A 56,479-nucleotide genomic window follows, 5' to 3' on the forward strand; every position below is an offset into this window, starting at 1 on the left:
GGTTCGAGCGCCCCGTAGTCGTAGGGCATGTCGGGGAGCTTGTAGACGGACATGGGAACCCTTTCGCCAGTTCGAGATCGTCCGGCCAGTATGCCCTATTGCAAAGACATGGCAACTGCGTACTCTTGGCAACTGGATGGGAGTGGACCGGAAGCCTTCCCTCCACGGCCGACACGGTCGGTAGGGCGCGTCTCCGCGCCGCGATGATCCCTGCGGAGGCGCGCCTCCCCGGGCCGCGCAAATCTCCCGCCGCGCCACGCTCCCTCCCACGGGGGAGGCGGTCCCCTCGCGCTCGGGAGTCGGTGCGCCCACCGGCGGGCCTAGCGTCGTGGCCATGGACGTTTCCCCTGGTACGCGACGCTGGCCGGCCTACGCGGTGGCGGCGCTCTTCCTCGCGTACGCCGTGGGCAAGGCCGCCTTCGCCCTCGAATCCCGCCTCGGTCTGCCGGGCGGCCCGGTCGTCTCGGCGGCCGAGCACGAACGCTACGCCCGCGACGTGATGGGCGTGGCGACCGCGCAGTGGTCGGCAGCCGCGTCGGGGGTGGCCGGCGCCTGCCTCGCCCTCGCCACCGTCACGCCGCCGGGACGCCGGGTGCCGAGGCCCCTGATGCTGCTGGCGCTGGCGGTCCTGCTGCTGGCCGCCGGGGCCGGCGCGACGATCATGGTGCTGGACGGGTTCGTGGGCCTCGGCGTGGGCTGGCAGTGGTACCACGGCATCCTCGGGCTCGTCGCTATCTCGCTGCTCCTGGCGATGACCCGGTCCTACCTGGTGGCGACGAGACATGTCGCGGCCTGACCGGGCACGGGTGGGCGCGTACGGCGCGGCGGCGTGCGCGTCGGCCTACGGGGCGATGAAGCTCGCGCAGGCGCTGGGGGCGAACGCGCTGGCCGACAAGGACCCGCTCCCTCCGGAACTGCGCGAACGGCTGCTCGCCCGTGATCCGCTGTTCGTGGCCAGCCACTGGGTGCTGGCCATCGCCGCGCTGGTCGGTGTCGCGGTCGCGCTGGCCACCCTGCGCCCCTGGCGGGCGGCCCTGCCACGCCGGCTGCTGCTGGCGATCGCCTGGACCCTCGGCATCCTCATGATCGCCCGGTCGGTCGGGGCACTGGGGCACGGCCTCGTCGGTGACGCGCTGCTGCTGACCGACGTCCGGCCGCCGCCGGTCGAGCACGCCGCCCTGGCCCGCGACCTGGCACGGTGGGACCTGTTGCTCTGGTCGCCGTTCTTCCTGCTCTGGGGGACGTGCTGGACGGCGGCGGGACGGCGGCTGAGCGGGCAGCCGTCGACCGCCTACGATCTCCGCCATGATCACTCCGCCCCTCCCGCCTGATGTGCTCGCTCGCTATCCCGGGCTGGAGAAGCTCGGCCGTACGGCGACCCGGCTGCACCCGCGTCCCGGGGCGGTCACGGCCGCCGACAGCCACGTCGGCGGGCCGCTGCGGTGGCCGGCCGACGAGCCCTGGCCCACCTGCGACACGCCGTACATGGTGCAGGAGGAGGTGCCGTTCCCGGCCGAGCTGGTGGCCCGGATGCGGGCGGCGGAGAGTCGCCGTACGCAGGCGCATGTCCTGGCCGACGGCGAGCTTGAGCTGCACCAGGAGATCTCCCGTCTGGTCGGCTCGGGCTTCAGCGGCTGGGGCTCGCGCGACGGTGGCCCGGTTGTCGGCTACCGGTACGGGCCGCGCCCGCACCCCGGGCCGAACCCGATGATCGTGCTGGCGCAACTGCGCGCGATGGACGTCCCCGATCTGCCCCGCCCCGGCGGGGCCGACCTGTTGCAGGTGCTGTGGTGCCCGTTCGAGCACGCCCTGGCGCCGTGGGGGCCGACCGTGGAGCTGCGCTGGCGGCGGGAGGCGGACCTGACCGACCTCCTCGCCGAGCCGCCGCGCGGCGAGGCCGGAACCGACGGGTACGTGCCCAGCCCGTGCCGGCTGCACCCGGAACGGATCGTCGAGTACCCGGACCCGGATGAACTGCCCGAGGACCTGCGGCGGTTGGTCGACGAGGACGAGGACTACCTCGACACCTTCATGGCGCCCGGGTGGAAGGTCGGCGGCTATGCCCGGTGGAGTGTCACCGACCTCCTGCCGACGCCGTGCCCCCGCTGCTCCGGCCCCACCAAGCTGGCCCTCGTCATCGACTCCTCCGAGCGGGGGGCCGAGCGGTGGCGGCCAACGCGGGCGGGCGGCGAGCCGGACGACGACCCGGACGAGCCGACCGGGGTGGTCGTCGGCCGGTACGGCGCGCTGCGCATCTTCGTCTGCCTGACCTGCCCGGACACGCCGTTCCTGCTCGACCAGCAGTGAGCAGCGGCCATGCCACCGCCGAACCCGTGGTTGTCCGGCCCGACGCCCACCGGCCGGCTGCCCCACGAACGGCTGGAGGAGCGCAGCCGTCGGCCGGGGCCGGCCGCCAGCTGACCCGGGCCTCAACCTGCTGTCGTCGCAGAACATGTGCGTGCTCGCCACCGCCGGCCCGGACGGGCCGCCAGCCACGCCGGTCTAGCTGAGGCGCGAAGCCTTCGTGCCCCACCAGTCCGGCCGGCGCGAGGCCTTCGCGCCCCGCAGTCCTGGCGGCGCGAAGGTTGAGATGCCCGTAGCCCGCCGCCTCCACGGGGCGAGTGGAACACCACGGGTGTCAACGCCCGTGTTTGACACCCATGGTGTTCCACTCGTGGAGTAGCGGGACCTGCCCCGATGTCGACTGCGGGTCAGCCGGCGGCGGGACGGGTAGTTCGACCTGGTTGCCAGCCAGCACCTCCGTGGCGCCCTCCGGGTGACGGATCTCCAGCACCGGTACGCCCTCGTCGAGCTGCATGTTCCGCAGCTCCGCGCCTGTTGGCATCCGCGCGACCACCGTTCCGCCGGCCGGCACCTCGACCGGTCGGCGTACGGGCGTCTCACGCACGTGGCTGCCGTGGCCCCGCACCTCTTGTTCCCCGTTACCGCGCTGGTGAGGTGCCGGGGACGTTACCGGGTGCGGTAGACCGAGATATGCGAGGCGCTGTCCACCTCGAAGGGTGACCGGTGCCAGTCGGCGTACCGCTCGGCGAGCCGGAGGCCGGCCCGCTCCGCCAGTTCGTCGATCTGCTCTGGCCAGAGGTAGCGCATCGCGAAGGGACGTAGGTGGACGCCGTCCCGGTCGAACGTGATGGTCTGTCGGACGAACGTCTGCGCCGCCCGGTCGTACTGGTGCACACGGATGGTGGCCGAGTCCTCCGTCACCGCCCGCATCTGGACCTGCTCGTCCCGGTCGAAGTCGGCCGGGTCCGGCACGAACGTCTCGATGACGAACGCCCCGCCCGGCGCGAGCACCCGGGCGACGTTGCGGAAGCAGGCCGCCTGCCGTTCGGCGTCGACCAGATTGAACAGGGTGTTGAACACCAGGTACGCCAGCCGGTACGGGCCGGTGACCGGCACGTCGGCCATGTCTCCGATAGCGACGGGGATGCCGTCGCCGCCGGGTTTGGCGCGCATCTTCGACACCATCTCCGGTGACGCTTCGATCCCCTCGACGGCGACGCCCCGTTCGGCGAGCGGCAGCGCGACCCGGCCGGTGCCGATGGCCAACTCCAGGGCCGGCCCGCCGTCGGCCAACTCGGCGAGGAAGCCGATCGCCGGAGCCGGGTCTGGGTTGCCGGGACCGTCATAGGTGTCGGCCCACAACCGGCCGAAGAGACCGGGATCGTCGAAGACCGACATCATCGACCTCCCCGGGTGGTGTGATCAGCGGCGCGCTCGGGCGCCAGGGGTGCGGAAGTGCACGTACTCACGAAGCCTCGATTCCGTGGCGTGGAGGGTTCCTACCTGGACGGACCTCGACGCGTTCGGCATCGTCGTCTCCTTCGCTCGCTCGACCTGACCCCCCACCCAACCGGCCCCGGCCCGCACCGGCAACCGCTTTACGTGTGGCTCAGCTGATGTGGTGCAGGATCACGTTGTGCACGTGGTGGCTCTTCTCGGAGCCCCGGAACTCCACCTCGTAGGTGTGCGTGCCGACGTGGATCGCGATGGCCCCGGTGGAGAAGAACGAACCGCCCCACGACTTGTTGCTGACTACGCTGACGCTGGTGATCTTCGAGTACGGGATGCTGGTGATGGCGTGCCGCTTCCCGACGAAGGAGCGGTCCTGGATGATGACGCGCCGGTCGGTCAGGCCGATGAAGCCGGTGCCGGTGCCGACGGCGTCGTAGACGGCGATGATCTGCTCCCCCTGGAGCAGGCCGCTCTGGATCTGCTGGAACTGTTCCTTGCGGTCGTACGTCGCGTTGGCCATCACCCCACGGTAGGCCGGGCGTGCCAACCCAAAGATCAGTCGCGGCGGGCGAGGACGAGGAACTCGCCGTCGCCCCGGCCAGTCGGCTCCCCGCCCCAGCCGCCGTGGATCCGCTCGACGGCGAACCCGGCCGCCCGCAGCGACCCGCGCAGCTCCTCCTCGGTGCGGAAGCGCAGGGTGGCCGAGCTGAGCAGCTCCTCGCCGTCCGGAAACAGGTAGTGGTGGGTGAAGTCGACCCGGCCGTCGAGCACCCTGTGCACCTCCGTCCACGCCCGCACCACCTCGCCGTCGGGCAGCGTGATCCGCCGCCGTGAGTCCACCGGGTTCCAGCGTTCCCACCGCCGGTCCGCCGGGTCGCGCGAGTCGAACACCAGCCGGCCGCCGGGCACCAGCGCCCGGGCCAGGTCGGCGAGCGTACGCGCCCACTCGGCGTCGGCCACGAAGAACTGCGCGACATGGCTGGTCAGCACCGCCACGTCGAACGACCGGTCCGGCAGCACCGCCGAGGTGCCCTCGATCCACGTCACCCGCCCGGCACCCGGCTTGGCGCGGGCGGCGGCCAGTGACGCGGTGGCCGGGTCGACGCCCGTGACGGTGTGACCGGCCGTGGCGAGGCCGATCGTGAGCCGACCGGTGCCGCAGCCCAGGTCGACAACCCGGGCGGCCGGGGTCTCGTCGACGACGGCCAGGAACCAGTCGTCGTCGCGCGACCAGGGGCACTCGGCGTCGTAGACCGGGACCAGCCGTGGATCACGATATTCGCCGTGCCTCATCGGCGCGATCATGCCAGCCGGACCGGCGCCCGTCAGGCCGCGTTCGCGTCGGTCGCGGCGCGGACGAACTCGTGGACCCGGGCCGTGCCGTTGCTCTCCCGCCAGACCAGGCCCCGCCGGATCGGCGGCGCGTCGCGGATCGGCACGTACGCCACGTCGGGGCGCGGGTAGTAGCGGCGGGTGTGCTCGCCCACCGGCAGCACCCCCCGGCCCATGGCGACCAGCGTCAGCATCTCGGAGAAGGTGTTGCCGGCCGGTCCCTTCGGCACCGGACGGCCCGACGGGGTGCGCTCGGGCGTGCGGTCGCGTTTGAACTCCGCCGAGGTCACCGCCGGATACTGCACCACCGGGTGGTCGCCGAGGGTCTCCAGGGAGACGGACTCCTCCCGGGTCACCGGGTGCCCGGAGGCCACCGCGAGCAGCCGCCGTTCCTCCAACAGCGCCGGCCCGCAGGCCATCCCGTCGAACGGGTATGCGGCCATCAGGATGTCGACCGAGCCGTCGAGCAGGCTCTGCCGGGAGTCGAAGAGCTGGACCTCGTGCACCTCGACCTGGCAGTCGGGATGGCGCTGGGAGAACAGGGCGACGGCCTTGAGTAGCGGTGGGGCGGTCCACTCGCCGAGGAAGGCGACCTGCAGTCGCCCGGTGACGCCCCGCCCTGCCTCGACGGCTCGGCGTACCGCGTCGTCGATGCCGGCGACCAGCGGCGCCAGGTCCTCGGCGAGCTGCCGGCCGATCGGGGTGAGCTGCACGACCCGGCTGGTGCGGGCGAACAGCGGGGCGCCGACACGGCGTTCCAGCTTCTTGACCACCTGGCTGATCCGCCCGGTGGTCACCCGCAGGCGCTCCGCCGTACGGCCGAAGTGCAACTCCTCGGCGAGGGCCAGGAAGGTCTCCAGCTCGTGTCGTTCCAGCACGCCCCGCCCCATCGTTGAATCCAGCTCAACGATCGTAGTGCGATCCCGTCTTGGTCGGCGTGGCCCACTGGCGGATCGTGAAGGCATGGAAACGACGACAGTACGGGTCACGGGCCTCGACCACCTGGTGCTCAACGTGACCGACGTCGAACGCGCGCTGGGCTTCTACTGCGGCCTGCTCGGCCTGGCCCCGGTGCGGGTCGACGAGTGGCGGGCCGGCACGGTCCCGTTCCCCTCGGTACGGGTCGACGAGGGGACCATCATCGACCTCGTCCGCCGGGACCGGGGTGAAGCCAACGTCGACCACTTCTGCCTGGTGGTGGAGCCGCTCGACTGGGCGGAGGTCGTCGGATCGGGTGTCTTCACGGTGATCGAGGGCCCGGTGGGCCGGTTCGGCGCGCGCGGCAGCGCCACCTCGCTCTACGTGCGGGACCCGGACGGCAACTCCGTGGAGCTGCGTTGGTATCCGCAGGACGTCGCGGGAGCCGGTGCGGCTCAGGACCGGGTGACCGCGCGGTAGGCGTCCTCGATGCGGGCGGCCAGCAGGACCTCGCCCTCGGTCAGCGGCGCGTTGCCGTGTCCGACGCGGATCTGGGTCTGGTCGGCCCGGCGGACGATCTCGGGGCGCAGGTGCAGCGCGTCGGCGACCACCTTCACCCGCTCGGTGAGGGCCGCGTGCTGCGTGTCGTCGATGGCGAGGGTGCGTCGGATCTGTTCACCCTCCCGGATCCAGCCGGTGAGCAGGGTGAGAGCGTCGCTGAGATAATCGTGCTTGGATCGACCGCTGAACAGTGCGCGCATCACCGCACCTCCCAGGCGCCGTTGCCGGCTTGTGGCCAAATCGTCGCCGTCCCGTGTCTTGTCGGTGCCTTCTAGTCTGTCTTCGCATGCGGGGTGTGTCCACGCCCACACTTCCGGGTTCTCCTGCCCTGACGGTCGGGCCACGCTACCCAAACCGCCTATTGATCTGGCACGCTGGACGCCCGTGCGGACCGAACGGGCTAATGGCGGCGGGCAGGCCGAACGACGGGACCTCAGGGTGATCGTCGGAGCGGCGATCATCAGGGATGGTCGGGTGCTCGCCTGCGCCCGTTCCGCCCCGCCCGAGGTGGCGGGCATGTGGGAGTTCCCCGGCGGCAAGGTGGAGCCGGGCGAGAGCGAGACCGCGGCACTCGCCCGCGAGTGCGCCGAGGAACTGGCCGTACGCGTGGAGATCGGCGACCGGGTGGGCCGCAACGTCCGGATGGCCCACGGCCGCTCGGTGCTCAAGGTGTACGCGGCCCGGCTGCTGCACGGCGATCAGCCGCAGGCCCTGGAACACTCGGCGCTTCGCTGGCTCTCCGCCGACGAACTCGACAGTGTCACCTGGCTCCCCGCCGACGCGCCCATCGTCGCCGCCCTCCGGCCCATCCTGACGGCCTGAGCGGAAGCGGACACCCAGCGTGAAAGGTGACGGGGGCTGCGGCATCAGCCGCGGCCCCCGTCATCGTCTGCGCTGTCAGTGCTTGTCCTGCTCCGGGTGGGCGAAGTTCAGGTGCTCCGGAGGCAGCGGGAAGGTCACGTCGTCGCCGAACGGTGACGGCGCCGCCGCCCGGTCGAACGTGAGCTCCGTCAGCGGCAGCCTGCCGCGGTCGTCGACGGCCGGCGCGGTCGGCCTCGGCACCTCACGGTCCCAGTTGACCCCGCTCTGCGCCTGAACCTCGGCCTGCTGGTCGTGCGAACCGCCCGCGTGCGAGTGCACGCCCCCGTGGGCCGCGCTGCCGCGCACCGCACCGCTGGCGTGCCCGCTGGTCACGATGGTCTGAGGCACCTGACCCCTCCGGAAGATCTTGCTACCAAGCCACACAAGGGGATCGTACCTGCGGTCGACGACCCGTTCCTTCATGGGGATGATCCCGTTGTCCGTGATCTTGATGTGCTCCGGGCAGACCTCGGTGCAGCACTTGGTGATGTTGCAGAATCCGAGGCCCTGCTCGGCCTGTGCGTACTCCTTGCGGTCGGTCTTCGCGTCCAGCGGGTGCATGTCCAGCTCGGCCGCCCGGATGAAGTACCGCGGCCCCGAGAACGCCTGCTTGTTCTCGTCGTGGTCACGGATGACGTGGCAGACGTTCTGGCACAGGAAGCACTCGATGCACTTGCGGAACTCCTGCGAGCGTTCCACGTCGACCTGCTGCATCCGGTAGTCGCCGGGTGCCAGGTCGGCCGGCGGCGCGAACGCCGGCGTCTCCCGGGCCTTCTCGTAGTTGAACGAGACGTCGGTGACCAGGTCCCGGATCACGGGGAAGGTGCGCAGCGGGGTGACCGTGACCGTCTCGTCCTCCGTGAAGGTGGACATCCGGGTCATGCAGCTCAGCCGCGGCTTGCCGTTGATCTCCATCGAGCAGGAGCCGCACTTGCCGGCCTTGCAGTTCCAGCGGCAGGCCAGGTCGGGGGCCTCGGTCGCCTGGAGGCGGTGGATGACGTCGAGGACGACCTCGCCCTCGTTCACCTCGACCGCGTAGTCCTGCAGGTCGCCGCCGGTCTCGTCGCCGCGCCAGATGCGGAACTGGCGCTTCGCGCCCGGCTTGCCGGGGGCCGGGGAGTTCTGGTTACCCATTGCGTCAGCGCTCCTTCTCGGTCTCGACGTCGGCGACGTGGGCGTCGAACTCGGCGAGTTCCTCGTCCGTGAGGTACTTGGCCAGCTCCGCGCGGTCGAAGAGGCCGATCAGCTCCGGGCGCATCTTCGGCAGCGGCTTGCGCTCCAGGCACACCGTGTCGCCGTCGAGCGAGCAGACCAGGTTGACCCGGCGCCACGTCGGGTCCATCGCCGGGTGGTCCTCCCGGGTGTGGCCGCCGCGCGACTCCCGCCGCTCCAGCGCCGCCTTCGCCGTGCACTCCGAGACCACCAGCATGTTGCGCAGGTCGAGCGCCAGGTGCCAGCCCGGGTTGTAACGCCGGCCGCCGCTCGCGCTGACCTTCGCCACCCGCTCCCGCAGCTCCGCCAGCCTGATCAGCGCGTCTTCAAGCTCGCCCTCGCGCCGGATGATGCCCACCATGTCGCCCATGACGACCTGGAGGTCCTGCTGGAGGGTGTACGGGTTCTCGCCGGTGTCCCGCTGCAACGGCGCCAGGGCCGTCTCCACGGCGGCCTCCACGGCGGCGATGCCCACCTTCGGGCGCGCGGGGAGGCTGTCGGCGTACGAGGCGGCGTGTCCGCCCGCGCGCTTGCCGAACACCAGCAGGTCGGACAGGGAGTTGCCGCCGAGCCGGTTGGAGCCGTGCATGCCGCCGGACACCTCGCCCGCCGCGAAGAGCCCCCGCACGTGGCCGAACGCGGCCCCGCTGTCCGGGTCGACCTCGACGCCGCCCATCACGTAGTGACAGGTGGGCCCGACCTCCATCGGCTCCTTGGTGATGTCGACGTCGGCCAGCTCCTTGAACTGGTGGTACATCGACGGCAGGCGGCGGCGGATCTCCTCCGCAGGCTTGCGGGAGGCGATGTCCAGGAAGACGCCGCCCGAGGGGGTGCCCCGCCCGGCCTTGACCTCGCTGTTGATCGCCCGGGCCACCTCGTCGCGCGGCAGCAGCTCCGGCGGGCGCCGGTTGTTGTCCGGGTCGGTGTACCAGCGGTCCGCCTCCTCCTCGGTCTCCGCGTACTGCTTGCGGAAGACGTCGGGGACGTAGTCGAACATGAACCGCTTGCCGTCGGAGTTCTTCAGCACGCCGCCGTCGCCGCGCACGGACTCGGTGACCAGGATGCCCTTCACCGACACCGGCCAGACCATGCCGGTCGGGTGGAACTGGAGGAACTCCATGTTGATCAGCGTCGCGCCGGCCCGCAGCGCCAGCGCGTGCCCGTCACCCGTGTACTCCCAGGAGTTCGAGGTGACCTTGTAGGACCGGCCGACACCGCCGGTCGCCAGCACCACCGACGGCGCCTCGAAGAGGACGAACTCGCCGGACTCCCGGTAGTAGCCGAACGCGCCGGCGACCCGGTCGCCGTCGAGCAGCAGCTCGGTGACGGTGGTCTCGGCGAAGACCTTGATCCGGGCGTCGTACGAGCCGTGGTCCCGCTTGTCCTCCTGCTGGAGGGAGACGATCTTCTGCTGGAGGGTGCGGATCAGCTCCAGGCCGGTCCGGTCGCCGACGTGTGCCAGCCGGGGATACTCGTGGCCACCGAAGTTGCGCTGCGAGATCTTCCCGTCCTTGGTGCGGTCGAAGAGCGCGCCGTACGTCTCCAGCTCCCAGATCCGCTGCGGCGACTCCTTCGCGTGCAGCTCGGCCATCCGGAAGTTGTTGAGGAACTTGCCGCCGCGCATCGTGTCGCGGAAGTGCACCTGCCAGTTGTCCCGGCTGTTCGCGTTCCCCATGGCGGCGGCGGCCCCGCCCTCGGCCATCACCGTGTGCGCCTTGCCGAAGAGCGACTTGGAGATGATCGCGGTCTTCTTGCCGGCGAGCCGGGCCTCGATCGCCGCGCGCAGGCCGGCGCCGCCGGCCCCGATCACGACGACGTCGTAGTGGTGTCGTTCGATTCGCGTGGTGGAGCTCGTCTGGTGGTGAGGATTCGTCATGTCAGGGGGCCCTCTAGTTGATGAACCGCAGGTCGTTGATCCACTCGGCCGCGACCGCCATGACGTAGAAGTCCGTCAGGGCCAGCGTGCCGAGGGTGATCCAGGCGAGCTGCATGTGCCGGACGTTCAGGGCGGAGATGAAGGTCCAGGCCCGGTAGCGCACCGGGTGCTTGGAGAAGTGCTTGAGCCGCCCGCCGATGATGTGCCGGCACGAGTGACAGGAGATCGTGTACGCCCACAGCATGACCACGTTGACGAGCAGGATGATGTTGCCCAGCCCGAAGCCGAAGCCCTTCGGCGAGTGGAAGGCCAGGATCGCGTCCCAGGTGTTGATCAGCGAGATGATCGCGGCGGCGTAGAAGAAGTAGCGGTGCAGGTTCTGGCCGAGCAGCGGGAACCGGGTCTCGCCGCTGTAGGTCTTGTGCCCGTCCGGCACGGCGCAGGCCGGCGGCGACAGCCAGAACGACCGGTAGTACGCCTTGCGGTAGTAGTAGCAGGTGAGCCGGAACAGCAGCAGGAACGGCAGGGTCAGCGCGGCGTCCGGGATGATCCACCAGTCGGGCAGGAACCGTCCGAAGTGTGCGGCCTCCGGCAGGCACCGCTCCGTCACGCACGGGGAGTAGAACGGGGTCAGGTAGTGGAAGTCCTCGACCCAGTAGTAGTCGTGCATGAAGACCCGGACCGTCGCGTACGCGATCCACGCGCTGAGCCCGACCACGGTGATCAGCGGGGCGAGCCACCAGCGGTCGGTACGCAACGTCTTCGCCGCGATGGCGGCGCGCGCCCGCGCGCCCCGCGGCTTGAGGGTCGGCGGCGTGGCCGACGTTGATGTCATTCGAGTCGTCTCCCTGACGGGGCCCGCACACGCGGGCGGATCAAGTTCCGGTCGGCACGCGGACCGGCGAACCCGCACCCGCTTGCCACGTCATGCGCACACCAACGACCGCGCCGACGATACGGCGCAGCTAAGTGACACACGTTACGCCGATCTCCGCGGGCCGTCCGCGCAAGGCAGTGTCCCGTGTGTCCTTGCTGGTGGGAAGCCCTGAACGATGATCGATGTCCGGATGTTAAGAACCTCACCGGACGCCTGTCCCGGGTACGGCAGCGACTCACCCGGAAGCGTCGCCGGCCGGAGTCCGCCGTGGAGGGCGTCAGGGGACGAGATGCTCCGGCCGCAACCACGGTCGCACCTGGCGTGCGAAGTGCGTGGCGTTCCAGTCGTGACCGTGGATGCGCTGGTGAGGGGTGTTCATACCCGTTGCAGAGTCGTTACGCTGTGGCCCGCTGACAGTCCCCGACATGTAGCTTATTTTCACCCTCAGTGCTTTCCTGTAAGTTCTCTTCGTCACTGAGGGAGGCGGTCGTGGACAGGCCGGAGTCGGCGCCGTCCGGGAAACCGGACCGCCCCAGCATGCCGGAGCAGCGCTCCGGCCAGGACCCTTACCTGCGGGTGAGCGACCTGCGGGTCCGCTTCGACACCGAGGACGGCGTGGTGCGCGCCGTCGACGGGGTGTCGTTCGAGGTGGCCCGCGGACGCACCCTCGGTATCGTCGGCGAGTCCGGCTCGGGCAAGAGCGTCACCTCGCTGGCCATCCTCGGGCTGCACAACGGCAAGCGGGCCGGCATCACCGGGGAGATCTCCGTCGGTGGCCGCCAGCTGGTCGGCCTGCCGGACGAGGAGGTACGCCGGCTGCGCGGCCGGGACATGGCAATGATCTTCCAGGACCCGCTGTCGGCGCTGCACCCGTACTACACGGTGGGCAAGCAGATCGTCGAGGCGTACCGGGTGCACCACCCGAAGGCCGGCAAGCGCGAGGCCCGGCAGCGCGCGGTGGACATGCTGGGCCGGGTCGGCATCCCGCAGCCGGCCCGCCGCTTCGACCAGTACCCGCACGAGTTCTCCGGCGGCATGCGGCAGCGGGCGATGATCGCCATGGCGCTGGTCAACGACCCGGACCTGCTGATCGCCGACGAGCCGACCACCGCCCTGGACGTGACGGTGCAGGCGCAGATCCTCGACCTGCTCGCCGACCTCCAGGCCGAGTTCCACTCCGCGATCATCCTGATCACCCACGATCTCGGTGTGGTCAGCCAGGTCGCGGACGAGGTGCTGGTCATGTACGGCGGGCGGGCCGTCGAGCACGGCAGCGTCGAGCAGGTGCTCCGCCGGCCGCAGCACCCGTACACCTGGGGCCTGCTCTCCAGCGTGCCCTCCCTGCACGGCGACGCGGACGCGGACCTGGTGCCGATCAGGGGCAACCCGCCGAGCCTGATCAACCTGCCGTCCGGCTGCGCCTTCCACCCGCGCTGCCGGTACGCCGACCGCAACGGTGACCTGTCCCGCACGGAGGTCCCCGAGCTGCGCCCGGCAGGCGCACCCGGCCACCTGGTGGCCTGTCACCTCTCCGCCGACGACCGGACCCGGCTGTACGCGGAGGACATCGCACACGTGGGAGTGGCCCGGTGAGCGCGAGGAATGCAGTCCAGGCCGACACGGCGCCGGTGCGACCGGCCGGGACCGAGGAGCCGCTGCTGCGGGTGCGCGGGCTGGCCAAGCACTTCCCGGTACGCAACGGTCTGCGGCGCACCGGGCTGGTCCGGGCCGTGGACGGGCTGGACTTCGACGTGCGGCCGGGCGAGACGCTCGGCCTGGTGGGCGAGTCCGGCTGCGGCAAGACGACCACCGGGCGAATGCTGGTGCGTCTGCTGGAGCCGACGGCGGGGAGCATCGAGTTCGCCGGGCGGGACATCACCCACGCGGGTCGCCGTGAGCTGCGTTCGTTGCGGCAGGACCTCCAGATCATCTTCCAGGACCCGTACGCCTCGTTGAACCCCCGGCACACCGTCGGCCGGATCGTGGCGATGCCGTTGCAGGTCAACGGGATCAACCCGCCGGGCGGGGTGAAGAAGCGGGTCCAGGAGCTGCTGGAACTGGTCGGGCTGAACCCGGAGCACTACAACCGCTACCCGCACGAGTTCTCCGGCGGCCAGCGGCAGCGCATCGGCATCGCCCGCGCGCTCGCGCTGCGCCCCAAGCTGATCGTCGCCGACGAGCCGGTCTCCGCCCTGGACGTGTCGATCCAGGCGCAGGTGGTCAACCTGCTGCGCGACCTGCAACGCGATCTCGACCTGGCGTTCGTCTTCATCGCCCACGACCTGGCCGTGGTGCGGCACTTCTGCCAGCGGGTCGCCGTCATGTACCTCGGCAAGGTCGTCGAGATCGGTGACCGGGCCGACATCTACGAACGCCCGCAGCATCCGTACACCCGGGCGCTGCTCTCGGCGATTCCCGACGTCACCCAGCTCGGCGCGGCGGGCCGGATCCGGCTCTCCGGTGACGTCCCGACGCCGCTGGACCCGCCGTCGGGATGCCGCTTCCGCACCCGGTGCTGGAAGGCACAGGAGCGCTGCGCCACCGAGGAGCCGGCACTGGTGTCGCGCGGCGGCGACCAGGCCACCGCCTGCCACTTCCCGGAGACGGGGCCGGTCGGTGACGACGCGCGGCCGGCGGACCTCGGGGCGACCGGGTCCGGTACGACCGCCGAGGAGGTGTCGAAATGAGCCTGTCCCCGGTCGAGGGCACGGCGCTGGCCGAGATCGAGTCCGGCGGTGCCGACGGCGAGCAGAAGACGCTGGTCGGCCGTTCGCCCGGCCAGCTCGTCTGGAGCCGGCTGCGAGGCGACCGCACCGCCCTGGTGAGCGGCGTGGTGCTGGTCTTCTTCGTGCTGCTGGCGGTGGGTGCGCCCCTGGTCCAACGGCTCTACGGGGTGTCGCCGAACCAGCAGTTCGGCGACCTGCTGGACAGCACCGGGATGCCGCTGGGATATGTCGGCGGGATCAGCGGCGACCACTGGTTCGGCCTGGAGCCCGGCCTGGGCCGGGACATCTTCATCCGGATGATCTACGGCATCCGCACCTCGCTGCTGATCGCGCTCGGCGCTGCCCTGATCACCACGACGATCGGCGTGGTCCTCGGGATCATCGCCGGCTACCTCGGCGGGGCGGTGGACGCGGTGATCAGTTGGATCACCGACGTCGCCCTGGCGATGCCGTTCCTGATCTTCGCGCTGGCCGTGGTGCCGACGTTCTCGCTGCGTTTCTACGGACCGCGCGACGAGGTGCCGACCTGGTTCGCGGTCACCACGCTGATCGTGGTCTTCACCGCGTTCGGCTGGACCGGCACCGCCCGGTTGGTCCGGGGGCAGGTGGTGTCGCTGCGCGAACGCGAGTTCGTCGAGGCGGCGAAGGCCAGTGGCGCGGGGCTCGGGCACATGCTCTTCCGGCAGCTGCTGCCGAACATCTGGGCCCCGATCCTGGTGTCGTTCTCGCTGCTGGTGCCCTCGTACGTGACCAGCGAGGCGGCGCTGTCCTTCCTCGGCGTCGGGCTGCCCGAGTCGGTGCCCAGCTTCGGCCGGATGATCTACCGGAGCATCGACTATCTGCAGACCGACGCGGCCTACGTCTTCTTCCCCGGCATCACGATCTTCGCGCTCGTGCTGGCGTTCAACCTCTTCGGCGACGCGTTGCGTGACGCGCTCGACCCGAAGTCGTCACGGTAAGGGGTTCTGCGCATGGTGCGCTTCCTGCTGAAGCGGGTGCTGCTGGCGGTCTCGGTGCTGTTCGCGGTGAGTGTGGTCAGCTTCCTGCTGTTCTTCGCGCTGCCCGCCGACCCGGTGACCGGCATGTGCCCGAAGAACTGCAACGCCGAGCGACTGGAGCGGGTACGCACCGAGCTGGGGCTCAACGATCCCAAGGTGGAGCAGTACGCCAACTACATGAAGGGCATCTTCGTCGGCCGTGACCTGGGCAGTGCCCAGGGCGGCGAGTGCGCGGTGCCCTGCCTCGGCTACTCGTACGTCAACAGCGAGGCGGTCAGCGACACCTTCGCCCGGGTGCTGCCGGTGACGTTGAGCATCGTCCTGCCGGCGGCGGTGCTGTGGCTCGCCATCGGGGTGGGGCTCGGCATGGTCTCCGCCCTGCGGCGGGGTTCGCTGCTGGACCGGATCTCGATCGGCCTCACCCTGACCTTCGCCTCGCTCCAGCTCTACTTCGTCGGCGCGGTGCTGCTGCTGATCTTCGTCTACACCCTGAAGATCCTGCCCACGCCGCGGTACACGCCGCTGTTCGAGAATCCGCTGGAGTGGGCGCGGGGGCTGGTGCTGGCCTGGGTCACCCTGGCGTTGCTCTTCTCCGCGATCTACGCCCGGCTGTCCCGGGCGCAGATGCTGGAGACGCTCTCGGAGGACTACGTGCGCACCGCCCGGGCCAAGGGCATGCCGAAGCGGCAGGTGTACGGGAGGCACGCGCTGCGCGCGGCCATCACGCCGATCGTCACCATCGCCGGTCTCGACGTGGGCACGGCGCTCGGCGGCACGGTGATCACCGAGACCACCTTCGGCATCCAGGGGTTGGGGCGTACGGCGGTGGAGGCGGTCCGGCAGGGCGACCTGCCGACCATCATGGCCACCGTGCTGATCTCCGCGCTGTTCGTGGTCGTCGCCAACATGGTCGTCGACCTGCTCTACGCGTTCATCGACCCCCGGGTGCGTCTCGGCTGACCCGCCACGTCCCGGGTGCCGATCGTTGTGGCCCCGTTATCTGATCGAAATCTACCGACCTGGGAATCTGAGCGAAGCTTTCCTTCATCGGTGATCCGGAGGAGTGAGTATGCGAGCAAGGCGCGTCACCGCCCTGGGCGGTGCGATAGCACTGATGGTCTCCCTCAGTGCGTGCAGCGAGAACACCGGCGACGACACCGGCGGCGTGGACACCACCAAGCCGCGCACCGGTGCCATCGCGACGGACCCCAAGGACTCTCTCGGCCCTGCGCCGGAGGTGTCCGGCGCGGCCAAGGGCGGCACGTTCTACATCCTGCGGGAGAACAAGATCTCCCACATGGACCCGCAGCGGATCTACTCGTTCGCCGGCCTGATGGGGAGCCAGCTCTACGCCCGCTTCCTCACCACGTTCAAGGACGACGGCAAGGGCAACGTCACCCTGGTCGGTGACCTGGCCGAGACCCCCGGCACCAACGTCAACAACGACTGCAAGGTCTGGGAGTTCAAGGTCAAGCAGGGGGTGAAGTTCGAGGACGGCCGGCCGATCACCAGCAAGGAGCTCGCGTACGGCATCGCCCGGTCCTTCGACCCGGACCTCACCGGCGGCCCGACCTACCTGCAGGAGTGGCTGGTCGACAGCCCGCAGTACGACACCAAGTGGGACTTCAAGGCCAACAAGACGTCGCTGCCGCCGGGGCTGACCACGCCGGACGAGCGGACCCTGCGCTTCGAGTTCAACAAGCCCCGCTGTGACCTGCCGTTCGCCGTCTCGCTGCCGGCCACCGCGCCGCTGCCGGCCGACAAGGACACCGGCGTCAACCTGGACAACCAGCCGTTCTCGTCGGGCCCGTACAAGATGACCAAGCACACGCCGGGCGTCGAGATCGTGCTCGAGCGCAACGAGCACTGGGACCCGGCCACCGACGCCGTGCGCCACCAGTACCCGGACAAGTTCATCTGGTCCCTGGGCGCGGACCAGGCCGCCCAGACCAACCGGGTGCTCGCCGGCACCGGCAACGACGCCGCGGCGGTCGCCACCGGCGGTGTCCCGTCGGAGCTGATCGCCAAGGTCACCGGCGACGCCGCGCTCAAGGCGCGGATGATCGTCGCGGCCACGCCTAACGCGTACCGGCTGAGCATCAACACCACCCGGGTCACCGACCTGTCGGTGCGGCAGGCGATCAACCACGCGATCGACCGCACCAGCATCACCAAGAACCTCGGCGGCCCCTACGGCGCCGTGCCGCTGACCACGCTGCTGCCGCCCACCACGCTCGGCTACAAGCAGTTCGACGCGTACCCGGCCGGCGACGGCGGCAACCCGGAGAAGGCCAAGGAACTGCTCGCCGGCAAGACGCAGAACCTGGTGCTGCTCACCTCCGACGTGACCAGCTCCCAGGAGCGGGCGACCCAGATCAAGAACGCGCTGGAGAAGGCCGGCTTCACCGTCACGATCAAGACGATCCCCGAGGACGGCTACCTCGACACGGTGAAGAAGAAGGACAACCCGTACGACCTCTGGGTCGACTCGTGGGCGGCCGACTGGCCCAGCGGCGCCTCGATCCTGCCGGTGCTCTTCGACGGCCGCGGCATCAAGGCCGAGGGCAACAGCAACACCTCCCAGCTCAACAACGACGCGCTCAACGCGGAGTTCGACCGGGTGCTCGCGCTCGACCCGGCCAAGCAGGCCGACGAGTGGAGCAAGATCGACGAGCGGCTGATGAAGGAGTCCGCACCGGCCGTACCGCTCTACACCGAGGTGGTCTCCGTCGCCCACGGCGAGAAGGCCGGCGGCGTCTTCATCGGCAGCATCTTCGGCTGGCCGAGCTTCGTGGACGCCTACGTCAAGCAGTGACACCACCCGTGACCCGGTGACACCCGTACGGTGACACCAGCACGGACCGACCCCCGGCCGACAACGTCGTCGACCGGGGGTCGCCGTGTAGACGGGCCCCGCCCTTCCCCTGCCCCCGCTCCGCCCTCGTCTCGCCCCCGTTCTGCCCCTGCCCCCGCGATTCTTGTAGCCCCGCCCCGCGATCTTGCACTTTGTGCCCTTGATCTGTGCCAGATATCCCTTTAGCTGGGGCAGTAAGTACAAGATCGCCGTGGCGGGGGCGCCGGCGTGGCGGGGTGGGGCGCGTGGGGGCGGCGTGGCGGGGGTGGCGGGGGTGGGGTCAGAGGTGGCGGCGGACGAAGTCCAGTTCGAGCCTGAGCAGGTGTTCCGCCGTACCGCCGGCGGCCATGTGGGTGGCCCCGGTGATCGGGAGCACCGAGTGCGGCCGGCCGGTCGCGAGCAGCGCCGCGGACAGCCGCAGCGTGTGCGCGGCCACCACGTTGTCGTCGACCAGCCCGTGCACCAGCAGCAGCGGCCGGGCCGCCTCCGGACCCGGCACCTGCTCGCCGGCCAGCTCCACCAGTGAGTGGTGCGCGTAGATGTCCGTTCCGTCGTCCGGCAGGCCCAGGTAGCGCTCCGTGTAGGCGGTGTCGTACAGCGCCCAGTCGGTGACCGGTGCCCCGACGATGCCGCACCGGAACAGCTCCGGGTGCCGCAGCACCGCCAGCCCGGCCAGCCAGCCGCCGAACGACCAACCGCGCACCGCCACCCGGCCCAGGTCCAGGTCGGGGTGCTTACCGGCCAGCGCGGTAAGCGCGTCCAACTGGTCCTGCATGACGACGTCGCCCACCCGCCGGTGGATCGCCTTCTCGAAGGAGGGGGCCACGCCCGGCGTACCACGGTTGTCGATGGTGACCACCGCGAAGCCGGCGTCGGCCCACCACTGCCGCTCCAGCCACGCCGCGCGGGCCGCCAGCACCTCCTGGTGCCCAGGCCCGCCGTAGACGTCCAGCAGCACCGGCAGCCGCCGGCCGGTGACGTAGTTGTCCGGATAGAGCACGGCCGTCGGCAGCCGCCGGTCGGTGACCCGCTCCAGCAGCGGCAGCGGTGAATACGGCGGGGTGGCGGCCAGCGAACGCAGCACGGCCACCTCGCGTTCCCCCTGCCACACCGTCCACCGGGTGCCCGGATGGTCGAGCGAGGCGCTCCCCACCACCAGCACGTCCCCGCCCACGGCGGCGGTGTGCCAGCCCGGGTCGGTGGTGATCCGGCGGGCGTCCACGCCGCCACCGATGGTGGTACGCACCCGGAACAGGTGCCGCTCGCTCGGCTCCCCGTCGCTCGCCTCCACCAGCAGGTCGGCCGGGCCGTCGCCGCCGGCCAGCCGCCCCACCACCCGCCGTACGTAGAGCGACGGCGGGGTGAGCAGGGTCCCGTCGGCGAAGAGGCAGCGGGCGTCGTACCCGTCGTGGGCGAGTTCGCCGCCGACCAGCACCCGGCCGTCGGGCAGATGTGCCGGGGTGCCGGGGATCGGCTCCACCCAGCGCGGGTCGGCCAACTCGGCGTGCACCTGGGTCTCGCCGGTGCGCGGGTCGACGGCGAGCACCAGGCCGTGCTGCTGGGAACGGCGCAGCACGGTGATCAGCGGGCCGCCCTCGGCCCAGTGGACGCTGGCCAGGTACGGGTAGGTCTCCCGGTCCCAGTGCACGTCGACCCAGCCGTCGTCGAGGTCCAGCAGGTGCAGGCTCACCTCGGCGTTCGTGCTGCCTGCCCGGGGGTACGCGATCGTGGTCGGCGGGCTCGCCGGGTCGGCGGGGTCGTGCAGGTGCCAGCGTTCCACCCGGGACTCGTCCACCCGGGCGGCCAGCACCGAACGACCGTCCGGCGCCCACCAGTAGCCGCGGAACCGGTGGAACTCCTCGGCCGCGATGTGCTCGGCCAGCCCCCAGGCCACCCCGGAGTCCTCGCCGGCCAGCAGGGTGTCCGTGCCGTCGTCCTCGACCACCCGCAGCTGCCCCCGGTGGACCCCCTCGGCGGCGTCGGTGACGTACGCCAGACGCTGTCCGGTGGGATCGGGCCGAGGGTCGAGCACCGGGCCGACGGTGGCCACCTCGACCACGTCGCCGTGCACCAGGTCGGCCCGGAACAGCCGCCCGGCCAGCGCGAACACCGCCACCCGGCCGGTGCCGTCCAGCGCGTACGAGCCGATGCCGGAGGCGCTCAGCCGCAACCGTTCGCGCAGCGCGCGCTCGCCCGGGCTCAGCGCACCGGCGTCGGCGTCGGCCCCGAGCAGCGCCGCCGGGTCGGCGACCAGCCGCTCCTCGCCGGTCGCCACGTCGAGCAGCCAGAGCGCTTCGGCCGGGTCCTCCGGGCCGGCCGAGCGCAGGAAGACCACCCGGGAGCCGTCGTCGGCCACGGTGACGGCCCGCGGCGCTCCGCGGCTGAACCGGCGGGTGCGGGCGGCCAGCTCCGGAAAGTCCACAGCCCAGATCGTAGAGCGGCGGCCGGGGGTGATGTGGCCGACCTGCGCGGACGCGTCAGGGCCGGCGGAGGAGAACCGCCGGTTAGAGTGACCAGCGTGACGACGCTGCCTGACCGCCGCCTCCTGCTGGTCCACGCGCACCCCGACGACGAGTCCATCGGCACCGGTTCGACGATGGCGCACTATGCCGCCGCCGGCGCCCACGTCACTCTGGTGACCTGCACCCTCGGCGAGGAGGGCGAGATCCACGTGCCGGCGCTGGCCCAGCTCGCCGCGGCCGAGGCCGACCAGCTCGGCGGCTGGCGGATCGCCGAGCTGAGTGCCGCCTGCGCCGCGCTCGGCGTCACCGACCACCGCTTCCTCGGCGGCGCCGGCCGCTACCGCGACTCCGGCATGATGGGCCTCGCCACCAACGAGCACCCCCGGGCCTTCTGGCAGGCCGACCTCGACGAGGCCGCCGGGCACCTGGTGGAGATCATGCGGGAGGTACGCCCGCAGGTCATGGTCACGTACGACGACAACGGCTTCTACGGGCACCCGGACCACATCCAGGCGCACCGGGTGGCGATGCGCGCGTACGAGCTGGCCCGCGCGGAGGGCTTCGCCCCGGCGAAGATCTATTGGACCGCGATGCCGCTCAGCGTGCTGGAGGCCGGCCTGACCCACTTCGCCGAGTCGTCGGACAATCCCTTCGCCGGCATCCAGGAAATCTCGGAGCTGCCCTTCGGCACCCCGGACCCGCAGATTGCCGCCCGGATCGACGCCACCGAGCAGCACGCCGCCAAGGAGACGGCGATGCGCGCGCACGCCACCCAGATCCCCGACGCCTCCTGGCTCTACTCGATCGCCGGCAGCTTCGGCAGCGAGTTCATGGGCGTGGAGTACTACACCCTCGCGGTGGGGGAGAAGGGGCCGGGCGTCGGCCCGTACGGCTGGGAGAACGACCTCTTCGCCGGGCTCGACGTCGCCGACGGCCCGGACCGGTCCCCGGTCGCGGCGGCCGGTCACCGGTGACACTGCCGGTCGCGTCGATGTCGGCCGTCCCGGAGGAGACCGTCCCGCCGCCGCCGTCCGGACAGTCCCGGCGGCTGCTCGACCTCGCCCTGCGGGTGGCCGGTGGGCTGGTCGCCGTCCTCGCGGGGACGCTCACCGCGGTGCTGGAGCTGCTGCTGGCCACGCTCCGGGTCGGCGGGCAGCTGATCGGCGTCTCGGTGCTCATCGCCATCGGCGCGAACATCGCGCTGAGCTGGTTCGCGCACGCGACGGTCGGCCGCCGCTGGGCGGTGGCGCTGCCAGCGACGCCCTGGTTCGTACTGATGGCGGTCGCGGCGGTCCGTACCGCCGAGGGGGACCTGCTGGTCTCCGGCGACAACTGGGTCGGCCTGGCGATGATCGTGGCCGGCGCGATGACCTTCGCGGTGATGGGCTTCCGGCAGGTCCTGGCACCGCCACCCGTCCGGTCGGGGGACTGACGACGCACAGGTTCCGGTGGTAGACATTCCAGCCAGGAAGCCCGCCAGCCCGGCGGGCGGTACGGCGGGAGGCGTGCGATGAGTGAGCGGTGGCGCGCGATCGGGGTCCTCGCGGTCGCGTTGTTCTCGGTCAACGTGGTTGCCCGGCTGATCACCCGGTTCGGCTTCGACGGCGACGACACGGCCGCCGCCGACCGGGTGTCGCTGGGGATGTTCGTGGTGGTCGGGCTGGCCCTGGCCGCGGTCGCTTTCATCTGGGGGAAGCGCCGGCCGGTCGCCGCCTGGGGAGCGGACCTGGCCGCCGCGGTCGGGATCGCGCTGCTGTTCACGGTGCTGGTCGGGCCGCTGCTGGTCGGCGACAACCCGTTCGGCGGGGGCGCGGGCACCTTCTTCGCCCAGATCTGGCTCTACCTCGCGGCGGCCGGCGTCGGCGTGCTGCTCGGCTTCCTGCTCCTCACGGCGCTCGGCCTGGATCACCGCTCGCAGTCCCTCAAGCGGTACGCCGAACTCAGGGCCACCAAGCCCCGCCGCATAGTCCGCCGCTAACCACCCCCACCCCCACCCCACCCCCACCCCCCCCATCCCTCCCGCCCTCCCCGCCCCTGCGCCCGCGATCTTGCACTTTGTGCCCAGGCATTGCGGCGAATGTCGGCTTTGTCGGGGCACAAAGTGCAAGATCGCCGAGGCCGAGCGCCGAGCGGAGCGCCGGGCCGAGCGCCGAGCGGAGCGCCGGGCCGAGCGCCGAGACGAGCCGAGCGGGCGGGGTGCGGGCGGGAGCGGGGCCGGCGCGTCAGTGACAGCCCAACCAGCGGTGATCAGGACGCCATGGACCCTAAAACGGCCGGATAACGTCCATGCCGTCCTGATCACCGGGGCGGCGCGCGGAGCGGACCCCGAGCGGGCGGGCGGAAGCGGGGGTGGGGCCGGGCGCGGCCAGGTGCGGGCGCGGCGGGGGCGGGGCCGGGCGCGGGCCGGTGCGGGCGCGGCGGGGGCGGGCGCGCAGCGGGCGGGGCGTGCGGTGGGCGGGGTGGCCGGGTGGCGGGTGTGGCGGGCTGGACGGCGGTCAGTGCGGGGCGATGCGGGTGAGGTAGGTGTGGTGGGTGGTGAAGCCGAGGGCGCGGTAGAGAGCTACGGCCGGAGTGTTGCGCTGCTCGACCTGGAGGAAGGCGTGCGAGGCGCCGGCCGCGACGCCCCAGTCGGCGAGCGCGCGGATGATCCGTCCGGCCAGGCCCTGCCGTCTCGCCTCGGGCAGCACCTCGATCAGGCTGAGCCCGAGCCAGCGTCCCTGCCCGGTGACCGTGCCCCGGCCGATGGCGAGCAGCGTGCCGTCGGCGTACACGTGGGCGAAACAGACCTGGTCCACGGCGGTGAGCACGTGCCGGGCGGCGTCCGGCAGGCCGCCCTTGCGGCCGGCGGCGACGGTGAGCCAGTCGTCCGACGGCGCGGCGGTCAGCTCGACCGGCGTTGGGCCGTCGCGTTCCGGCACGGCCGGCGGTGCGGTCTGCGTAAGCACGGCCGGCGGTGCGGTCTGCGTAAGCGTGGCCGGCGATGCGGTCTGCGCTGGCACGGCCGGCGGTGCGGTCTGTACGAGCGCGGCCAGCGGCACGGTCTGCACCAGTACGGGCGGCCCGCTGTCCCAGCCGCGGGCGTCCAGTTCCGCGCCGACCGGGTTGGCGAGGGGCAACGGGGTGTTGACCATCGGCGGTTGGCCGAGGTCGGCGTACCAGCGCTCCACCGCGTCGAGTGCGGCGGGCAGGGGGCGGTCCGGGTCGCCCACGGGCAGCGCCGAGTTGGCCCGGCCGGTCCAACCGTCGGCGGCGCGCAGCAGCCAGCCGCCGAGCCGGTCCCGGACGGCGGCGGGCCAGGCCTCGTCGGCGGCCAGTTCCAGCTCGACCACCGCCGCGGCGGTGGGCCGGCGGGTCGGCGGCACCCGCTTGGCCCGGTGCACCTCGGCCACCGGGACCCGGAGCCGGCCCTGCGCGGTGGCGACGGTGAGATGGGTTTCGCTCAGCTCCACCAGCTCGCCGAGGGCGTCCGAGAAGAGCGGCCGACCTTCGCGAATCCCCACGATTCGGCGCACCACTATCCGATGTCCCACATCCTGCTGTCGGAGCACGATCGACCCCCTCCCCGGCGAGATACTAGGCTCTAACCGTCGCGGGTGATCGCGGCGTGTCTTGCGGAGGAGAAGACCGGTGACCTACATCATCGCCGAACCGTGCGTGGATGTGCTCGACAAGGCTTGCATCGAGGAATGCCCGGTTGACTGCATTTACGAGGGCAACCGGATGCTCTACATCCACCCCGACGAGTGTGTCGACTGCGGTGCCTGTGAGCCGGTCTGCCCGGTCGAGGCGATCTTCTACGAGGACGACGTCCCCGAGCAGTGGAAGGACTACACCGGCGCCAACTACGAGTTCTTCGAGGAGTTGGGCTCGCCCGGCGGTGCCTCGAAGATCGGCAAGGTGGAGAAGGACGCGACCTTCGTCGCCGCGCAGCCGCCGCGCGGCGAGGGCCACTGAACCGGCCCGCGCCGGTCTCGTCACGGCTGCCCGAGTTCACCTGGGACGCTCTGGAGGCCGCGGCCGCACTGGCCGCGGCGCATCCTGAGGGGCTGATCAACCTCTCCATGGGTACGCCGGTCGACCCGGTGCCCGAGGTGATCCGGCGGGCGCTGGCCGACGCGTCCGACGCTCCGGGCTACCCGCTGACCGCCGGCGCCCCGGTGCTGCGGGAGACGATCGCGGCGTGGGTCGCGCGGGCCTGCGGTGCCGGCGTCGACGGCCTCGGCGTGCTGCCGACGATCGGCTCCAAGGAACTGGTCGCCTGGCTGCCGACCCTGCTCGGGATCGGCCCCGGGGACGTCGTCGTGGTGCCGTCGGTCGCCTACCCGACCTATGAGGACGGGGCCCGGCTCGCCGGTGCCACCGTCGTCCGCGCCGACTCGCTGACCGCCGTCGGCCCCACCCCCCGGGTGCGCCTGGTCTGGGTCAACTCCCCGGGCAACCCGACGGGCCGGGTGCTGCCGGCGGCCCACCTGCGCAAGGTGGTCGACTGGGCCCGGGAGCGCGGCGCGGTGGTCGCCAGCGACGAGTGCTACCTGCCGCTGGGCTGGTCCGCCGAGCCCGTGTCGGTGCTCTCGCCCGAGGTCTGCGGCGGATCGTACGACGGTGTGCTGGCCGTGCACTCGCTCTCCAAGCGGTCCAACCTGGCCGGCTACCGGGCGGGCTTCGTGGCGGGTGATCCGGCGCTGGTGGCGGAGCTGCTCAAGGTCCGCAAGCACGCCGGGATGATCGTGCCGGCGCCGGTGCAGGCGGCGATGGTGGCCGCGTTGCGCGACGAGCGGCACGCCGACGAGCAGCGGGAGCGCTACCGGGCCAGGCGGGACGCCCTGCATGCCGCGTTCACCGGCGCGGGCTTCTCCGTCGAGCACTCCGAGGCCGGGCTCTACCTCTGGCTGACCCGGGGTGAGGACTGCTGGGAGACGGTCGACTGGCTGGCCCGGCGGGGCATCCTGGCCGCTGCGGGCACCCTCTACGGGCCGGGTGGCCGGCAGCACGTCCGGGTGGCGCTGACCGAGTCCGACGAGCAGGTGGCGGCGGTCGCCGGCCGGCTGCGCGCCTGAGCACCCGCCGGCCGGCTGCGCGCCGGAGCGACCGGCGGGCGGGTGTCGCCGGGGGCCGGTGGGCCGCACCCGTCCGAGGCCGACCCGATCCATCCAACCGACTTGCTTCGATGGGTCGGGGGCTGGCGATCCGGTCCTCGGGCGATAGTGTGCACCGGCGTGCGTAGGGCCGACGCGGTGTGCGGCCGGCCGGCCGAGGGCATGGGGAGTGCGGCGTTGGACGGTGGCGGCGAGAGGATCCGTGGCGGGCGGCCGGTGATCGGGTTCCTCGGGCCCGAGGGCACCTTCACCCATCAGGGGGCGCGACTCCTGCACGGGACAGCCGCCGACCTGCGGGCCGACGGGAGCATCCCGGCCGTGATCGCCGGGGTCGCCGAGGGCCGCTACGACTTCGGCGTCGTCCCGATCGAGAACACGGTCGAGGGCATCGTGACGGCGAGCCTGGACGGGATCGTCTTCCGTGCCGACCCGGTGCTGATCATGCGGGAGGCCTCCGTCCGGATCACTTTCGACGCGTACGTGTCGGTGGCGGCCGACACCCCGCCCACGGCGGTCGGCAGCCACCCGCACGGGCTCGCCCAGTGCACGCGGTACGTCAGTCGCACCGGCCTGCCGGTGGAGCACTTCCCGAGCACCGCCGCCGCGGTCCGGGCCGCCGCGGAGCGACCGGGGCTGATCGCCATCGGCGCCCCCGGCCTCGACGAGGCGTACCCCGTGCGGGTCCACGGCCGTGCGGTCGAGGACCATCCCGGCGCGTACACCCGGTTCGTCTGCCTCGGCCTGGCCGGCGGGTCGGAGCCGCTGGCCGTGGACGCCGACGGGTTGACCTGGAAGACGAGCGTCGCGCTGACGCCGGGCTGGTCCCGTCCGGGAGCGCTCGCCGAACTCTGCACGCAGTTCGCCGACCGGGGAATCGACATCGTCTCGCTGGCCTCCCGTCCGTTGCCCGGCTTCGCCGGGAGGTACGTCTTCGTCGTCACGGTCGACCACGACCGCCGCTCGGCCAACCTCGCCCGGGCGATCCGGAGCCTGATGCACCAGGGCATCCGGGTGAAGCACCTGGGCAGCTACCTCTCGGACCACACCACCGCCGGCGTGGATGCCCGTCGAGCGCTGGTGCCGCCGCCCGGCAGCCTCGGGCTGGCTCATCTCGACGAGATCACGCAGGTTTTCCCGGGCAGCCTGCGGGCGGTCTGACATGCGCTATCTCCACCCCCTGCTGCGGGACCGCAACATCGACGGGGTACGGCAGGCGTCGCTGGCCACGGCCGCCGTGATCTTCGGCGTGCTCAATGTGATCGTCCTACAGAACGCCGACCTGCGGGACGTGCAGACCAAGGCGGCCACCGTGCTGCTCTCGGCGCTCAGCCTCGCCGTCCTCGCGGGCCTCGTGCAGAGGCTGTTCCTGATGATCTGGGCGCAGCCGGTGCTCGGCGAGTGGATCTACAGGTCGTCCTCGGGCAACTGGGGCCTGGCCCGCATCGACCTGCGCGGTGGCGAGTTGTCCTATTCGGTGCAGCTCTACCGGACCGAGCAGGACGCCCAGGCGGCGGTCCGGGGCGAGCCGGGCTTCGTGACCCGCTGCTTCGCCACGGTCTCCTCGGTCGGGGTGACGTACGAGAAGGGCCAGGTCGAGTTGATCTACAAGATCAGCGACGCGCACGAGGACTACGCCACCCGCAGCGGCATGCTGACGCTCCGGCCGCTTCGCGCGGGCGCGATGAAGGGGTACTGGAAAAGCGATATCCTCGGCGCCGAATCGAGTCGGGGCGTCCTCGACATGTACCGACCGAACCGCCGAGGTGCGTGATGGTGGACAGTCCCCGTGGGCAGCCCCGGGTCGCCGTGGTGGGCACCGGCCTGATCGGCGGGTCGATCCTGCTCCGGCTGCACGAGGCGGGGCTGGACGTCGTCGGCTGGGACCCGGACCGGGCCACCCGGGCGGACGGGCGCGAACGCGGCGTGCCGTTCCCCGACGACCTGGGCGAGGCGGTCCGTGACCGCGACGTCGTGTTCCTCTGCGGCCCGCTGCCGAGCCTGCCGGAGACCCTGCTCACCGTCGCGAAGCACGCCGGTGACGGCTGCGTCCTCACCGATGTGGGCAGCACGAAGGGCGCGGTGGCCGCCTTCGCCGTCGCCCACGGGCTGACCGACCGGTTCGTCCCGGGCCATCCGATGGCAGGCACCGAGCGGTCGGGGCTCACCGCCGCCGTGCCGGCGCTCTTCGAGGGGGCCGCGTGGGTGCTCTGCCCGGCGGTCGAGGGCATCGGGCCGTTCCGGATGCTGTCAGGGCTCATCGTCGACGCCTTCGCCGCCCGGGTGGTGCCGATGTCGCCGGCGGTGCACGACTCGGTGGTGGCGCTCTCATCCCACGTTCCCCACCTGCTTGCCGGCAGCCTCGCCGGCGCGGTGGCGGGGGCGGACGTCCGGGACGCCGTGCTGGGCCTCGCCGCGGGCAGCTTCCGGGACGGCACCCGGGTCGCCGGCACCCCGGCCAGGCGTACGGCCGACATGCTGTTCGACAACCGCGAGCAGGTGCTGCGGCAGCTCGGCCAGGTCAGCGCGTTCCTCGACGGGCTGGCGTCCGCGTTGCACAGCCAGGACATCGACGCCCTGGTCGCCCTCTTCCAGCGGGCGCGGGACCTGCGTACCGCACTTCTCGACCGGGACCTGGTCGCCCACCGGCGGGAGTTCCCCGCCGGTGGCGACCACCGTGCCGAGGTGGCATACCTGATGCAGTTGGGGGCCGACGGCGGCTACCTCACCGGGTGCCGGGTCGACGGCGACCTGGTGGGTTACACGGGCCACCTGCCGGAGCCGGTCGACGCGACCTGAGCCCGAGGGTGGGCGGCACCTGGGGGCGGCGCTGGGCGGCACCTGGGGGCGGCCCGCCGGCCGCACCGGTCGACCCGCACCTGCGGCGGGCGGCCGGGTGGGCCACTAGGGTGAGGGCATGGTGGACGGGCCGGTGGTGGCGGTACGCGGCGAGGCGTACCGGGAGGTCGCTCCGGAGATCGCCCGGTTCGCGGTGACCGTCACGGCCCGCGACCGGGACCGGGAGGCCACCCTGACCCGGCTGGCCGAGCGGGCCGCCGCCGTCCGGGTGCTGCTCGACGGCGAGGGCCCTGCCATCGACCGGCGGGAGACCGGCGAACTACGGGTCAGGCCCGAGACCCGGCGCTCCGGCGAGCGGGTGGTGGCGTACAGCGGCAGCGTGACCACCACCGTGACGGTCAGCGACTTCACCGCGCTCGGCGAGCTGATGTTGCGCCTGGCCGACCAGGACCAGGTCGAGGTGGCCGGGCCGTGGTGGTCGCTGCGCCCGGACAGCCCGGCCCACCGGGAGGCCAGGCACGCCGCGCTCGCCGACGCCCTGCTGCGCGCCCGGGAGTACGCGGAGGCACTCGGCGCCCGGGTGACGGCCCTGATCGAGCTGGCCGACGCTGGCGCGGCGGAGCAGCCGATGATGAGCCGGATGGCGTACGCCTTCGACGGTGCCGCCGAGGGTGGCACGCCGGAGCTGGAACTCGATCCGCAGCCGCAGACCGTGCACGCCGCGGTGCAGGCGCGGTTCGCCATCAGTGAGCCGGTCCTCGGCTGATGGTGACCGTCCGGGTCGTCGAGATCGACGAGCTGGTGGCACGGGCGCGGGCCCTCGCCGAGGCCGGCCCGCGGCAGTTGCTCGGCATCGTCGGGCCGCCCGGTGCGGGTAAGTCCACGCTGGCGGAGCAGATCGTCGAGGCGGTCGGTCCGACCGCCCGGCTGGTGCCGATGGACGGTTTCCACCTGGCCGGGGCCGAGCTGCGCCGGCTGGGCCGGGCGGAACGCAAGGGCGCCCTGGACACCTTCGACGCCAACGGCTACGTCTCGCTGCTGCGTCGCCTGCGTCGGCTGGAGCCGACGGCGGTCTACGCGCCGGCGTTCCGCCGGGACCTGGAGGAACCGGTGGCCGGCTCGATCGAGGTGCCGCCCTCGGTGCGGCTGGTGGTCACCGAGGGCAACTACCTGCTGGTGACCGGGACACCCTGGGACGAGGTGCGGCAGTTGCTGCACGAGGCGTGGTTCCTCGACCTGGACGCCGAGCTGCGGCTGCGCCGGCTGACCGCCCGGCACGAGGCGTACGGGCGGTCACCGGAGCAGGCCCGGGCGTGGGCGACCGGTAGCGACGAGACCAACGCCACCCTGGTGGCCGACACCGTGGACCGCGCCGACCTGGTCGTCCGGCTCGCCGAGCCGCCGCCGTCCTGACAGGGCAGGTTGCCCTGACGGCTCAGCCGGACCCGCGCCGGGGTGCCGGGACGCCCCGCCGCAGCAGCCACGCCACCCGCGAGCGTTCCCGGTGGAACTCGGGCGCCTCCGGATAGCCGCTGTGGTTGCGGATCGGGGGGTCGGCCACCTCCCCGTCGCTGGGGTGCAGCGCCTCCGGGTCACGTACGGCCAGCTCCCGTTCCGCTGCGGTGACCGGCCAGCCGAGCGGGTCGGTGTTCCGCCAGAAGTTGGTCCAGCGGGTCGGGCCGTCGGGCGGGGTGAGCGCCTCGGCCAGCACCGGCAGCCGGTCCGGGCCGAAGTATCCGGGAAAGACCCGTCCGTAGAGCCGGGTCAGCTGGCAGCCGTACGAGAAGAACCAGATCCGTCGGCGTACGCGGGCGGGCAGTTGGAGGATCACCGCCGCGCAGATCACCGTGCCCTGGCTGTGCCCGGAGAGGATGATCCCGTCCACGCCCCGGGGGTCGTTCTCGGCGAGCGCCAGCAGCCCGGCGGTGCGGGTCTGCAACTCGGGCACGGCCCGTTCGGCATAGCTGGGCGGGGCCAGCGGGTGCGCGGTACGGGGCCAGAACGTGCCCACGTCCCAGATCACGCCGACCGAGCGGCGGACGAGGTCGTTGCGGTAGACCAGCAGGCCCACCGCGGCGATCAGCACCGGCAGCCAGCCGAGCAACCGGTCTCCCACTGCGGAGATCCACTCGACGACCGCCGCCCCGCCGGTCGCCACCGTCGGGTGTGGACGGCTCCGGGAGAGCAGGGCGGCGCAGCCGAGGGTGACCAGTACGGCCGACCCGGCGGCGTACCAGCCGACCAGCCGTACGGCGTGCTCGCCGATCAGCCGGTGCAGCGCCCGCCACGTGCTGACGTCCCGGCACCGTCGCAGGTCGTGCGCCGAGAGCGAATGGCCGGGCGGCGCGAGCTGGGCGTACTCGTGCCGGCGGAGGCGGAGGAAGATCAGGCCGGCCCAGCCGGCCGTGGCGGCGAGCGCGAGCAGCGCGACGGCGAAGGCAAGCCCGGCCCACATCACCGGAACCGGGGGCGCGACGGGGGAAGGTCCGTGCGGGGCGGCGCCACCGTTGAGCCGGTCGGTGATCCAGTAGAGCAGCCCAGCGCTGTTGGAGACGCAGAGCAGCCAGCCGAAGCCGGCGATGACCGCCGGAGCCCGTCCGCCCCAGGCCAGGCCGGTGTGGGGTGCCAGTGGCCGCTGTTCGGCCGGCGACGGGACGCGTGGCAGCAGCAGGCCGGTGGCGGCCAGCGCGGCGACCGGGACGACGAGCGTCCAGAAGTCCAGCGCTGCTGGCGCGGCTGGCAGCCCGGGCAGCCAGCCGGTGGACCAGGCGAACCCGAGGGCGAGCAGCAGGGCGGCGGTGGCCGGCGCGGCCAGCGCCCGCCGTCCGGACCGGGCCACCGATCCGATCGCGATCAGCAGCAGCAGTTGCCCGGTGCCGAGCCAGGCGACGATCCAGTCGAGGCCGGGCAGCGACCGGTCGGCCGGACAGTTCGGCGTGGCGGCGTGCCAGGCGCAGCCGGGTGTCGGGCGCAGGGCGGCCAGGGGTGTGCCCGCGGGCCCGTCGGGCAACAGCAGGATCAGCACCGTCCCGACCAGTCCGGCACCGGTGAGCACGACGACCGCGATGCTCCGGCCGCCGAGCGGCGTGGCACCCGCGCGTCGGGTCAGCCCGGGCCGCGCGAGCGCCACGACCGCGATCAGCACGACGGCGGCGAGCGCCGCCACGGTGGGCCAGGCGACGGCGGCCCGGCCACCCCGGGGCGGGTCCATCGCGAGGACCGCGCCCAGCGGTACGGCGGCGGCGACGACCACGCCGGTGCAGAGGTGCAGCACGGCGCCCCTGCGCAACTGGCCCTCGCCCATCCAGAAGGTGCGGTCCTGCAACGGGTTGCCGGGCGGGTCGGGGGGCGGTTCGGGCACCGGTGGGCCCGCCTCGGGCTGTCCCGGCCCGTCGGCCGGCGCCCCGGTCGGCCGCCGGGAGGTCGGTGGCGCGACGGGGTCGGCGGGCATCTGCGCCTCGTACTGGTAGGTCCGCCAGGTCACCAGCCCGAGCAGGGCCAGCGCGCCGAGCGGCACGAGCAGCCCGACGGCGAGCGCCCTCGCGCCCTCGCTCCACCAGCCCCGCCCCAGGAACTCCCAGGGGCCGGGGATCTGGCGTAGGCAGTCGTCGGCGACGCACTGCCAGCCCACGAGGTCTACCCCGACGCCGGTGAGGGTGAGGGTGAGGGTGCCGGTGAGGCTCAGGCAGAACAGCCGGATCAACCAGGCCGTGATTCCCGAGGTGCTGTTCCAGCGTTCGGCATCGGGGTCGGCCGGAATGGACGGGCGGGCGTGCAGTGCGACGTTGGCCAGCGTGAACGGCAGCAGCAGCGTCCACAGTGCGCGCTCCACGTCCCGCGCGGTCCGCGCGCCGGAGGTGAGTTGCCCCCAGCTGTACGCCTCGACGACGACCGGGTCGCCCGGCTCGACGGTGGGGGAGCGGTAGAAGCCGGTGACCGGCCCGCCCGCGACGAGCCATGGCGGGGGTGGCGCGTCGGCCCCCGGTGCCGGGCGCAGGCCGAGGATCTGCCCGGGGGGCGTGTTGGAGACCCCGTGCACGCGCAGTTCGAGCACCCGATCGACCATCCCCGCCTCCAGGTGACGACGTCACCACCCACAGTGCCGCGGGTCGGGGTCGTCACGCCAGTGTCGGGAGGGTGTTTGTGCAGGTGGCGGGCTTGATGGTGGTCAGTCGAGCTGGCGTACGACGCGGGCCGGGTTGCCCACGGCGACGACGTTCGCCGGCAGGTCCTTCGTCACCACGGCGCCCGCGCCGACGACGGTGTTCTCCCCGATGGTGACGCCGGCGAGCACGATCGCCCCGCCGCCGAGCCAGACGTTGTCGCCGATGGTGATCGGCTGGGCCGCCTCCCACTTGTCGCGGCGCGGTCCGGGCTCGACGGGGTGGGTGGGGGTGAGCAGTTGCACGTTCGGTCCGATCTGGACGTCGGCGCCGATGGTGATCGGGGCGACGTCGAGGAAGACCGCGTTGAAGTTGACGAAGCTGCGGGGGCCGATCCGCACCTGCCAGCCGTAGTCGATGTAGAGCGGTGGCCGGACGTGGGCACCCTCGCCCACCTCGCCGAGCAGTTCGCGTAGGGCCGCGAGTCGGGCCTCGGGGTCGGCGGCCGGGCTGGTGTTGAAGCGTTCCATCAGCCGGGTCGCCCGGTCCACGTCGGCGGCGATCTCCGGATCGTCGGCGATGTAGGCCTCGCCCGCCAGCATGCGTTCCTTCATGGAGGTCACCGACCGATCATCCCCGAGGATCGGGCCCGTCCGTTGGCTGGTCCGTCATCTTCGTGTCTTTATTTTGCATACTCGGTATGCAACTCTGATGACTGTCAATGCGTCTCTCTCTACAGGTAGTAACGCCCGACGAGGAGGATCCGTTGCAGAGAAGAAGAAAACTGGTCGGTCTCGGTCTCGTGCTCGGCATGGTGCTCGGCACCCCCGGCATGGCCGTGGCCCAGGCACCCGCCGACCCGGCCGGCCGTCCCGACCCGGCAGCCCGCCCGGCCGCACCGCTCCGGACGGGGGCGGGCAACAGCGGCCCGGCCACCGTCACCCTGCTCACCGGCGACCGGGTAACCGTCAGCGGTTCCCAGGCCAGCGTGCGACCCGCACCCGGGCGTGAGGACGTCCGCTTCCAGACCCGACGCGATCGGGGCCACCTCTCGGTCGTGCCCGAGGACGCCGTGGCGCCGATCCGGGACGGTCGGGTCGACCGGCGGCTGTTCGACGTCACCGAACTGGTCGCTGCCGGCTACGACGACGCCCGGCGCGACAACCTGCCCCTGCTGATCACCGGCAGCAACGGCGCGGCCCGGCGTTCGGCGGTGCCCGGTGGGGTCACGGTCACCCGCGAGCTGTCCGCCGTCGGCGGGTTCGCCGCCACGGCCAGCAAGCGGCGGGCCGCGGAGGTCTGGGCGGCGGTCACCGCCGCCGGCACGAAGGTCGGCGCGGCAGGGGGCGCCGACCGGATCTGGCTCGACGGCCGGCGGCAGCTCACGCTCGACCGCAGCGTGCCGCAGATCGGCGCGCCGGAGGCGTACCGGGCCGGCTTCACCGGCCGGGGCGTGCGGGTCGCCGTGCTGGACACCGGGGTCGACGCCACCCATCCGGACCTGGCCGGCCGGGTGGCGCAGGTGCGCAACTTCACCGAGGAGTCGGCGCCGGGCGACGTGGTCGGACACGGCACCCACGTCGCCTCGACCATCGCCGGCAGTGGTGCCGCGTCCGGCGGGCGGCACAGCGGTGTGGCCCCGGACGCGACGCTGCTCGACGGCAAGGTCTGCGAGACGTACGGCTGCTCGGAGTCGGCGATCCTCGCCGGCATGCAGTGGGCCGCGGTCGAGCAGCGGGCCAACGTGATCAACCTGAGTCTCGGCGGCTTCGATACCCCCGAGGTCGACCCGCTGGAGGAGGCCGTCAACACGCTCACCGCGCAGACCGGCGCCCTCTTCGTGATCAGCGCCGGCAACTCCGGCCGATTCGCCCCGGTCAGTTCCCCCAGCACCGCCGACGCCGCCCTCTCGGTGGGCGCCGTCGACCGGGACGACACCCTCGCCGGCTTCTCCAGCCGTGGTCCCCGAACCGGCGACGACGCGCTCAAGCCCGACATCACCGCCCCCGGGGTGGGGATCGTGGCGGCGCGTAGCCGCGACGGGGTGATCGGCGAGCCGGCCGGGGACGGGTACGTGGCGATGTCGGGCACCTCGATGGCCGCTCCACACGTCAGCGGCGCGGCGGCGCTGCTCGCCCAGAAGCACACCGGCTGGAAGGCCGACCGGCTCAAGGCCCTCCTGATGTCCTCGGCGAAGCCGCACGCCGAGCTGACCGCGTACGAGCAGGGGGCCGGGCGGGTCGACCTCGCCAAGGCGGTCTGGCAGACGGTGACCAGCGACCCGCCGAGCGTGTCGTTCGGGCGGGCGCTCTGGCCGCACGGCGACGACGTCCCGATCACCCGCACGGTGACCTGGCGCAACGACGGCTCGACCGCCATCAACCTGGACCTGGCCGTCGAGACGACCGGCCCGGGCGGCAGGCCGGCCCCGGCCGGCATGTTCACCCTCGGTGCGACCCGGATCACTGTGCCGGGCGGCGGCACGGCGAGTACCACCGTCACCGCCGACACCCGCGTCGACAGCCCGGACGGCCACTACACCGGCCGGCTCGTGGCCCGCTCCGACAACACGGCGGTGGCGATCACCCCGCTGGCCGTGCACCGGGAGGTGGAGAGCTACACGGTGACCGCCCGGCACCTGAACCGCTCCGGCGCGGTCACCGGCCAGCACCGCACCACGCTGGTCTCGCTGGACGGGCTCGACCCGTACGACCTGTACGACCCGGACGGCACCGCCGAGCTGCGGGTCCCCAAGGGCCGGTACGGGCTGGTCAGCTATGTGGACGAGCTGGACGGCGACGAGTTCGTCGGCACCACCCAGCTCGTCCAGCCGGAGCTGGTGGTTGCCGGGGACACGCGGATCACCCTCGACGCCCGGAGGGGCAAGCCGGTCCGGATGACCGTCCCGCAGCGCTCGGCCACCCCGGCGCTCGTCGTCACCGAGGCGAACTTCCTCGCCGGCGAAAGCAGCTACGGCTTCGGCCTGCTGGCCTTCGACTTCACCGGCCTCTACACCGGCGGGCTCGGCCGGGCGGTCTCCGGGGAGCGGTTCTTCGCCACGGTCAGCAGCCAGTGGGCCGACCTGGAGGTGGCGAGCAGCCCCTACCTCTACGCCCTCAGCGAGGCGGTGCCCGGGCGGATGCCGACCGGCTTCGTCCGGCACTACCCGGCGAGGGATCTGGCCACCGTCAACCACCGGTTCAACGGCGGCAGCCCGGGGCTGGTCACCCAGCGCCTGGTCTTCCCGCACCGGGACCCCGACATCGGCGGCTGGGCGGTCGGCCTGCCCACCGCGACGCCGGGGCAGCGGGTCGAGCACTACAACACCCGGGGCGTGCGCTGGTCCTCGGAGCTGGACTTCGGGGTGCCCACCGACGACGGCTGGCTCGACCTCAAGGCGATCCTGTTCTCCGAGGAGCGGAGCCTGCGGGCCGGGCGGCACTACCGGGAGAGCTGGAACAGCGCGCCGTACGGGCCGTCGTTCCCGGCGGCGGGGATCACCCGGCAGGGCGACCGCGTCGAGGTGAACCTGCCGCTGCACAGTGACGCCGAAGGGCACGCGGGCGGCTCGGTCGCCGATACCGCCCGCACCGTTCTCTACCGCAACGGGGTGCTGGTCGGGGAGGAACCCGCACCGGGGTACGGCGAGTTCGACGTGCCGCCGGGCGCGGCCGACTACCGGCTGGAGACGTCATCGAAGCGGAGCTTCACCGACCTCTCGACCGAGGTGTCGGCCACCTGGACGTTCCGGTCCGGGCACGTCGCCGGGGACGAACCGGCCGCGCTGCCGGCGTCGGCGATCCGGTTCGCGCCCCGACTGGACCGGGACAACGCCGCCCCGGCGGGCCGGAGCTTCGTGATTCCGGTGACGGTGCAGCGGCAGCCGGGCGCGCCCTCGGCCCGGGTCGCCGCGTTGACCGTCGACGTCTCCTACGACGGTGGAAAGACCTGGCAGCAGGCCAGGGTCCGGCCCGGCGGTCAGGGCTGGGCGGCCACCGTGCAGCACCCGGCCGGCACCGGACACGTCTCGCTGCGGGCCACCGCCCGGGACACCGCCGGCAACACGGTCACCCAGCGCGTCATCCAGGCGTACCGCCTGCGCTGAGGCGTACCCCCGCCGGGTCCGCGACCGATCGCGGGCCCGGCGGGGTGGCCGTCAGTCGTTGGCGTGCAGCGCGGCGTTCAGCTCGATGCCCCGGCCGGCGCGCTGCTTCGCCTCCAGCGCCCCGGTGACCGAGTTGCGCCAGAACAGCAGGTTGTCCACCCCGGAGAGTTCGCGGGCCTTGACCACCCGGCCGTCCGGCAGGGTGATCTTGGAGGCGGCGGTGATGTAGCAGCCGGCCTCCACCATGCAGTCGTCGCCGAGTGAGATGCCCACGCCGGCGTTCGCCCCGATCAGGCTGCGCTCGCCGATGCGGACCTTGTCGGTGCCGCCGCCGGAGAGGGTGCCCATGATCGAGGCGCCGCCGCCGATGTCGGAGCCGTCGCCGACCACCACGCCCTGCACGATCCGGCCCTCGACCATCGAGGTGCCCAGCGTGCCGGCGTTGAAGTTGCAGAATCCCTCGTGCATCACAGTGGTGCCGGCCGCCAGGTGCGCGCCGAGCCGGACCCGGTCGGCGTCGGCGATCCGCACGCCGGAGGGCACCACGTAGTCGGTCATCCGGGGGAACTTGTCCACCCCGTAGACGGTCAGGTGGCGGCCGGCGGCCCGCTCGATGACCCGCAGCTCGTCCACCCGCTCCGGGGGGCACGGCCCGGCGGAGGTCCAGGCCACGTTGGCCAGCTTGCCGAAGATGCCGTCGAGGTTGAGCTCGTTGGGCCGCACCAGGCGGTGGGACAGCAGGTGCAGCCGCAGGTACGCGTCGGCGGCGTCCTTGATCGGGTCGTCCAGCGAGCCGATCACGGTGACCACCTGGACGGTACGGATTCCGGGCAGCGCCCGGTCGCCGACCGCCCCCGGCGGCAGGTCCAGCACGTCCGCCTCGTCCTCGCCGACGACCAGCGGCAGTTCGCCGAGGCCCAGCTTGCCGGTCGGATACCAGGTGTCGAGCACCTGGTCGTCAGCGGTCACGGTGGCCAGGCCGATGCCCCAGGCGGATTCGGACGTCACTGATTCACCTCTCGTTCGTGCTGCGGGCCGGCGAGCCCTTCGCGCCCCCACACGACCGCGTCGTGCACGGGCGGCCACGGTGAACTCGCTCCTCGCGCTCGCCAGCTCTGACGGTACCGTGCGAACCATGGAGAACCCGCTGACCCCCGAGGTCCTGGCCGATCCGGTGGCGTTGACCCGTGCGCTGGTCGACATTGAGTCCGTGTCCCTCGACGAGAAGGCGATCGCCGACTGCGTGGAGCAGGTGCTGCGGGGCGTACCGCACCTGACCACCTACCGGCACGGCAACACGGTGATGGCGCGGACCGACCTGGGTCGCGACCAGCGGGTGGTGCTCGCCGGGCACCTGGACACGGTGCCGCTGAACAACAACTTTCCGTCGACCACGCGCGGCGACCTGATGTACGGCTGCGGCACCTCGGACATGAAGTCCGGCGTGGCGTACGCGTTGCACCTGGCGGTGACCCTGCCGGACCCGCGCTACGACGTGACGTACTTCTTCTACGAGGCGGAGGAGATCGATTCGAAGTACAACGGTCTCTTCCTGGTCGCCGAGGCGCACCCGGAGTGGCTGGAGGCGGACTTCGCGCTGCTGCTGGAGCCGACGCACGGCATCGTCGAGGCCGGCTGCCAGGGCACCATGCGGGCGGTGGTCACCACCACCGGCGTACGGGCCCACTCGGCCCGCTCCTGGCACGGGGTGAACGCGATCCACGCGGCCGGCGAGGTGCTCGACCGGTTGGCCAGCTACGAGGCGCGGCGGGTCACCATCGACGGCTGCGACTACCGGGAGGGCATGAACGCCGTCCGCATCCACGGCGGTGTGGCCGGCAACGTGGTGCCCGACCGGTGCGAGGTCGAGGTCAACCACCGGTTCGCGCCGGACCGGACCCCGGCCGAGGCCGAGGCGCACCTGCGCGAGGTCTTCGCCGGTTTCGAGGTGCGGATCACTGATTCGGCCGCCGGCGCCGCGCCCGGGCTGGAGGCGGCCCCGGCCCGGGAGTTCCTCGCGGCGGTGGGCGCCGCGCCGATCGGCAAGCTGGGCTGGACGGACGTGGCCCGGTTCGCCGCGATGGGCGTCCCGGCGCTGAACTTCGGCCCCGGCGACCCCAACCTGGCCCACCACCCCGACGAGCACGTCGAGATCAGCAAGATCCGGGACGGCGCCGCCACCCTGCACCGCTGGCTGGCCTCCGCCTGACGGGGGGCGTCCCTTGCCTGAACGGGAGGTCCGCGTCAGCTGACGCGGACCTCCCGTTCACGGTGCTGTCGGTGCGGTCAGACGGTGGCGGACGCGTCGGCGGTGGGCCGTGCGTCGGGCTGGCCGCCCTGGTCGGTGGATGGTTCCATCAGGCGGGCGCGACGGCGCTCGGCCACCACGTCGCGGATGCGGCGCTGCATCTGCCGCCGGATCCGGATCATCTCGCTGTTGCTGATCACGCTGGCTCCTCCCCCGAAGGCGCGTGCCGGGGCATACCCGGTATGTGAATAGTAAGACGTCCGTGCGACCGAATTAGTTGCCCAAGATCCGGAAAAATCTTTCCGGGCCCTCCGGCCTGCGCCTCGCCTGTCGCCAGGCCCACATGCGCCCGGCCCTCGCCCGGCCCTCGCCCGGCCCGGGCGGCTCGTCCCCTCGCCGGGCCCGGGCGTTCCCGTCCGGCGGTCCGGGGCAGTCCCGGCTCGCGGTGCTCGCACCCGGCGGGTGCCGCTCCACTACGGTTGCTCCCATGGGTCAGAGCAAGGGGCGGGAGGCCGGCCGAGAGCCGGGACAGGAGCGGCACCGGGGGGCTGTGACGCTGCGTCGGCAGGCGATCACGAGCAGCACCGCCGATCAGCGCCTGCTCGATTCGCGCGGGCGCGGCGACTGGAAGACCAAGGACGCCTGGCGGGCGCTGCGCATCCTCTCCGAGTTCGTCGAGGGTTTCGACACTCTGGCCGACCTGCCCCCGGCGGTCAGCGTGTTCGGTTCTGCCCGCAGCCGGCCGGAGAGCCCGGAGTGCCAGCTGGCCGAGGCGCTGGGCGCGGCTCTGGCCCGAGCCGGCTATGCGGTGATCACCGGCGGCGGGCCGGGTGTGATGGAGGCGGCCAACCGGGGCGCCAGCGAGGCTGGCGGGCTGTCGGTCGGCCTCGGCATCGAGCTTCCCTTCGAACAGGGCCTCAACGACTGGGTCGACCTGGCCATCGACTTCCGCTACTTCTTCGCCCGCAAGACCATGTTCGTCAAGTACGCCCAGGCGTTCGTCGTGCTGCCCGGCGGGTTCGGCACCCTGGACGAGCTCTTCGAGGCGCTGACCCTCGTGCAGACCGGCAAGGTCACCCGGTTCCCCGTGGTGATGATGGGCGCGGACTACTGGAGCGGCCTGCTCGACTGGCTGCGCGACACCATGGCCGCCGACGGCAAGATCGGGCCGGTCGACCTGGAACTGATCTGCGTGACCGACGACGTCGACGCGGCGGTCCGGCACATCGTGGAGGCCGAGGCCGCCCTCAACGTCGAGCAGGAAGCGGTCCGTGAGGAGGCCGTCGCCGTCACCGCCGCCGATCAGCGTGCCGCTGCCGAAGCGGGCGACGAGAGCCGGGACCACTGACATGGCGGCGATCTGCGTCTTCTGCGCCTCCTCCCGTACGCTCGACCAGCGTTGGCTGGACCTCGCGGCCGAGACGGGCGCGGAGATCGCCCGGCGCGGGCACACGCTCGTCAGCGGCGGCGGGAGCGTCGGCATGATGGGCGCGTTGGCGGACGGGGCGCGGGCAGCCGGCGGCCGGACGGTCGGGGTGATCCCCCAGTCGCTGGTCGACCTGGAGGTCGCCGACCTGGCGTCGGACGAACTGCTCATCACCGACTCGATGGCCAGCCGCAAGACCGTCATGATCGACAAGTCGGACGCGTTCCTCACCCTGCCCGGAGGGCTCGGCACCCTCGACGAGCTGTTCGAGGTCTGGACGACCGCCACCCTGGCCCTGCACGCCAAGCCGATGGTGCTGGTCGATACCGACGGCTTCTACCGCCCGGTGCTCGACTGGCTGGGATCGCTGGCCGACCAGACCTTCCTCAAGCCCGCCGGTCTGGGCCTGCTCACCGTGACCGACACGGTCCCCGCCGCCCTGGACACCCTGGACCTCCACCTAACCTGACCCCCTCCCTCCCTTCCCTCGCCTCCGCCCCCCGCCCCCCGCCCCACGCCCCCACGCCCCCACGCGATCTTGCGCCCCCGCCTCCGCGATCTTGCACTTATGGCCCTTGATATGCCTGGTTTACGTGCTTTGCCCGGGCCGTAAGTGCAAGATCGCGGGGGCGCGGGGCACGGGCCGGAGCGCGGGGGCACGGGGGCCGGGGCACGGGGCGGGGGCGGGAGGGCGAGGGGTGGGTGGGGACGGGGTGGCGGGGTGGGGGTGTCGTACCGGCATGGTGGGATGGACGGATGCAGGCGTACCGGTTGGTGCGCCGGCCTGCCGAGGCGGCCCGGGGGGACCAGCGGCCCGGCGGGTCGGCCCGGGAGGACGGTCGGTCCAGGGGGCCGACCGCGCCCGTCGGCCGCCAGCCAGCCGGCGACGAGGGTGAGTGGCAAGCCGGTGGGGCCACTGAGGGCGAGTGGCAATCCGCTGGGCCGGCCGGTGGGGGCGGGCGCCGTGGGGCGGCGTGGCTGACCGATCCGCGCCAGGCGGAGATCGTGGCGCACACCGACGGGCCGATGCTGGTGCTCGGCGGCCCCGGCACGGGCAAGACCGGCACGCTGGTCGAGGCCGTCGCCGCGCGGGTGACCGAGGGCGTCGACCCGGAGCGGATCCTCGTGCTCACCTTCGGCCGCCGGGGCGCCACCGCGCTGCGCCAGCGGATCGAGGCCCGGGTCGCCGAGGGCGGGCACCGTGTGCTGCGCGAGCCGCTGGTGCGCACCCTCCCGGCGTACGCCTTCGGCCTGCTGCGCCGGGCCGCGGCCGAGCGGGGTGAGCCGTCCCCCCGGCTGCTCACCGGCCCGGAGCAGGATCTGATCATCCGCGAGCTGCTCGACGTGGTCGGCGAGGAACCCGATGACGACCCGGTCGGGTGGCCGGAGGACCTGCGCCCCGCGCTGCGCACCCGGGCCTTCGCGGCGCAGCTGCGGGACCTGCTGATGCGTGCCGCCGAGCGGGGCGTCGGCCCCGTCGAGCTGGCCCGGCTGGGCGAGAAGCTCGGCCGCGCCGACTGGCCGGCCGCCGCACGCTTCCTGCGGGAATACGTGGCCGTGCTCGCCCTGCGCGACGTCAGTAACCGTGGCTCCGTCGCGTACGACCCGGCCGAGCTGGTCCGGGCCGCCACCGGGATGCTGCTCGACGACCCCGAGCTGCTCGCGGCGGAGCGCCGGCGGCTGGCGTACGTCTACGTCGACGAACTGGCCGACACCGACCCGGCCCAGCAGGACCTGCTCGCGACGGTGGCTGGTGGCGGCAAGCCGCTGGTCGCGTTCGCCGACCCGGATTCCTCCACGTACGCCTTCCGCGGCGCGGACCCGGCGGGGGTGACCACGTTCCCGCACCGCTTCCGCACCGCCTCGGGGGCACCTGCGGCACAGGTGGTGCTCAACACCTCCTATCGGGCCGATGCCCGGCTGCTCGCCGCGTCCGGCCGGCTGGCGCGGCGACTGCGCGGCCCGTCGGCGCACCGTCGGCTGCACCCGCTGCCCGACGCGCCGCCCGGCTCGGTCGAGGTACGCACCTTCCGCTCGGCCACCAGCGAGGCGGCCTGGCTGGCGCACGCGTTGCGCGAGGCGCACCTGCTCGGTGGGGTGCCCTGGTCGGAGATGGCCGTGCTGGTGCGCTCCACCGGCCGGCAACTGCCCTCGCTGCAACGGGCCCTGCACGCCGCCGGGGTGCCCACCGTGGTGCACGGCGAGGACCTGCCGCTGCACCTGCAACCGGCGGTCGCGCCGCTGTTGCTCCTGCTGCGCTGCGCCCTGGAGCCCGAGCGGCTCGATGAGGAGGCCGCCGTCGCGCTGCTGCACTCGCCGCTCGGCGGTGCCGATCCGCTGGCCGAGCGGCGGCTGCGGCAGGGGCTGCGTGCCCTGGCGCTGGCCGGCCGGGACCGCCGGCCCTCCGGGGAGCTGATCGTGGAGGCGCTGCGCGACCCGGCCGAGCTGGCCGGGATCGAGCGGCACTGGGCGGAGCCGGCACAGACGGTGGCCGGTCTGCTGGCTGTCGCCCGGGAGACCGCCGCCCGGCCCGGCGCCACGGCGGAGGACGTGCTCTGGGCGGTCTGGCGGGCCAGCGGGCTTGCCGAGCTGTGGTCTGCGGCGACCGGCCGTGGCCAGACGGTGGCCGGCGAGGGCGACGTCGCGCGGCGCCGCCGCGCCGAGGCGGCCGACCGCGACCTGGACGCCGTGATGGTGCTCTTCGACGCGGCGGCCCGGTTCACCGATCGGCTGCCCGGTGCGCGTACGGAGGTCTTCCTCGACCACGTCCTCGGCCAGGACCTGCCGGCCGACACCCTCGCCCTGACCGCCGACCGGGGGGAGACGGTGCGGCTGCTCACCGCGCACGCCGCGAAGGGGCTGGAGTGGGATCTCGTGGCGGTCGCCGGGGTGCAGGAGGGGGTCTGGCCCGACCTGCGGCTGCGCGGAAGCCTGCTCGGTTCGGAGCGCCTGGTCGACGTGCTCGCCGGCCGGGCGGCCGGTGCCGGCGCGGTGGCGGCCCTGGTCGGGCAGACCTCGGCGCTGCTCGACGAGGAGCGCCGGCTGTTCCACGTCGCGGTCACCCGGGCGCGGCGGCGGCTGCTGGTCAGCGCGGTCGCCTCCGCCGCGGTGGGCGGCGACGACCACGAGGAGCAGCCGAGCCGCTTCCTCTACGAGCTGGGCCCGACCGACCCGCCCACCCCGGACGAGGACCCACCGCCCCCGGACAGCGGCCCACCGCCCCCGGACAGCGGGCCGGATCCCGAAGCGTCGGCCTCGGGTGTGCCGGCCTCGGGCGGTCCCGGTCCGGCACGACCGGGGCGGGACTCGTCGCAGCGGTCGGGGGACGGCGGTCCCGCCGGAGCCGAGGAGGAACCCGACCGTCCGGGCGCGTTGCCGGTGAGCCGGCCACCCCGGGCGCTGACCCTGCCTGCGCTGGTGGCGGAGCTGCGTACCGCGGTCAGCGACCCGGCCGCGCCCTACGCCCGGCGGCAGGTGGCGGCGGCCGAGCTGGCCCGGCTCGCTGCCGCCGGGGTGGCCGGCGCGCACCCGGACGACTGGTGGGGGCTGCGGCAGCTCTCCGACGACCGTCCGCTGGTCGACGAGGGTGACCCGGTCCGGGTCACCCCGTCGGCGATGGAGAGTGCGCTGCGGTGCAGCCTGCGCTGGCTGCTGGAGCGGCACGGCGGCAGCCCGCCGGCCAGCGCCGCCCAGGGGGTCGGCAATCTGGTGCACGCCGCCGCGATGCTCGCCGAGGACGCCAGCGCCGACCGGGGTGCGTTGCTGGACTACGTGGCCGCCCGGTTCGACGCGATCGAGCTGGCCGCCCGCTGGATGGTCGGGCCGGAACACAGCCGCGCCGAGGCGATGGTGGACAAGCTGCTGCGCTGGCTGGCGGTGAACCCGCGCCGGCTGCTCGCCATCGAGCACGAGTTCGCGGTACGCCTCGACGACCCACGTCGGCCGGTCGAGCTGGTCGGCCGGGTGGACCGGCTGGAGGTCGACGAGGACGGCCGGCTGGTCGTGATCGACCTGAAGACCGGGAAGTCCACCGCCGTCACGGCCAACGACCTCGCCGAGCACCCGCAGCTCGGCGCCTACCAGGCGGCGGTGGAGGCGGGTGGCTTCGCCGACTTCGGCGAGGAGTCCGGCGGGGCGGCCCTGGTGCAGCTCGGCACCGGCGCGAAGGACGCCAGGGAACAGAGCCAGCCGCCGGCCGGGGAGGGCCCGGAGGCCGGCTGGGCGACCGCGCTGGTGCGGCGTACCGCCGATACGATGGCTGCCGCCACCTTCGCCGCGGTCGCCAACTCGAAGTGCCGGGTCTGCCCGGTGCGTACGAGCTGCCCGGTGTCCGGGCAGGGCCGCCAGGTGGTCGAGCCGCCGACCACCCGCCGTCCGGAGCAGACTTGACGCAGCCCGCACTGTTCAGCAGCGCGACCCCGGCGCCCCGGGTCGCCGACGCCGGCCCCCGGTACACCCCGGTGGAGTTGGCGAAGTTGCTGAGGCTGCCCGCGCCGACCCGGGAACAGGCGGCGATCATCGCCGCCCCGGTGGAGCCGTTGCTGGTGGTCGCGGGCGCCGGCTCGGGCAAGACCGAGACGATGGCCGCCCGGGTGGTCTGGCTGGTCGCCAACTCGTACGTGCGGCCGGAGCAGGTGCTCGGGCTGACCTTCACCCGCAAGGCCGCCGGGGAGCTGGCGCACCGGGTGCGTACCCGGCTCGACCAGTTGGTGCGGCGGCTCGGGCGGCGGGGGCGCGACCCGCTCGACGACCCGCTGGCCGGGGAGCCGACCGTTTCGACCTACCACTCGTACGCCGGCCGGATCGTCACCGAGCACGGCCTGCGGGCCGGCTACGAGCCGTCCACCCGGCTGCTCACCGAGGCGTCCCGCTGGCAGTTGGTCGACCTGCTGGTGCGTAACTACGACGGTGACATGTCCGAGGTGGACCGGATGCCGAGCACGGTCACCGACGCGGTGCTGGCGCTCGCCGGGGAGCTGGACGAGCACCTGGTGGCCCCGGACGCGCTGGCCGCGTGGACGGGCCGCTTCTTCGCCGAGGTGCAGGCGCGTCCCGGCCGGGTCTACGCCGACGTCCGTAGGGCGCTGCAACTCCAGCAGACCCGGCTGAAGCTGCTTCCGCTGGTGCGCGCGTACGCCCGGCGCAAGGAGGACTTCGAGGCGATGGACTTCGCCGACCAGCTCGCCCGGGCGGCCCGGGTGGCCCGGGACCATCCGGGGGTCGGCGAGATCGAGCGGGACCGCTACCGGGTGGTGTTGCTCGACGAGTACCAGGACACCAGCCACGCCCAGGTGGTGCTGCTCAACGCGCTCTTCGGCGGGGGGCACCCGGTGACGGCGGTCGGCGACCCGTGCCAGTCGATCTACGGCTGGCGTGGGGCGAGCGCCGGCACCCTGGACCGCTTCCCCACGGAGTTCGCCCGTGCCGGCGGCGAGCCGGCCGAGGTGCTCAGCCTCACCACGAGCTGGCGTAACCGGCCGGAGATCCTCGGCGTCGCCAACGCCCTGGCCACCCCGCTGCGGGCCGCCGGCGCCCGGGTGCCGGAGCTGCACGCGGCCATGAGCGTCAGGGACCCGGTGCCGCACCGCAGCGCCCGTGGCGCCGCTGGCGGCACCGTGCACTGCGCCCTGCTCCGGACGTACGCCGACGAGGCCGACTGGATCGCCGACAGCGTGCTGCACGCCTGGCGGGGCGCGGCGGGGATGCCCGGCGTGCTGCCCGAGCACATTCCGGTGCCGCTGCGGCCCACGACCGCCGTGCTGGTGCGACTGCGCAGCCAGATCCCGGCGATCGAGTCGGCGCTGCGCGAGCGGGGCCTGCCGGTCGAGGTGGTCGGCCTGGGCGGCCTGCTGGACACCCCCGAGGTGCGGGACGTGGTGTGCACGCTGCGGGTGTTGGCCGACCCGACGGACGGGGCCGCGTTGCTGCGGCTGCTGACCGGCGCACGCTGGCGGATCGGGCCGCGTGACCTGGTGGCCCTGCACCGTCGGGCGAAGGCCATCGCGGCGGCCCGGCGCAAACTCGCCGACGACGGCACCCCGGAGATCAGCCCGGACCTGCTCGACGAGGCGACCCTGGTCGAGGCGCTGGCCGACCTGGGCCCGGCCCAGGCGTACTCGGCGGAGGGCTACGCGCGGCTGCGGGCGTACGCCCAGGAGCTGGGCCTGCTGCGTTACCGGTTGGACCAGTCCCTGCCGGAGCTGATCGCGGACATCGAGCGGACGTCCGGCCTGGACGTGGAGGTGGCGGTGCGGGCCGGCCGGGACGGGGCCGGGGACGCCGGCCTGGCCCGGGGGCACCTGGACGCGCTCGGCGACGTCGCGGCCCGGTTCAGCGGGGAGACGCCGGGCGCGACGCTGTCGGGGTTCCTGGCCTACCTGGCCGCCGCCGAGGACGAGGAGCGCGGCCTCACCCCGGGCGAGGTGGAGGTGGTCGAGGGGGCGGTGCAGATCCTCACCGCGCACGCCGCGAAGGGCCTGGAGTGGGACGTGGTCGCGGTGGCGGGGCTGAGCCGGGGTGTCTGGCCGGGGCCGGTGCGTAACTCCGACCACTGGCTCGGCGGGCTGGGCGTGCTGCCGTTCCCACTGCGCGGCGACGCCGACGGGCTGCCCGAGCTGGGCCTGGCCGAGGCCGAGGAGCAGCGGGGGGTGGCCCGGGCGGTGGAGGACTTCACCGACGCCTGGCGGGCGCACGACGAGCGGGAGGAGCGCCGGCTGGCGTACGTGGCGGTGACCCGGCCCCGGCGGCTGCTGCTCTGCTCCGGCTACTGGTGGGGGGAGAGCACCAAACGGCCGCGCGGCCCGTCGGTGCTGCTGCGGGAGGTGCACGACGCCTGCCTGGACGCCCGCGCGGGGCACCTGGTCGACGAGTGGACGCCGGAGCCGCCGGGCGACGCGGTCAATCCGACGACCGAGGTGGTGCTGCGCGCCGAGTGGCCGGCGGACCCGCTGGGCGCCCGCCGGCCGGCGCTGGCCGAGTCGGCAGCCCTGGTCCGCCGCTTCCTCGCCGACAGTGACGGCACCACCGGTGAGAGCAGCACTGCCGGAGAGGACGTGGACCGGCCGACCGGCGACCCGGACGTGGCGCGGTGGCGGCGGGAGGCCGACCTGCTGCTCGCCGAGCGGGCCGAGCTGACCCGGCAGTCCGGCGCGGTCGAGGTGACGCTGCCCGGCCAGCTGTCGGTGACCCAGCTGGTGGCGCTGCGCCGCGACTCGGCGGCGCTGGCCCGCGCGCTGCGCCGCCCGGTGCCCACCGAGCCGAATCCGTACGCCCGCCGGGGCACCGCCTTCCACACCTGGCTGGAGCAGCGGTTCGGTGCTGACCGGCTGCTCGACCTGGACGAGCTGCCGGGTGCGGCCGACGCGGACGCGGCGCCGGACGAGGCGCTGGCCGAGCTTCAGGAGCGCTTCCTGGCCAGCGAGTGGGCCGACCGGGTGCCGGTCGAGGTGGAGGTGCCCTTCGCCACAGTGATCGCTCAGGTGGTGGTCCGGGGGCGGATGGACGCCGTTTTCGCCCGTCCGGGCGGGCGGTTCGACGTGGTCGACTGGAAGACCGGCCGGCAGCCCGTCGGCGCCGCCGCCGACGTGGCCGCGGTGCAGCTCGCGGTCTATCGGCTGGCCTGGGCGGAGCTGGCCGGCGTGCCGGTGGACCGGGTTGGCGCGGCGTTTCACCACGTGCGGGACGGGGTCACGGTCCGCCCGGCGGACCTGCTCGACGCGGACGGGCTGACCGCGCTGATCGTCTCCGTGCCGGAAATTCCGGCAGACGGTGGTCCTACGGCGAATCCATGATAGGTTGGTCGCGTTGCAGTTATGGTTCCCAGAGACTCTGTGTGCGCCTGGAGGATTGTGGCCCAGGCGCTCTTTGTTGTGTCCGGAGTTCTCCGGGCGGGGCGACCAGAAGCGACAAGCGAGTCAGGCAGTTCCGCGTGGCGCGCTCCTCTTCGAGCCCGCAACAAGTGCGGGTTCGACGTTCCGTCAAGGAGACGAAACAAAAATGGCTATTGGCACCGTCAAGTGGTTCAACGCTGACAAGGGCTTCGGCTTCATCACCCCGGACGGCGGCGGCGCCGACGTCTTCGCCCACTTCTCGGCCATCCAGTCCTCCGGCTACCGGAGCCTGGACGAGAACCAGCGGGTCGAGTTCGAGGTGACCCAGGGCCAGAAGGGCCCGCAGGCGGAGAACATCCGTCCGCTCTGATCTTCGGATCTTCAGTAACACCCACCGCACCCTCCGGGCGCGGTGACGGGACCGGTCCGCCGCACCGTCGACCTGCGTATGCAGGCGGCGGGACGGCGGCGGGCCGGGCTCCCGTACCCCTTTCGGTTCGTGCTTGTGAGTCACCCGCGGCTTGGTCCGCCGGTGACAGCGCCGCCTCCGGCGCCCTCCCTCGACACGTGCCGCCGTCGAGGAAGGCTTCCGCATGACCACTGTCGTACCCTCTTTCGCCCTTACCGGGCTGGCCCCGGCGTTGCTCGCCGAGCTGGCCGCCCAGGGCATCACCGAGCCGTTCCCGATCCAGTCGGCGACCCTGCCGGACTCGCTGGCCGGCCGGGACGTGCTCGGCCGGGGCCGCACCGGCTCCGGCAAGACGCTCGCCTTCGGGCTTCCGTTGCTGTCCCGCACCGCCGGCCGGCGGGCCCGTCCGGGCCGGCCGCTGGCCCTGGTGCTGGTGCCGACCCGTGAGCTGGCCCAGCAGGTCACCACCGCGCTCGACCCGTACGCCCGGGCCGTCGGGCTGCGCTGCGCCACCGTCGTCGGCGGCCTCTCACTGCAACGCCAGGCGGATGCCCTGCGGGCGGGTGCCGAGCTGGTCGTGGCCACCCCGGGGCGGCTGCACGACCTGATCAACCGCGGTGACGCCCGGCTCGACCAGGTCGCCATCACCGTGCTCGACGAGGCCGACCAGATGGCCGACATGGGCTTCCTGCCGCAGGTCACCAAGTTGCTGGAGCAGGTCGCCCCGAACGGGCAGCGGATGCTCTTCTCGGCCACCCTGGACGGCGGCGTGGACAAGCTGGTCCGCCGTTTCCTGAGCAGTCCCGTAACGCACTCGGTGGACCCGGGCACCGCCACGGTGACCGCGATGACCCACCACGTGCTGCACGTCGACGCGCTGGACAAGCCGACCGCGCTGACCTGGATCGCCGCCCGCGAGGGCCGGACCATCCTGTTCATGGGCACCAAGCACCGCGCCGACCGGCTGGCCCGCCAGCTGCTGTCCAAGGGGGTACGCGCGGCCGCGCTGCACGGTGGCAAGTCCCAGCCGCAGCGCACCCGGATCCTGGAGCAGTTCCGCAACGGGCAGGTGACGGCGTTGGTCGCCACCGACGTGGCGGCTCGGGGCATCCACGTGGACGGGCTGGACATGGTGGTCAACGTGGACCCGCCCACCGAGGCGAAGGACTACCTGCACCGGGGTGGACGTACCGCCCGGGCGGGGGAGTCCGGCGCGGTGGTCACCCTGGTCCTGCCGGAGCAGCGCCGGGACGTGTCCCGGCTGATGTCGACCGCCGGCATCCGTCCCGAGTCCGTCCAGGTGCGTTCGGGCGACGCGGCCCTGGCCCGGGTGACCGGTGCCCGGGAGCCGTCCGGCGTGCCGGTGACGATCGCGCCGCCCCCGCCGCAGGCTGCCGCCAGCCGCGCCGGTGAGGGTGGCCGGGCTCCGCACCGCGCCTCGGGCCGGCCCCGCCGCTCCCGCCGCCCCCGTGCCCCGCACGCCTCCTGACCGACCTTCCCCGCTTCGTCCACCGAGCTCCCGGCACCTGTGCCGGGAGCTCGGTTGTTGAGTCCGGAATCAGCAGACGTTACGTCCGATCGGCGACTGTTTCCGCCGCCGCGGGTGGTGGAAGCTGGGCGCGGGGGAATATCCGGGCGGGACCGTCCGGCGTGGGAGGGGTGGTCATGGCGGGCGACGCCGGCTCGGGTGCGGCGCGGGAACTGTTGCTGGTGCTCGCGGTGGCGCTCGCCGGGCTGTTGCTCGCCATGGTCGCGGTCTTCACGCCGTGGCACGCCACCCCGGACGGGGCCGCGCCGGCCGCTCCGGTCGAGCTTCGCAGCCCGACGGAGCAGCCGGCCGCCACCGCCGGCTGAGCACGCCGCACCCGGCGGTCAGCGGGCGCGGGTCTCCCCGGCGCCGGCCGGCCGGTGTCCCGCAACCAGCAGGTCGGCGAGGGTGGTGCGGTCGACCACCAGGGCGATCGCGCCGTGCACGGCCAGCCAGACGTCCCGCAGGCCGGTCGCCACGCCCGCGTAGCCGGCCCGCTCGGCGGGCAGGCCGCGGACGGTCGTCAGGGACCCGCCGACCGCGCGGAGCACGTCGCCGACGCTGATCTCCACCGCGGGGCGGGCCAGGGCGTACCCGCCGTCGGTGCCCCGGTGGCTCACCAGCAGGCCGGCCCGGCGCAGGTCCACCAGGATGCCCTGGAGGAAGCTCAGCGGGATGCCCTGGCTCTCCGCCAGGGCCCCCGCCTTGACCAGCCCGCCGCCGCCGGCCGGGGCCACGGCGGCGACGGCGAGCATGGCCCGGAGCGCGTAGTCGCTGCGCGCGGAGACGTACACGTCACTGACCAGCCTGGTCCAGCACGCCCCAGCGACGCCGGATCGCCCGGTCCGCCGCCCCGAACGCGGCATCGACCACCAGGCCCAGCACCAGGATCACGATCATGGTGGAGATCAGCCAGGGGGAGTCGGAGAGTTCCCGCGAGTAGGTCAGCTGCGCGCCCAGCGAGGTCTGCGAGATGCCGACCACGATCAGCTCGCCGGCCATCAGGCTGCGCCAGGAGAACGCCCAGCCCTGCTTGAGGCCGGCCACGATGGCCGGCAGCGCGGCGGGCGCGATGACGTACCGGTACAGGTTCAGCCCCCGGGCGCCGAGGTTGCGGCCGGCACGCAGCAGCAGCGGCGGCAGGTAGTCCACGCCGGCGATCACGCCGTTGGCGATGGACGGCGCGGCGCCGAGCACCACCACGAAGAAGATCGCCTTCTCGCTCAGCTCGAACAGCAGGATCGCCAGCGGGAACCACGCGATCGACGGCATGGTCTGGAGGGCGGTGATCATCGAGCCGATCGCGGCCCGCAGGATCCGCGACCGGGCCACCGCGAGGCCGAGCAGCAGGCCGACGGCGACCGAGAAGAGGTAGCCGAGGGCCGCCCGGCGCAGGGTGGTGGCCAGCCCGTCCCAGAGCTGGACGCCGCTGACCTGCCGGATCAGTTCCTGACCCACGGCCGCCGGGCCGGGCAACGAGTACTCGGGCTTCCAGCCGGACCAGACCACGACCTGCCAGGCGCCGAGGGCGAGGGCGAGGGCGGCCAACTTCGGCCAGGTCGCGGCCCAGAGCCGGCTCGCCCGGGTACGGCTCTCCTCCCGGCCGGCCAGTTCCAGCGCGTCCAGCCCGGAGATCTCCGCGTCGGTACGCGTAACAGTGGCGAGGGTGTCACCGGCCATGACGGCCCACCTCCGTACGCAGGCGGTCGGTGACCTCGGCGGCGATCGCGGCGACCTCGGGGGAGTCGATGCGGCGCGGCCGGGGCACGTCGACCGGGGTGGACCAGATGATCCGGCCGGGCCGGCTGGAGAGCAGGATGATCCGGTCGGCGAGCCGGGCCGCCTCGCGGACGTTGTGCGTCACGAAGAGCACGGTGAGCTGCCGCTGCGTCCAGATCCGTTCCAGCTCGTCGTGCAGGATGTCCCGGGTCATCGCGTCGAGCGCGCCGAACGGCTCGTCCATCAGCAGCACCGGCGTGTCCAGGGCGAGGGTGCGGGCCAGCGCCACCCGCTGGCGCATGCCGCCGGAGAGTTCGTGCGGACGCTTGCGGCCGAAGTCGGCCAGGTGCACCGTGCCGAGCAGTTCGGCGACCCGGTCCCGCCGCGCGGCCCGGGGCAGTCCGCGCAGCTTCAACGGCACCTCCACGTTGCCCTCGACGGTCAGCCAGGGGAAGAGGGCCGGCTCCTGGAACATCAGTCCCGGTTCGACGCCCTCCTCGAGGTCGATCCGACCGCCGCTGGGCCGGTCGAGGCCGGCGACCAGGTTGAGCAGGGTGCTCTTGCCGCAGCCGGAGGCCCCGACCAGGCAGACGAACTCGCCGGGCGCGACGTCGAGGGAGACCCCGTCCAGGGCGGGGACGGCGTTCGCCCCACGCCCGTACACCTTGGTGACGCCGTGCAGCGCGACCGAGCCGGTCGCGCTGCGTGGCGTCGTCGTGGTCGACGTCATGGTTGGACGACCTCGGTCCTGCCCTGACCCTTGAGTACCTCGTTGAGGTGGGTGAGGTCGTAGAGCCCGTCGAGGCTGACCGGCTGGGTCAGCCCGACCGCGACGGCGTGGTCGAGCCCGGTCTTGAGCGACGAGGCGATCGGGTCGTTGGTGAACTCCAGCGTCGGCCAGGCCTGCTTGATCAGCTTGAGGTCCAGTGGCTTGCCGCTGATCTTCCCGATGTGCTCGGAGATGGCCTGGTGTGCCTCGTCGGGCCTGCCGTTGACGAACTCGTTCGCGGCCACCTGGCCCTCGACCAGCTTCTTCACCACGTCGGGGTGGGCCTTGAGGAACTTGGTGCTGACGATCAGGTTGGTGATCACGAACTTCCGGTCCGGCCAGAGGTCTCGCTCGTCGACGAGCACCTTGCCACCGGCGTTGACCAGCCGGGACACGAACGGCTCGGGCACCCAGGCGCCGTCGATGGCCCCGCTGTTGAACGTCTCCACCGTCTGGGCGTTCTCCTGGGGGATGATCTTGACGTCGCCGCCGCCCTCCTTGGTCGTCGTGAGGCCCTTCTCCTTGAGCCAGTGGCGGATGGCCACGTCCTGGGTGTTGCCAAGCTGCGGGGTGGCGATCTTCCTGCCCCGCAGTTGCTCCACCGAGGTGATCTCGGGCTTCACGACGAGCGCGACGCCGCCGGAGGCCGCGCCGGAGATGACCCGGACGGCCTCGCCCTTGGACTTCGAGAAGGCGTTCACGGTCGGGTTCGGACCGATGTACGTGGCGTCGAGCGCGCCGGAGAAGATCGCCTCGATCGCGGCGGGGCCGGCGTTGAAGGTCTTCGTCTCCAGCTTGACGTCGCTGCCGAGCTTCTCGGCGAAGATGCCCTTCTCCACGCCGACGACGGCCGGCGCGTGGGTGATGTTGGGGAAGTAGCCGAGCCGCAGGGTCGTCGGGCCGGAGCCGCCGCCCGCGCTCTCGCTGTCGTCGCCGCAGGCGGCGGCGGTGCCCAGGGTCGCCGCGCCGACGACGGCGAGGGTGGCCAGGGAGACCCACCGACGCAGGGGGAGCCGTCTCATCGTCCATCCAATCCGCAGTATTCCTACTTAGTTGGTAGGAAGAGTGGGCCAGGCGGTGAACCGACGTCAAGGGCCAACCACATCTCGGGATGAGCATCCCAAAAAAGGCGGCAATCTCTACTGGTTGGATGGGCTTTGCGGCCTACGTCGTCTGCGCCGCCCGCAGTCGCCGGGGGAGGTGGGCGGGCCGCCCCGGGCACCGGTCGGGCCGGCTGGCGAAAGGTCCCCGGTGGCGGGGGCGCCGACGCGCTAGGGTCGATCCCGTGGCGGCGCGGAGATCGAGAATTCCAGCGACGAAGTACCCGGTCGAGCGGTTCACCCTCGACAACGGCCTGCGGGTGGTGCTGACGCCCGACCGCAGCGCCCCCGTGATCGGGGTGGCGGTCGTCTACGACGTCGGCATCCGCTCCGAGCCCGAGGGACGCACCGGCTTCGCGCACCTCTTCGAGCACCTCATGTTCCAGGGGTCGGAAAACCTGGAGAAGCTGGCCCACTTCCGGCACGTGCAGGGGGCGGGCGGCACCTTCAACGGCTCCACCCACCTGGACTACACCGACTACTTCGAGACCCTGCCGAGCAACGCCCTGGAGCGGGCGCTGTTCCTGGAGGCCGACCGGATGCGCGGCCCCCGGCTGACCGAGGAGAACCTGCGCAACCAGGTCGACGTGGTCAAGGAGGAGATCCGGGTCAACGTGCTCAACCGCCCGTACGGCGGCTTCCCCTGGCTGACCCTGCCGCCGGTGATGTTCGACACCTTCCCGAACGCGCACGACGGCTACGGCTCCTTCGTCGACCTGGAGTCGGCCACCGTCGAAGACGCCGCCGACTTCTTCCGCCGCTTCTACGCCAGCGGCAACGCCGTACTGGCGGTCGGTGGCGACATCGACGTCACCGAGGCGGCCAGGCTGATCGAGCGGCACTTCGGTGACGTGCCGGCCCGGCCCGCGCCGAAGCGGCCCGACTTCGCCGAACCCGACCTGACCGAGGAACGGCGCACCTCGTACACCGACGAGTTGGCCCCGCTGCCGGCGGTGGCCGGCGCCTGGCGGGTGCCCGACCCGATCTCCGACTTCGCCGGCTACCTGCCGTACGTCGTGCTGGCCGAGGTGCTCACCGACGGCGACGCGTCCCGGCTGGTCGAGCGGCTGGTCCAGCGGGACCGGGCGGTGACCGGCCTCAGCGGCTACGTCGGCTTCATGGGCGACCCGTTCGACGTGCGGGACCCGACTGCGCTCCTGCTCCAGGCGCACCTGCCACCCGGCGGGGACGTGGACAAGGTGCTGCGCACCATAGACGAGGAACTGGACCGGCTGGCCGGTGACGGCCTGGCCGAGGGGGAGTTGGCCCGGACCCAGGCCCGGATGGCGACCCACCTGCTGCGCGACACCGACGCGGTGCTCGGCCGGGCGTTGCAGATGGCCGTGCTGGAGCAGCAGCGCGGCGAGCCGGGACTGCTCAACGACCTGCCCCGGCTCATCGGAGAGGTCACCGACGAGCAGGTCCGCGCCGCCGCGGCCACCCTGCGGCCCGAGCGCCGCGCGTCCATCGAGGTCATCGCAGGAGGTGCCCGGTGAGCGCGAAAGGAAGGCCAGTGAGCGCGAGGACGAAGGAAGGCCAGGGGACGGCGACCGCACAGGCCGTGCCCCGGGCGCTGCCGCCGCTCGGCCCGAACCGCAGGCTCAAGCTGCCGAAGCAGGTCGAGCGCACGCTGGGCAACGGGCTTACCGTGATCGCCGTACGCCGGCCGTCGGTGCCGTTGGTGGAGCTGCGGCTGTGGATGCCGTTCGGCCGCGCCCACCTCGCCCGGGGCGCCATGCTCGCGCAGACCCTGCTCTCGGGCACCGCGACCATGTCCAGCGTGCAGATCGCGGCCGAGTTGCAGAAGGTCGGCGGCGGGCTCTCCGCCGGGCTCGACCCGGACCGGCTGATGCTCTCCGGCGCCGGGTTGGTCACCGGGCTGGACCGGATGCTGGAGATCCTCGCCGAGGTGCTGACCGGTGCGAGCTACCCGAACGACGACGTCGCCACGGAGCGGGACCGACTGGTCGACCGGATCCACGTGGCGCGGAGCCAGCCAACACACCTGGCCCGCACCGCCCTGCTCCGGCGGGTCTACGGCACCCACCCGTACTCGGTGCAGACCCCCGGACCCGAGGCGGTCCGGGCGGTCCGGCCGGGAGTGCTGCGGACCCTGCACGCCCAGCGGGTGCACCCCGCCGGCGGGGTGCTGGTGCTGGTCGGCGACGTGCAGCCGGAGCGGGCCCTCGACGCCGCCGAGAAGGCCCTGTCGGGATGGCACGGCGCCGGGCACACCGCCGACCTGCCGCCCGCCCCGCCGTTGGAGCCCGGGCCGCTGCTGCTGGTCGACCGCCCGGGGTCGGTGCAGTCCTCGCTGCGGATGGCGCTGCCGGCGGTGCCCCGAACCCACCCCGACCACGCCGCGCTGCAACTGGCCAACCTGATCTTCGGCGGCTACTTCTCCTCCCGCTGGGTGGAGAACATCCGCGAGGACAAGGGCTACACGTACGGGCCGCACTCGCTCGTCGAGCACTCGGTGGCCGGGTCGGTGCTGGTCGCCGCCGCCGAGGTGGCCACCGAGGTCACCGGTCCGGCACTGTTGGAGACGACGTACGAGCTCGGCCGGCTGGCCAGCCTGCCACCCCAGGAGGAGGAGCTGGAACAGGCCCGCCAGTACGCCCTCGGCACCCTCCAGCTCGGAATGTCCACCCAGGCCGGGCTCGCCTCGCTGACCAGCGCGTACGCCGGCAACGGGCTGCGCCTGGACTTCCTGGCCGAGCACGCCGCCCGGCTGGCCAAGGCGACCGTGACCGACGTGGCCGAGGCGGCGGCCCGCTACCTCGCCCCGGCCCGGGCGGTCACCGTGGTGCTGGGCGATGCCGAACGGATCGGGCCGCAACTGTCGGCGCTGGCCCCGGTCGTCACCGAGCCGGCCGGGACGTGAGCGGGGAGGCCGCGCCACCGCTGGCCCGCTCCAC

At 72.9% G+C, this 56,479-nt stretch carries 52 protein-coding genes and 1 pseudogene (2 of these 53 running past the window's edge); 33 read left to right on the forward strand and 20 right to left on the reverse strand.

Going from position 1 to position 56,479, the window contains the following annotated elements; genetic code table 11:
• On the reverse strand, window positions 1–53 hold the 5' portion of the coding sequence (locus GA0070608_RS14235) for a superoxide dismutase (protein WP_091628060.1). The gene continues 574 nt to the left of window position 1, outside the view; 53 of the gene's 627 nt are visible here — the first part of the coding sequence; its start codon is at window positions 51–53; the stop codon falls past the left edge of the window.
• Between the two features lie 281 nt (window positions 54–334).
• On the opposite strand from GA0070608_RS14235, the gene GA0070608_RS14240 reads away from it, so the two are divergent.
• The 4 genes and pseudogenes from GA0070608_RS14240 to GA0070608_RS14255 all read left to right on the forward strand — a co-directional run.
• Window positions 335–796: a hypothetical protein gene (locus GA0070608_RS14240; RefSeq protein ID WP_091628062.1), complete on the forward strand. Its 462-nt coding sequence runs from the start codon at window positions 335–337 to the stop codon at window positions 794–796.
• The gene (locus GA0070608_RS14245) at window positions 783–1,331 is read left to right on the forward strand and encodes a DUF3995 domain-containing protein (protein WP_091628064.1); all 549 of its coding nucleotides are present in this window, start codon (window positions 783–785) and stop codon (window positions 1,329–1,331) included. The genes GA0070608_RS14240 and GA0070608_RS14245 overlap by 14 nt, the downstream gene beginning before the upstream one ends.
• Window positions 1,306–2,307 carry a DUF1963 domain-containing protein gene (locus GA0070608_RS14250; protein WP_141719466.1) on the forward strand — a complete coding sequence of 334 codons (1,002 nt, stop codon included), beginning with the start codon at window positions 1,306–1,308 and terminating at the stop codon, window positions 2,305–2,307. Before GA0070608_RS14245 ends, GA0070608_RS14250 begins: the two co-directional genes overlap by 26 nt.
• A 9-nt stretch (window positions 2,308–2,316) precedes the next feature.
• Window positions 2,317–2,503: pseudogene (locus GA0070608_RS14255) on the forward strand (hypothetical protein); the annotation flags it as partial.
• A gap of 135 nt (window positions 2,504–2,638) precedes the next feature.
• On the opposite strand, the gene GA0070608_RS14260 reads toward GA0070608_RS14255, so the two are convergent.
• The 5 genes from GA0070608_RS14260 to GA0070608_RS14280 all read right to left on the reverse strand — a co-directional run bounded on the left by GA0070608_RS14260 (window position 2,639) and on the right by GA0070608_RS14280 (window position 5,966).
• Complete coding sequence (locus tag GA0070608_RS14260) at window positions 2,639–2,908, reverse strand: hypothetical protein (RefSeq protein ID WP_141719467.1); 270 nt, start codon at window positions 2,906–2,908, stop codon at window positions 2,639–2,641.
• 62 nt (window positions 2,909–2,970) lie between these two features.
• Window positions 2,971–3,702 carry a class I SAM-dependent methyltransferase gene (locus tag GA0070608_RS14265; RefSeq protein WP_091628073.1) on the reverse strand — a complete coding sequence of 244 codons (732 nt, stop codon included), beginning with the start codon at window positions 3,700–3,702 and terminating at the stop codon, window positions 2,971–2,973.
• Between the two features lie 211 nt (window positions 3,703–3,913).
• Window positions 3,914–4,276 carry a PH domain-containing protein gene (locus tag GA0070608_RS14270; RefSeq protein WP_091628075.1) on the reverse strand — a complete coding sequence of 121 codons (363 nt, stop codon included), beginning with the start codon at window positions 4,274–4,276 and terminating at the stop codon, window positions 3,914–3,916.
• A 35-nt stretch (window positions 4,277–4,311) separates the two neighbouring features.
• Window positions 4,312–5,049 (reverse strand): class I SAM-dependent methyltransferase, encoded by a 738-nt coding sequence (locus tag GA0070608_RS14275; protein ID WP_091635073.1) that lies wholly within the window; start codon window positions 5,047–5,049, stop codon window positions 4,312–4,314.
• A 32-nt stretch (window positions 5,050–5,081) separates the two neighbouring features.
• Window positions 5,082–5,966, reverse strand: a complete 885-nt coding sequence (locus GA0070608_RS14280; protein WP_091635079.1) for a LysR family transcriptional regulator — start codon at window positions 5,964–5,966, stop codon at window positions 5,082–5,084.
• Between the two features lie 85 nt (window positions 5,967–6,051).
• Between GA0070608_RS14280 and GA0070608_RS14285 the strand changes: the two genes are divergently transcribed.
• Window positions 6,052–6,486, forward strand: coding sequence for a VOC family protein (locus GA0070608_RS14285; protein WP_091628077.1), 435 nt, complete (start codon window positions 6,052–6,054; stop codon window positions 6,484–6,486).
• On the opposite strand, the gene GA0070608_RS14290 is transcribed toward GA0070608_RS14285, so the two are convergent.
• A complete protein-coding gene (locus tag GA0070608_RS14290; RefSeq protein WP_091628080.1) occupies window positions 6,462–6,767 on the reverse strand; it encodes a 4a-hydroxytetrahydrobiopterin dehydratase in 306 nt (101 codons plus the stop codon). The two genes, GA0070608_RS14285 and GA0070608_RS14290, sit on opposite strands and share 25 nt — an antisense overlap.
• Before the next feature lie 184 nt (window positions 6,768–6,951).
• On the opposite strand from GA0070608_RS14290, the gene GA0070608_RS14295 reads away from it, so the two are divergent.
• Window positions 6,952–7,389, forward strand: a complete 438-nt coding sequence (locus tag GA0070608_RS14295) for a (deoxy)nucleoside triphosphate pyrophosphohydrolase (RefSeq protein ID WP_091628082.1) — start codon at window positions 6,952–6,954, stop codon at window positions 7,387–7,389.
• 75 nt (window positions 7,390–7,464) lie between these two features.
• On the opposite strand, the gene GA0070608_RS14300 is transcribed toward GA0070608_RS14295, so the two are convergent.
• From GA0070608_RS14300 to GA0070608_RS14310, 3 genes are read right to left on the reverse strand one after another with little or no spacing between them, the layout of a single operon-like run.
• The gene (locus tag GA0070608_RS14300; RefSeq protein WP_091628085.1) at window positions 7,465–8,562 is read right to left on the reverse strand and encodes a succinate dehydrogenase/fumarate reductase iron-sulfur subunit; all 1,098 of its coding nucleotides are present in this window, start codon (window positions 8,560–8,562) and stop codon (window positions 7,465–7,467) included.
• Window positions 8,563–8,566: 4 nt separating this feature from the next.
• A complete protein-coding gene (locus GA0070608_RS14305) occupies window positions 8,567–10,516 on the reverse strand; it encodes a fumarate reductase/succinate dehydrogenase flavoprotein subunit (protein ID WP_091628087.1) in 1,950 nt (649 codons plus the stop codon).
• Window positions 10,517–10,529: 13 nt separating this feature from the next.
• The gene (locus GA0070608_RS14310) at window positions 10,530–11,351 is read right to left on the reverse strand and encodes a hypothetical protein (RefSeq protein WP_091628090.1); all 822 of its coding nucleotides are present in this window, start codon (window positions 11,349–11,351) and stop codon (window positions 10,530–10,532) included.
• Between the two features lie 579 nt (window positions 11,352–11,930).
• On the opposite strand from GA0070608_RS14310, the gene GA0070608_RS14315 reads away from it, so the two are divergent.
• The 5 genes from GA0070608_RS14315 (at window position 11,931) to GA0070608_RS14335 (ending at window position 17,932) form a co-directional block, all read left to right on the forward strand.
• Window positions 11,931–12,986: an ABC transporter ATP-binding protein gene (locus tag GA0070608_RS14315; protein WP_091628092.1), complete on the forward strand. Its 1,056-nt coding sequence runs from the start codon at window positions 11,931–11,933 to the stop codon at window positions 12,984–12,986.
• A complete protein-coding gene (locus tag GA0070608_RS14320) occupies window positions 12,983–14,080 on the forward strand; it encodes an ABC transporter ATP-binding protein (protein WP_245715788.1) in 1,098 nt (365 codons plus the stop codon). Before GA0070608_RS14315 ends, GA0070608_RS14320 begins: the two co-directional genes overlap by 4 nt.
• Entirely contained in the window at window positions 14,077–15,078 is a 1,002-nt protein-coding gene (locus tag GA0070608_RS14325; RefSeq protein WP_091628094.1) for an ABC transporter permease, read from the forward strand. Before GA0070608_RS14320 ends, GA0070608_RS14325 begins: the two co-directional genes overlap by 4 nt.
• Window positions 15,079–15,090: 12 nt before the next feature.
• Window positions 15,091–16,077 carry an ABC transporter permease gene (locus GA0070608_RS14330; protein ID WP_091628097.1) on the forward strand — a complete coding sequence of 329 codons (987 nt, stop codon included), beginning with the start codon at window positions 15,091–15,093 and terminating at the stop codon, window positions 16,075–16,077.
• Window positions 16,078–16,186: 109 nt separating this feature from the next.
• A complete protein-coding gene (locus tag GA0070608_RS14335; protein ID WP_091628102.1) occupies window positions 16,187–17,932 on the forward strand; it encodes an ABC transporter substrate-binding protein in 1,746 nt (581 codons plus the stop codon).
• Between the two features lie 319 nt (window positions 17,933–18,251).
• Here GA0070608_RS14335 and GA0070608_RS14340 read toward each other — a convergent pair whose 3' ends face one another.
• Window positions 18,252–20,393 (reverse strand): S9 family peptidase, encoded by a 2,142-nt coding sequence (locus tag GA0070608_RS14340; RefSeq protein ID WP_091628105.1) that lies wholly within the window; start codon window positions 20,391–20,393, stop codon window positions 18,252–18,254.
• A gap of 87 nt (window positions 20,394–20,480) precedes the next feature.
• Between GA0070608_RS14340 and mshB the strand changes: the two genes are divergently transcribed.
• The 3 genes from mshB (at window position 20,481) to GA0070608_RS14355 (ending at window position 22,411) form a co-directional block, all read left to right on the forward strand.
• Window positions 20,481–21,407: an N-acetyl-1-D-myo-inositol-2-amino-2-deoxy-alpha-D-glucopyranoside deacetylase gene (gene mshB, locus GA0070608_RS14345; protein ID WP_091628107.1), complete on the forward strand. Its 927-nt coding sequence runs from the start codon at window positions 20,481–20,483 to the stop codon at window positions 21,405–21,407.
• A gap of 17 nt (window positions 21,408–21,424) precedes the next feature.
• The gene (locus GA0070608_RS14350) at window positions 21,425–21,865 is read left to right on the forward strand and encodes a hypothetical protein (RefSeq protein ID WP_425413230.1); all 441 of its coding nucleotides are present in this window, start codon (window positions 21,425–21,427) and stop codon (window positions 21,863–21,865) included.
• A gap of 78 nt (window positions 21,866–21,943) precedes the next feature.
• Window positions 21,944–22,411, forward strand: a complete 468-nt coding sequence (locus GA0070608_RS14355; protein WP_091628109.1) for a hypothetical protein — start codon at window positions 21,944–21,946, stop codon at window positions 22,409–22,411.
• A gap of 517 nt (window positions 22,412–22,928) precedes the next feature.
• Here GA0070608_RS14355 and GA0070608_RS14360 read toward each other — a convergent pair.
• Entirely contained in the window at window positions 22,929–23,981 is a 1,053-nt protein-coding gene (locus tag GA0070608_RS14360) for a GNAT family N-acetyltransferase (RefSeq protein WP_091628112.1), read from the reverse strand.
• Window positions 23,982–24,060: 79 nt separating this feature from the next.
• On the opposite strand from GA0070608_RS14360, the gene fdxA reads away from it, so the two are divergent.
• The 7 genes from fdxA (at window position 24,061) to GA0070608_RS14395 (ending at window position 29,738) form a co-directional block, all read left to right on the forward strand.
• Entirely contained in the window at window positions 24,061–24,387 is a 327-nt protein-coding gene (gene fdxA, locus GA0070608_RS14365; RefSeq protein ID WP_091422126.1) for a ferredoxin, read from the forward strand.
• Window positions 24,384–25,490, forward strand: a complete 1,107-nt coding sequence (dapC, locus tag GA0070608_RS14370; RefSeq protein WP_281186180.1) for a succinyldiaminopimelate transaminase — start codon at window positions 24,384–24,386, stop codon at window positions 25,488–25,490. The genes fdxA and dapC overlap by 4 nt, the downstream gene beginning before the upstream one ends.
• 159 nt (window positions 25,491–25,649) lie before the next feature.
• On the forward strand, window positions 25,650–26,687 hold the full coding sequence (locus tag GA0070608_RS14375; RefSeq protein ID WP_141719468.1) for a prephenate dehydratase: 1,038 nt from the start codon (window positions 25,650–25,652) through the stop codon (window positions 26,685–26,687).
• A 1-nt stretch (window position 26,688) separates the two neighbouring features.
• Window positions 26,689–27,300 carry a hypothetical protein gene (locus GA0070608_RS14380; protein ID WP_091628119.1) on the forward strand — a complete coding sequence of 204 codons (612 nt, stop codon included), beginning with the start codon at window positions 26,689–26,691 and terminating at the stop codon, window positions 27,298–27,300.
• Window positions 27,301–27,302: 2 nt separating this feature from the next.
• A complete protein-coding gene (locus GA0070608_RS14385) occupies window positions 27,303–28,325 on the forward strand; it encodes a prephenate dehydrogenase (RefSeq protein ID WP_411970704.1) in 1,023 nt (340 codons plus the stop codon).
• Window positions 28,326–28,443: 118 nt separating this feature from the next.
• Window positions 28,444–29,091, forward strand: coding sequence for an SIMPL domain-containing protein (locus tag GA0070608_RS14390; protein WP_091628123.1), 648 nt, complete (start codon window positions 28,444–28,446; stop codon window positions 29,089–29,091).
• Window positions 29,091–29,738 (forward strand): nucleoside/nucleotide kinase family protein, encoded by a 648-nt coding sequence (locus GA0070608_RS14395; RefSeq protein ID WP_091628125.1) that lies wholly within the window; start codon window positions 29,091–29,093, stop codon window positions 29,736–29,738. The genes GA0070608_RS14390 and GA0070608_RS14395 overlap by 1 nt, the downstream gene beginning before the upstream one ends.
• A 22-nt stretch (window positions 29,739–29,760) precedes the next feature.
• Here the strand turns inward: GA0070608_RS14395 and GA0070608_RS14400 are convergent, their stop codons facing one another.
• Complete coding sequence (locus GA0070608_RS14400) at window positions 29,761–32,391, reverse strand: hypothetical protein (protein WP_091628127.1); 2,631 nt, start codon at window positions 32,389–32,391, stop codon at window positions 29,761–29,763.
• Between the two features lie 102 nt (window positions 32,392–32,493).
• Complete coding sequence (locus tag GA0070608_RS14405; protein WP_091628129.1) at window positions 32,494–33,051, reverse strand: sugar O-acetyltransferase; 558 nt, start codon at window positions 33,049–33,051, stop codon at window positions 32,494–32,496.
• Between the two features lie 98 nt (window positions 33,052–33,149).
• On the opposite strand from GA0070608_RS14405, the gene GA0070608_RS14410 reads away from it, so the two are divergent.
• Window positions 33,150–36,533, forward strand: coding sequence for a S8 family serine peptidase (locus GA0070608_RS14410; RefSeq protein ID WP_091628131.1), 3,384 nt, complete (start codon window positions 33,150–33,152; stop codon window positions 36,531–36,533).
• Window positions 36,534–36,584: 51 nt separating this feature from the next.
• On the opposite strand, the gene dapD is transcribed toward GA0070608_RS14410, so the two are convergent.
• The gene (gene dapD, locus GA0070608_RS14415) at window positions 36,585–37,541 is read right to left on the reverse strand and encodes a 2,3,4,5-tetrahydropyridine-2,6-dicarboxylate N-succinyltransferase (protein ID WP_091628134.1); all 957 of its coding nucleotides are present in this window, start codon (window positions 37,539–37,541) and stop codon (window positions 36,585–36,587) included.
• Window positions 37,542–37,668: 127 nt separating this feature from the next.
• Between dapD and dapE the strand changes: the two genes are divergently transcribed.
• Window positions 37,669–38,742, forward strand: coding sequence for a succinyl-diaminopimelate desuccinylase (dapE, locus tag GA0070608_RS14420; RefSeq protein WP_091635084.1), 1,074 nt, complete (start codon window positions 37,669–37,671; stop codon window positions 38,740–38,742).
• Between the two features lie 77 nt (window positions 38,743–38,819).
• On the opposite strand, the gene GA0070608_RS32625 is transcribed toward dapE, so the two are convergent.
• Window positions 38,820–38,981: a hypothetical protein gene (locus tag GA0070608_RS32625; RefSeq protein ID WP_176733720.1), complete on the reverse strand. Its 162-nt coding sequence runs from the start codon at window positions 38,979–38,981 to the stop codon at window positions 38,820–38,822.
• A 287-nt stretch (window positions 38,982–39,268) separates the two neighbouring features.
• Between GA0070608_RS32625 and GA0070608_RS14425 the strand changes: the two genes are divergently transcribed.
• The 7 genes from GA0070608_RS14425 to GA0070608_RS14455 all read left to right on the forward strand — a co-directional run bounded on the left by GA0070608_RS14425 (window position 39,269) and on the right by GA0070608_RS14455 (window position 50,299).
• Window positions 39,269–40,129 (forward strand): LOG family protein, encoded by an 861-nt coding sequence (locus tag GA0070608_RS14425; RefSeq protein WP_091628136.1) that lies wholly within the window; start codon window positions 39,269–39,271, stop codon window positions 40,127–40,129.
• Window position 40,130: 1 nt separating this feature from the next.
• Complete coding sequence (locus GA0070608_RS14430) at window positions 40,131–40,676, forward strand: LOG family protein (protein WP_091628138.1); 546 nt, start codon at window positions 40,131–40,133, stop codon at window positions 40,674–40,676.
• A 287-nt stretch (window positions 40,677–40,963) separates the two neighbouring features.
• Window positions 40,964–44,596: an ATP-dependent helicase gene (locus GA0070608_RS14435; protein ID WP_091628141.1), complete on the forward strand. Its 3,633-nt coding sequence runs from the start codon at window positions 40,964–40,966 to the stop codon at window positions 44,594–44,596.
• Window positions 44,593–47,997, forward strand: a complete 3,405-nt coding sequence (locus tag GA0070608_RS14440) for an ATP-dependent helicase (RefSeq protein ID WP_091635086.1) — start codon at window positions 44,593–44,595, stop codon at window positions 47,995–47,997. The genes GA0070608_RS14435 and GA0070608_RS14440 overlap by 4 nt, the downstream gene beginning before the upstream one ends.
• A gap of 205 nt (window positions 47,998–48,202) precedes the next feature.
• On the forward strand, window positions 48,203–48,406 hold the full coding sequence (gene cspE / locus GA0070608_RS14445) for a transcription antiterminator/RNA stability regulator CspE (protein ID WP_007464836.1): 204 nt from the start codon (window positions 48,203–48,205) through the stop codon (window positions 48,404–48,406).
• Between the two features lie 223 nt (window positions 48,407–48,629).
• The gene (locus tag GA0070608_RS14450) at window positions 48,630–49,934 is read left to right on the forward strand and encodes a DEAD/DEAH box helicase (protein ID WP_091628144.1); all 1,305 of its coding nucleotides are present in this window, start codon (window positions 48,630–48,632) and stop codon (window positions 49,932–49,934) included.
• Window positions 49,935–50,110: 176 nt separating this feature from the next.
• Entirely contained in the window at window positions 50,111–50,299 is a 189-nt protein-coding gene (locus GA0070608_RS14455) for a hypothetical protein (protein WP_091628146.1), read from the forward strand.
• A gap of 18 nt (window positions 50,300–50,317) precedes the next feature.
• Here GA0070608_RS14455 and GA0070608_RS14460 read toward each other — a convergent pair whose 3' ends face one another.
• From GA0070608_RS14460 to GA0070608_RS14475, 4 genes are read right to left on the reverse strand one after another with little or no spacing between them, the layout of a single operon-like run.
• Window positions 50,318–50,767, reverse strand: a complete 450-nt coding sequence (locus GA0070608_RS14460) for an RrF2 family transcriptional regulator (protein WP_091628149.1) — start codon at window positions 50,765–50,767, stop codon at window positions 50,318–50,320.
• Between the two features lies 1 nt (window position 50,768).
• The gene (locus GA0070608_RS14465; RefSeq protein WP_091628151.1) at window positions 50,769–51,653 is read right to left on the reverse strand and encodes an ABC transporter permease; all 885 of its coding nucleotides are present in this window, start codon (window positions 51,651–51,653) and stop codon (window positions 50,769–50,771) included.
• Complete coding sequence (locus tag GA0070608_RS14470; RefSeq protein WP_091628153.1) at window positions 51,643–52,422, reverse strand: ABC transporter ATP-binding protein; 780 nt, start codon at window positions 52,420–52,422, stop codon at window positions 51,643–51,645. Before GA0070608_RS14470 ends, GA0070608_RS14465 begins: the two co-directional genes overlap by 11 nt.
• Window positions 52,419–53,483: an ABC transporter substrate-binding protein gene (locus GA0070608_RS14475; protein WP_091628155.1), complete on the reverse strand. Its 1,065-nt coding sequence runs from the start codon at window positions 53,481–53,483 to the stop codon at window positions 52,419–52,421. Before GA0070608_RS14475 ends, GA0070608_RS14470 begins: the two co-directional genes overlap by 4 nt.
• 263 nt (window positions 53,484–53,746) lie before the next feature.
• On the opposite strand from GA0070608_RS14475, the gene GA0070608_RS14480 reads away from it, so the two are divergent.
• The 3 genes from GA0070608_RS14480 to nudC all read left to right on the forward strand — a co-directional run.
• Window positions 53,747–55,057, forward strand: coding sequence for a M16 family metallopeptidase (locus GA0070608_RS14480; RefSeq protein WP_091628157.1), 1,311 nt, complete (start codon window positions 53,747–53,749; stop codon window positions 55,055–55,057).
• Window positions 55,058–55,122: 65 nt separating this feature from the next.
• Complete coding sequence (locus GA0070608_RS14485; protein ID WP_091628160.1) at window positions 55,123–56,445, forward strand: M16 family metallopeptidase; 1,323 nt, start codon at window positions 55,123–55,125, stop codon at window positions 56,443–56,445.
• On the forward strand, window positions 56,442–56,479 hold the beginning of the coding sequence (gene nudC, locus GA0070608_RS14490) for an NAD(+) diphosphatase (protein ID WP_091628163.1). The gene runs 901 nt beyond the window's last position; the window shows 38 of its 939 coding nt (coding positions 1–38); the start codon lies at window positions 56,442–56,444; the stop codon falls past the right edge of the window. The genes GA0070608_RS14485 and nudC overlap by 4 nt, the downstream gene beginning before the upstream one ends.

Source organism: Micromonospora peucetia, from assembly GCF_900091625.1.
In the GTDB taxonomy this organism is placed as follows: Bacteria; Actinomycetota; Actinomycetes; order Mycobacteriales; family Micromonosporaceae; genus Micromonospora; species Micromonospora peucetia.

Bases quoted from the DNA above. Each gene is read 5' to 3' on its own strand.
- GA0070608_RS14305 (WP_091628087.1), bottom strand. From the start codon at position 10,516: ATGACGAATCCTCACCACCAGACGAGCTCCACCACGCGAATCGAACGA.
- GA0070608_RS14390 (WP_091628123.1), top strand. From the start codon at position 28,444: ATGGTGGACGGGCCGGTGGTGGCGGTACGCGGCGAGGCGTACCGGGAG.
- GA0070608_RS14325 (WP_091628094.1), top strand. From the start codon at position 14,077: ATGAGCCTGTCCCCGGTCGAGGGCACGGCGCTGGCCGAGATCGAGTCC.
- GA0070608_RS14410 (WP_091628131.1), top strand. From the start codon at position 33,150: ATGCGTCTCTCTCTACAGGTAGTAACGCCCGACGAGGAGGATCCGTTG.
- GA0070608_RS14475 (WP_091628155.1), bottom strand. From the start codon at position 53,483: ATGAGACGGCTCCCCCTGCGTCGGTGGGTCTCCCTGGCCACCCTCGCC.
- GA0070608_RS14455 (WP_091628146.1), top strand. From the start codon at position 50,111: ATGGCGGGCGACGCCGGCTCGGGTGCGGCGCGGGAACTGTTGCTGGTG.
- GA0070608_RS14335 (WP_091628102.1), top strand. From the start codon at position 16,187: ATGCGAGCAAGGCGCGTCACCGCCCTGGGCGGTGCGATAGCACTGATG.
- GA0070608_RS14380 (WP_091628119.1), top strand. From the start codon at position 26,689: ATGCGCTATCTCCACCCCCTGCTGCGGGACCGCAACATCGACGGGGTA.
- GA0070608_RS14250 (WP_141719466.1), top strand. From the start codon at position 1,306: ATGATCACTCCGCCCCTCCCGCCTGATGTGCTCGCTCGCTATCCCGGG.
- GA0070608_RS14290 (WP_091628080.1), bottom strand. From the start codon at position 6,767: ATGCGCGCACTGTTCAGCGGTCGATCCAAGCACGATTATCTCAGCGAC.
- GA0070608_RS14315 (WP_091628092.1), top strand. From the start codon at position 11,931: ATGCCGGAGCAGCGCTCCGGCCAGGACCCTTACCTGCGGGTGAGCGAC.
- GA0070608_RS14470 (WP_091628153.1), bottom strand. From the start codon at position 52,422: ATGACGTCGACCACGACGACGCCACGCAGCGCGACCGGCTCGGTCGCG.
- GA0070608_RS14435 (WP_091628141.1), top strand. From the start codon at position 40,964: ATGCAGGCGTACCGGTTGGTGCGCCGGCCTGCCGAGGCGGCCCGGGGG.
- GA0070608_RS14350 (WP_425413230.1), top strand. From the start codon at position 21,425: ATGTCGGCCGTCCCGGAGGAGACCGTCCCGCCGCCGCCGTCCGGACAG.
- GA0070608_RS14285 (WP_091628077.1), top strand. From the start codon at position 6,052: ATGGAAACGACGACAGTACGGGTCACGGGCCTCGACCACCTGGTGCTC.
- GA0070608_RS14270 (WP_091628075.1), bottom strand. From the start codon at position 4,276: ATGGCCAACGCGACGTACGACCGCAAGGAACAGTTCCAGCAGATCCAG.
- GA0070608_RS14355 (WP_091628109.1), top strand. From the start codon at position 21,944: ATGAGTGAGCGGTGGCGCGCGATCGGGGTCCTCGCGGTCGCGTTGTTC.
- GA0070608_RS14425 (WP_091628136.1), top strand. From the start codon at position 39,269: ATGGGTCAGAGCAAGGGGCGGGAGGCCGGCCGAGAGCCGGGACAGGAG.
- GA0070608_RS14245 (WP_091628064.1), top strand. From the start codon at position 783: ATGTCGCGGCCTGACCGGGCACGGGTGGGCGCGTACGGCGCGGCGGCG.
- GA0070608_RS14330 (WP_091628097.1), top strand. From the start codon at position 15,091: ATGGTGCGCTTCCTGCTGAAGCGGGTGCTGCTGGCGGTCTCGGTGCTG.
- GA0070608_RS14310 (WP_091628090.1), bottom strand. From the start codon at position 11,351: ATGACATCAACGTCGGCCACGCCGCCGACCCTCAAGCCGCGGGGCGCG.
- GA0070608_RS14465 (WP_091628151.1), bottom strand. From the start codon at position 51,653: ATGGCCGGTGACACCCTCGCCACTGTTACGCGTACCGACGCGGAGATC.
- GA0070608_RS14265 (WP_091628073.1), bottom strand. From the start codon at position 3,702: ATGTCGGTCTTCGACGATCCCGGTCTCTTCGGCCGGTTGTGGGCCGAC.
- GA0070608_RS14300 (WP_091628085.1), bottom strand. From the start codon at position 8,562: ATGGGTAACCAGAACTCCCCGGCCCCCGGCAAGCCGGGCGCGAAGCGC.
- dapE (WP_091635084.1), top strand. From the start codon at position 37,669: ATGGAGAACCCGCTGACCCCCGAGGTCCTGGCCGATCCGGTGGCGTTG.
- GA0070608_RS14240 (WP_091628062.1), top strand. From the start codon at position 335: ATGGACGTTTCCCCTGGTACGCGACGCTGGCCGGCCTACGCGGTGGCG.
- GA0070608_RS14400 (WP_091628127.1), bottom strand. From the start codon at position 32,391: ATGGTCGATCGGGTGCTCGAACTGCGCGTGCACGGGGTCTCCAACACG.
- GA0070608_RS14275 (WP_091635073.1), bottom strand. From the start codon at position 5,049: ATGAGGCACGGCGAATATCGTGATCCACGGCTGGTCCCGGTCTACGAC.
- GA0070608_RS14430 (WP_091628138.1), top strand. From the start codon at position 40,131: ATGGCGGCGATCTGCGTCTTCTGCGCCTCCTCCCGTACGCTCGACCAG.
- cspE (WP_007464836.1), top strand. From the start codon at position 48,203: ATGGCTATTGGCACCGTCAAGTGGTTCAACGCTGACAAGGGCTTCGGC.
- GA0070608_RS14395 (WP_091628125.1), top strand. From the start codon at position 29,091: ATGGTGACCGTCCGGGTCGTCGAGATCGACGAGCTGGTGGCACGGGCG.
- GA0070608_RS14450 (WP_091628144.1), top strand. From the start codon at position 48,630: ATGACCACTGTCGTACCCTCTTTCGCCCTTACCGGGCTGGCCCCGGCG.